Origin of the sequence: Pseudomonas sp. lyk4-R2A-10 (genome assembly GCF_030209075.1) — a bacterium.
Lineage (GTDB): Bacteria > Pseudomonadota > Gammaproteobacteria > Pseudomonadales > Pseudomonadaceae > Aquipseudomonas > Aquipseudomonas glycinae.
Genome location: NZ_JARVSR010000001.1, coordinates 1 through 56,537, shown reverse-complemented (window position 1 = coordinate 56,537; position 56,537 = coordinate 1). Strand labels below are relative to the sequence as shown.

Here is a 56,537-nt window from a genome sequence, read left to right as displayed (position 1 = left end):
CAGGTCGACGTGCGCCTGATCGCCGCGACCAACCGCGACCTGGCCGAAGAAGTGCGCAGCGGCCGCTACCGCGCCGACTTCTACCATCGCCTAAGCGTCTACCCATTGCGAGTGCCGGCGCTGCGTGACCGGGGGCGCGATGTGTTGTTGCTCAGCGGCTATTTCCTGGAACAGAACCGCTCGCGCATGGGCCTCAACAGCCTGCGCCTGAACAGCGATGCCCAGGAGGCGCTGCTGACCTACACCTGGCCAGGCAACGTGCGGGAACTGGAACACTTGATCGGACGCAGCGCGCTGAAGGCGCTGGGCAACTGCAAGGTGCGACCGAAGATTCTCAGCCTGAGCGCGATGGACCTCGATCTGCCGCGCGAGGTTGTGGATAACTCGCCGATGCCGTCCGAAACGACTGCCGCCCTGCCATTGATCAACGGTGACCTGCGTGCAGCCACCGAGCAGTATCAGCGGCAGTTGATCAGCGCGGCACTTGAGCGCAATCAGGACAACTGGGCCAGTGCCGCGCGTGAACTGGGGCTGGACCGGGCGAATCTGGCGCGGATGGCCAAGCGCTTGGGGATGAAATAAAAGTCCCGCCGTCGGATTGGCGCCAGAATCCCTAAAGCCTGCCGGTTACAAGTCGATAACCCGGCATCGATACCTGCTGGCGATCCGTGCGATCGCCGCTCACCTTTTTCCACAGAAGGTTTTTATGTCTTCCAACAAAGCCCGCGCAGATTCACTTTCGCTTCTGCTGTTTACCTTGCGCAGCGGCAAGCTGATGGCGATCAACCTGCTGAAGGTCAGTGAAATCATCCCCTGCCCGCCGCTGACCAAGCTGCCGGAGTCGCATCCGCACGTCAAAGGCATCGCCACTTTGCGCGGCGCTTCGCTGTCGGTGATCGACCTGAGCCGCGCCATCGGCGAGCGGCCGCTGGAAGACCCGAACGGCGGCTGCCTGATCGTCACCGACGTCAGCCGTTCGAAACAGGGCCTGCACGTGCAGGCAGTGAGCAAGATCGTGCATTGCCTGACCACCGACATCAAACCGCCGCCGTTCGGTTCCGGCGGTTCACGCGCCTACATCACTGGCGTGACCTCGGTGGACGGCACGCTGGTGCAGGTGCTGGACATCGAAAAAGTCATCCACGGCATCGCCCCGGCGCAGATCGAAATGGCCCCGACCGAGCTGAGCATGGAAGACGCCGAAGTGCTGGGCAACGCACGGATTCTGGTGGTCGACGACAGCCAGGTCGCGTTGCAGCAATCGGTGCACACCCTGCGCAACCTCGGCCTGCAATGCCACACCGCCCGCAGCGCCAAGGAAGCCATCGACTGCCTGCTGGACCTGCAAGGCACGGCGCAGCAGATCAACCTGATCGTCTCCGACATCGAAATGTCCGAGATGGACGGCTACGCCTTCACCCGCACCCTGCGCGAAACCCCGGACTTCGCCCACCTCTACGTGCTGCTGCACACCTCACTCGACAGCGCGATGAACAGCGAAAAGGCCCGCCTCGCCGGCGCCAACGGTGTGCTGACCAAGTTCTCCTCGCCCGAGCTGACCCACTGCCTGATCGAAGCGGCCAAATTCGTCGCGGCTCAGGGCCACTGACTCTTGAGCGAGACGTTCTGCTTCCTGATGCGGCGCGACCTGGGCCAGGACGTGCCCGCCATCGAATGGCCGAACGGTATCGAACTCACAACCTACAGCGCCGAACGCGCATCCGCCGTGCATGAACTGATGCAAATCGGTTACCGCGAAGGCGGTGGCCGGGTGCCGGCGCTGGACGCCTGGCAACAGCAGTTCGAAAACGATCCGGAATACGATCCTGCACTGTGTTTCATCGCCAGCGATGCCGAAGGCGTCATCGGCGTGGCGCAATGCTGGACCAGTTCCTACATCAAGAATCTGGTGGTGCATCCTCGGGCGCAAGGTCGGGGATTGGGTCGGGCGTTGCTGCTTCATGCGTTCAAGGCGTTTCAGGATCGACGCGAAGGATTTGTCGACCTGAAGGTGCTGGAAGACAACCGGCGAGCGCAGCGCTTGTACGAAAGGTCTGGAATGTATGTGGTTCGCCGGGAATTGGTGCCGGACTGACAAACTAAAATCCTGCGGCATACTCCAACCTTGGCGATCAACACTCCAAGGATGCCCGAACCATGAAACGCCTCGCCCTCTCCGTACTTTGCCTCATCGCCCCGTTTGCACACGCCTCCAGCCCCGACGCCTGGGCGGCCTACGACAAAACCGTGCTCGCCGGCTGCACCAAGGCCAGCGGCCTGAAAAACGCCAAACCGGTCGGCAACGCCGCGCAATTCGATGACCGCGTCGGCTACACCGCCCTGTTGCTGCAAGGCCAGTACCCGCAAAAACACATGAAGGGCCAGCAAGGCACCGAGCTGTGCCTGTACAACAAAAAGTCGAAAACCGCGTTCGTCACCGAATGGGACTCGATCCGCCCGACCGCCAAACCCTGAGCGAATGGCGCACAACTTGCTTCACTCCGGGCCTGTACGGCGGCTTTATGTCGCCGATTCACACCGTGATTGAAGATTGCCCGCTCAATGAATACGACCTTTTCCTGCGTAGGCTGCGGCAAATGCTGCACCGATCACCACGTGCCCCTGACCCTGGCCGAAGCCCGCATGTGGGCGGCTGACGGCGGTCAGGTGATCGTGCTGGTGGAGGCGTTTCTCGCCAACGGCCTGGGCCTGCCGGAACAGCAGCGCGAACACGCTCAGCGGCGTTCGGCGGTGGTGCGCAGCGGAATGTCCGACGCCCATGTGGCGATCACTTTCGCCGCCTACAACGTCGGCCCCTGCCGGAATCTTGACGAAGACAAGCTGTGCCGCATCTACGAGCGCCGGCCGCTGGTGTGCCGCATCTATCCCGCCGAAATCAATCCGCACATTGCGCTGAACCCCACCGCCAAGGACTGTCCGCCAGAGTCCTGGGAGCAAGGGCCGCAGTTGATCGTCGGCGGCGAACTGGTGGATCAGGAACTGGTGACGCTGATCCAGCGCTCCCGTCAGGCCGATCGCGACGACATCCGGATCAAGGACGCGATCTGCGGCCTGCTCGGCATCCGCACCACCGCGCTCAAGGGCGACGGGTTTACCGCGTACCTGCCGGACATGGGCGCGTTTGCCTCAGTGATCGATCAGGTCGCGGCGCAGCCATTGAGCGAAGTTTCCAGCGAATGGCTGTTCCATGTCTCCGGCGACGACATTGCCGGGCAAGTGCGGGCGGCCGGGGCACAGGTGGTGTCCGAGCCGCCGCAGACTTACGCGTTCATCTCACTGCGGGCGGCCTAAGCGCCCTGCCGCCGCCCCCAGAATTCCCGCGCCAGCGAACGCAAATCCCCCGCCAGCCCCGCCACATCCTGTGAGTTGAGTTGGCTCTGGCGCCCTTCATCCACCGTCAGCTCGCACGCCGTGCGAATACTGACGATGTTGCGGTTGATGTCCTCACTCACCGCGCTCTGTTCTTCAACCGCCGCCGCAATCTGCAGACTCATCTCGGTGATCTGCTCGACCCGCCCGCTGATCCCGTCCAGGGCCCGGGCCGCACGCTGGGCCTGTTCGACGCTGTTATCCACATGTTCGCTGCTCTGCTGCATCACCAGCACCGCATCCCGCGCGCCGTTTTGCAGGGTGCTGATCATCCGTTGAATCTCGTTGGTCGACTGCTGAGTACGCTGAGCCAGACCACGCACCTCATCGGCGACCACCGCAAACCCACGCCCGGCATCCCCGGCCCGCGCCGCTTCGATCGCCGCGTTGAGCGCCAGCAGATTGGTTTGCTCGGCGATGCTGCGAATCACCTCCAGCACCCCGGAAATCTCGATGCTGTGGCCTTCGAGCTGATGAATCACCTCGGTCGCCCGCCCCAACTCCTCGGCCAGCCGCAACACTGCACTGCGACTCTCGCCCACCAGCAGATGACCTTCACGGGTTTCCGTACCCGCCATGTCCGCCGCCACCGACGCCTGCTGCGCATGGCTGGCCACCTCGGCCACACTGGCCGCCATCTGATGAATCGCCGCCGCCACCTGATCGGTTTCCGCCTGCTGCGCCAACGTGCTGGTGTGACTGCTGTGCAGATGATCCACCAATTGCGCCGCATGCCCGGCCAGCCGCTGCGATGCATCACCGATCCGCCCCACCACCGCGCCGACCTGCGCTTCAAGCATCTGCAAGGCAAACTCGATCTGCCCGAACTGATCCCGCCGCCCGGTATAAATGCCCTGGCTCAACGGGTTATCGGCAATCAGCCGGGCACGCTCGGTCAAATGCTCCAGCGGCCGCAATAACCAACCCACGCCCAGCGCACACGCGCCACTGCCGGCCACCAGCGCAGCGGCTTCGATGCCCATGGACTCCGGCCGCAGCCAGGCTTCCATCCCCAGCACCAGCGCCAGCAACGAACTGGTCAACGCCATGATCTTCGCCCGCAAACTCAGGCTCGGCAGCCGCGGCCACCGCGCCACCCGCCCCTCGCGCAACTGCGCATACGCCCGCTCCGCTGCCGCAATCTGCCGCGTATCCGGCCGCGTGCGCACCGACTGATACTCCACCGCCGCACCGTTCTGCGTGACCGGCGTGACATAAGCACTGACCCAGTAGTGATCACCGTTCTTGCAACGATTCTTGACCAGCCCCATCCACGACCGCCCACCCTTGAGCGTCTGCCACATATGGGCAAACGCCTGCGCGGGCATGTCCGGATGACGCAGCAAATTGTGCGGCGCACCCAGCAGCTCGTCGCGGCTGTAACCGCTGATCCTGATGAAGTCGTTGTTGGCGTAGGTGATCGCGCTGGTCAGATCGGTGGTCGAGAGAATGTTCGCATCCGGCGCAACATCGACATTGCGCCCGGTCACCGGGAGATTGATCTTCATGGAAAGCGCGCTCGTTTTATTGGAAAGAGTCGGCAGGGCTGCTGACTCTAAGCGCACTCACTGGTGAAACGTTGATCTGGCTCAGGAACTGAGCAATTAGCCATCACTGTGACCGAAAATCACAGCAACGGCCGAAGCGGGATTGAATCAGCGCTTGCCCATCGAACGGCGAGTGCCCGAAGGTGCCACACCCGGAATCTTGGCATGGCGATCACCGTCCTTGCCCTTGAACTGCGGCTGCTTCGCCGCTTTGGCAGCCGCCAGCTCACCTGGTTTGAACGGAAACTTGAACGCAGGAATGGTCGGCTTGGATTCGCCGGCCTCGGCCAGCTCTGCCGGGACATCGCTCACAGCGTTGTCGATTGGGGAAGTCATGAAAGCTCCGCGAAGCAAAAAGTCCGGCCCGGTGGACGAGCCGCGAAAGCGCGCAGTATACCTGCGTGTGCGGACTTTAAAGAGCCCCCAAAAGGGTACGACCGGTTCCTTTTCGGGACTCTTCGACTAGCGGATCACGTTTGCGGATCAACCCGATCCAGCGCCCGGTTCACCGCCAGCTCCGCCAGCATGATGATCTGCTGGATTCCCAACGCCGTACTGCGCTGCGGGCCCGAAAGCTCATTGGCGAAATTGCTGGCGATGGTACTGGCCGACGCCAGGGACTCGCAGGCATTGGCCAGCAGGCTTTCGGTGTCGACGTTAGGAGTGACCATGTACATCGTGCTCGGGCGCGGCTTGGTGGGGTTGGGGCAGAGGTAATAGTCGAGGGCGCGTTTGATGGCTTCGCGGTTACGGGCGAGGTCTTCGGCGCGCATGGCCTCTTCGAGAGGGGTGGGTGATTCGAGGGGTGGGTCGGGTATCAGTTTGTCCATGAAAAGCTCCTACTTGGCTATGGAGCCATCCCTTGTCGTTTCCACACGACAAAAGGTGGCAGCTGTACGCAGGGTGGAAAACCGATAAGTAGGCAACCGGCCAGACCGAAGTCTGCCTGCGCACAGCCGCCGCGACGCAGTTTGCAGACGAAAGAAGACATCGGCAACGATTACGGGGAGATGCTTTGCAACTACTTGAAATCAGGTTTCCACGCCTGTTCGCTGAATTGGCAGCGACAGCCAAAGACTAGAGAGCGTGCTTCCGACGGACAACCTGAAAACATTGTGGGAAGTATCCGGTTTGGTTGTTGAGATTTAAACAACCTCAAAAGCCCCCTCACCCTAGCCCTCTCCCAGAGGGAGAGGGGACTGACCGAGGTGTTTGGAGGAGGTACGCCGACGTGAAAGACCGAGGTGAATTCAGCTTTTGAAAAGCTCCTGTGTTGTCCTCCACTCCCTCGAGAAAGGGCCGAGGTGAGCAAACCCAACAAAAACCAAAAGCCGACCGCACGCCCTTCACCACTCAGCACGATGAGCGTTAGCTCGAGTACCGCTCTTGACGTGCCGGCCCCATCGGAAGGCTGAGTGGAGGGATTTATCCGGGGGTGGGAGCGCAGCGACCGTGCGGCGAAGCCGCATGCATCGAGAGGAGGTGCAGCGAAGCAAACCGTAGGCGATGCCCCCGGATAAATCCCGGAACGAAGGAACGCCGAGCCACAGCGAGGCGCCGAACGCAGGGGCCCAGACCTTTTGGTTACTTTTGGGGCGTTTGCCAAAAGTGACCCGCCGTAAGGGCGGAACCGCCATCCGCAACACCCGAAGAAACGGATATTCACAAAGAACCCCCAAAGCATGGTCGGCCCAAAGGCCGCCAAGTCAAAAGCCGAAACTGACAGCGCCGTCAGCCAGCCGTCACCCTCCTGACCCCCAAACAAGTTTATAAAGAACCAACCTGCCCAAACCCCGTCCCCCTGGCGCCCCACAAGCATGCAAATCCAGAAGAAAAAGGCCCTGCTCGCCACCCTGCTGATCGCCCTCGCAGCCGCCGGTCTGTGGTACGCATACAAACCCGCCCCGGCCAAACTCGCCGGCCCCACCGCCATCCCGGTGCGAGTCGTCGCCGTCAGCGAAAAAGACGTCCCCCGCTACACCAGCGGCATCGGCTCGGTCCTCTCGTTGCACAGCGTCGTGGTGCGCCCACAGATCGACGGCATCCTCACCAAGCTCTTGGTCAAAGAGGGTCAGCTGGTGAAACAGGGCGACCTGCTCGCCACCATCGACGACCGCTCGATCCGCGCCAGCCTCGACCAGGCCCGGGCGCAACTGGGCGAAAGCCAGGCGCAACTGCAAGTCGCTTTGGTCAACCTCAAGCGCTACAAACTGCTCAGCGTCGACGACGGTGTATCGAAGCAGACCTACGACCAGCAGCAGGCACTGGTCAACCAGCTCAAAGCCACCGCCCAGGGCAATCAGGCCGCGATTGACGCGGCACAGGTACAACTTTCCTACACCCAGATTCGTTCCCCGGTCACCGGCCGCGTCGGGATTCGCACGGTCGACGAAGGCAACTTCCTGCGCATGACCGACACCCAGGGTCTGTTCACCGTGACCCAGATCGACCCGATCGCCGTCGAGTTTTCCCTGCCCCAGCAAATGCTGCCGACCCTGCAAGGCCTGATCAGCGACCCGCAGCGCGCGCAGGTCAAGGCCTACATCGGCGCCGACACCGATGGCGAAACCGGCAACCTGCTCGGCGAAGGTCACCTGACCCTGATCGACAACCAGATCAACGCCAACACCGGCACCATCCGCGCCAAGGCTGAGTTCGACAATCCCAACCAGAAGCTCTGGCCCGGCCTGCTGGTGACGGTAAAGATTCAGACAGCGCTGGATAAAGATGCACTGGTGGTCCCGCCCACTGTCGTACAACGCGGACTCGATCAGCACTTCGTGTACCGGGTCAACGGCGACAAGGTTGAAGCGGTGCAGGTGCAAATGGTTTATCAGGGCAGCGGTCAGGACATCATCAAAGGCGTGAAACCCGGCGACGTATTGGTCAGTGACGGCCAGTCGCGGCTCAAGCCCGGTTCGACCGTGCAGGTCATGAGCGAACCGCCGCAGGTGGTGCAAGCGGAGCCCAAGCCATGAAGCAGCACAAAGGCGTTTCGACCTGGTGCATCGATCACCCGGTGGCGACGATTCTGCTGACCATCGCGCTGGTGCTGGTCGGGGTGATTGCCTTCCCGCGCCTGCCGATTGCCCCGCTGCCGGAAGCGGAATTTCCGACGATCCAGGTCTCCGCCCAACTGCCCGGCGCCAGCCCCGACACCATGGCTTCTTCCGTGGCCACGCCGCTGGAGGTGCAATTCAGCGCCATCCCCGGCATGACCCAGATGACCTCCAGCAGTGCGCTGGGCTCGACCCTGCTGACCTTGCAATTCACCCTCGACAAGAGCATCGACACCGCCGCCCAGGAAGTGCAGGCCGCGATCAACACCGCCGCCGGCAAACTGCCGAAAGACATGCCGACCCTGCCGACCTGGAAGAAGGTCAACCCGGCCGACAGCCCGGTGCTGATCCTCAGCGTCAGCTCCACGCAAATGCCCGGCACTGAACTCAGCGACCTGGTGGAAACCCTGCTTGCGCGTCAGATCAGTCAGATCGACGGTGTAGGCCAGATCAACATCACCGGTCAGCAACGTCCGGCAATCCGCGTGCAGGCCTCGGCGGACAAACTGGCGGCCATCGGCCTGACCCTCGCCGACATTCGTGTGGCGATCCAGCAGACCAGCCTCAACCTCGCCAAGGGCGCCTTGTACGGCGACTCGAGCATTTCCACGTTGTCGACCAACGACCAGTTGTTCCACCCCGAGGAATACAGCCAGCTCATCGTTTCCTACAAGGACGGCGCCCCGGTTCACCTCAAGGATGTCGCCAAAGTCGTCAACGGTTCAGAAGATGCCTACGTGCAAGCCTGGGCCGGCGATCGACCGGGGGTCAATCTGGTGATCTCGCGCCAGCCCGGCGCCAACATCGTCGAAACCGTCGACCGGATTCAAGCCGCCCTGCCCGGCCTCGAAGCCATGCTGCCGGCCTCGGTGCAGGTCAAAACCCTGATCGACCGCACCCAGACCATCCGCGCCTCGCTGCATGAGGTGGAAATCACCCTGCTGATCGCGATCCTGCTGGTGGTGGCGGTCATGGCGCTGTTCCTGCGTCAGCTGTCGGCGACGATGATTGTCTCGGCGGTGCTCGGCGTGTCGCTGACCGCCAGTTTCGCCTTGATGTATTTGCTCGGTTTCAGCCTGAACAATCTGACCCTCGTGGCCATCGTGGTGGCGGTGGGATTCGTGGTCGACGATGCCATCGTGGTGGTGGAAAACATCCACCGTCATCTGGAGGCCGGCGACAGCATGCGCGACGCCGCGATCAAGGGCGCCGGCGAGATCGGGTTTACCGTGGTGTCGATCAGTTTCTCGCTGGTGGCGGCGTTCATTCCGTTGCTGTTCATGGGCGGCGTGGTCGGGCGGCTGTTCAAGGAATTCGCCCTGACGGCCACCTCGACCATCATGATTTCCGTGGTGGTATCCCTGACGTTGGCGCCGACGCTGGCGGCGCTGTTCATGCGCAAACCGGTGCATCACGCCCATGACAAACCGGGCTTCAGCGAACGCCTGCTCGGCTGGTACGAAAAAGGCCTGCGCCGCGCCCTCGCTCACCAGAAATTGATGATCGGCGTGTTCGGCATTTCCGTCGCACTGGCGATTGGCGGCTACGTGTTTATCCCCAAGGGTTTCTTCCCGGTGCAGGACACCGGTTTCGTCCTCGGCACCACCGAAGCCGCCGCCGATATTTCCTACAGCGACATGGTGAAAAAACACCTGGCGATGGCCGAAATCGTCGCTGCCGACCCTGCCGTCCAGGCGTTTTCCCACTCGGTCGGCGTGTCCGGCAGCAACCAGACCATCGCCAACGGCCGCTTCTGGATTGCCCTGAAAAAACGCGGAGACCGCGATGTTTCGGCCAGCCAGTTCATCGACCGCATTCGTCCGCAACTGATGAAAGTCCCCGGCATCGTGCTTTACCTGCGCGCCGGCCAGGACATCAACCTCAGCTCCGGCCCGAGCCGTGCGCAGTACCAATACGTGCTCAAGAGCAACGACGGGCCGACCCTCGCCACCTGGACCCAGAAACTCACCGAAAAGCTACGCAGCATCCCGGCGTTCCGTGACATTTCCAACGACCTGCAACTGGGCGGCAGCATCACCCACATCAGCATCGACCGCAGCGCCGCTGCGCGTTTCGGCCTGACGGCGAGTGATGTCGATGAGGCGCTGTACGACGCCTTCGGCCAGCGGCAGATCAACGAGTTCCAGACTCAGGTGAACCAATACAACGTGATCCTGGAACTGGACACCCAACAGCGCGGCAAGGCCGAAAGCCTCAACTATTTCTACCTGCGCTCGCCGCTCAGCGGAGAGATGGTGCCGCTGTCAGCACTGGCCCGATTCGACGCGCCGACCATCGGTCCGCTGTCCATCGCCCACGACGGCATGTTCCCGGCCGCCAACCTGTCGTTCAACCTGGCGCCCGGCGTGGCACTGGGCGACGCGGTGATCCTGCTCAATCAGGCCAAGGCCGAGATCGGCATGCCGACCGCGATCAGCGGTAACTTCCAGGGCGCGGCCCAGGCGTTCCAGAGTTCGCTGAAAAGTCAGCCGTGGCTGATTCTCGCGGCGCTGGTGGCGGTGTACATCATCCTTGGCGTGCTCTACGAGAGCTTCGTCCATCCGCTGACGATCATTTCGACCTTGCCGGCGGCGGGTCTCGGCGCGGTGATCATGCTGTGGATCTGCGGCCAGGACTTTTCGATCATGGCGTTGATCGGGTTGGTGCTGCTGATCGGTATCGTCAAGAAGAACGGCATCCTGATGATCGACTTCGCCCTGGAAGCGCAGCGTCATCGCGGCTTGTCGCCGCAGGATGCGATTTTCGAGGCATGTATCACGCGGTTCCGGCCGATCATCATGACCACCCTCGCCGCCCTGCTCGGCGCCCTGCCACTGATGCTCGGTTACGGCACCGGCGCCGAACTGCGCCAGCCGCTGGGGATCGCAGTGGTGGGTGGGCTGCTGGTCAGCCAGATGCTGACGCTGTTCACCACGCCGGTCATATACTTGTGGCTTGAGCGGCTGTTCCACAAGCCCAAACCTGCGCCCGTCGCGGCGCTGGCAACGACAGACTGAGGCGGGTCATGCGCGTTCTGATTATCGAAGACGAAGAGAAAACCGCGGACTACCTGCACCGCGGCCTGACGGAACAGGGTTACACCGTGGATCGGGCCCGCGACGGCGTCGAGGGCCTGCACCTGGCGCTGGAAAGCGACTACGCGGTGATCGTCCTCGACGTGATGCTGCCGGGCCTCGACGGCTTCGGCGTATTGCGGGCGTTGCGTGCGCGCAAGCAGACACCGGTGATCATGCTCACCGCCCGCGAACGGGTCGAAGACCGGATCCGCGGCCTGCGCGACGGCGCCGACGATTACCTCGGCAAACCGTTCTCCTTCCTCGAACTGGTGGCGCGCCTGCAAGCGCTGACCCGGCGCAGTGGCGGCCACGAACCGGTACAAGTGAGCATCGCCGACCTGTGGATCGACCTGATCAGCCGCAAGGCCACCCGCGCCGGCACGCGGCTGGATCTGACGGCGAAAGAGTTTTCACTGCTCAGCGTGCTGGCCCGGCGCCAAGGCGAAATCCTCTCGAAAACCGCGATTGCGGAGATGGTCTGGGACATCAATTTCGACAGCGACGCCAACGTCGTCGAAGTCGCGATCAAACGCCTGCGGGCCAAGCTCGACGGGCCGTTCGACGAGAAACTGCTGCACACCATCCGTGGCATGGGTTATGTGCTGGAGAGCCGTGGTGTCCAGTAATTCCATTGCGCTGCGCTTGAGCGGGATGTTCACGCTGGTGGCGCTGCTGGTGTTCCTGTTGATCGGCGGCGCGCTGTATCAACAAGTGGACAAAGGCCTCGGCCTGCTGCCGGAAGCGGAGCTCGATGCGCGTTACAGCGTGCTGGAATCCGCGCTCAACCGCTATGGCACCCCTGAGCACTGGGTGAAGATCAACGCCAAGCTCAAGCTGCTCGGCGAAGAGGACAAGCGCATCCGCTTCTGGGTGGTCAGCGGCAATCCGGGCTACGAGTTTGGCGAGCCGGATGCCTTGATCCGCGCGTTTGCCCAAGGCCCCTTGGGCATGCGCGACCTGCAACTGCCCGACCATCCTTATCCGCTGAAAGTGCTGCTCACCGAATTGCCGGCCAAGGATCAACGCCCGCCGTTGCGCTTCATGATCGGCATCGACACCGAGACCTTTCACCAGACCCAGCATCAGTTGCTGATCGCGCTGGTGAGTCTGGCGGTGATCGGTGTGCTACTGGCGTCGGCATTGGGTTACTGGGTGGCGCGGATCGGCCTCAAACCGTTGATCAAACTGTCCCACGAAGCCCAGCGTCTGGCCCCGCCGTTGCGGGCCGGGCGCCTGCGTCTGTCACCGTTGCCACCGGAACTGGAGCAGTTCGTCGAGTCGTTCAACTCGACGCTGGAGCGGGTCGAACAGGCGTACTCGCGGCTGGAGTCATTCAACGCCGACGTCGCCCATGAACTGCGCTCGCCACTGACCAACCTGATCGGCCAGACCCAGGTCGCCCTGACGCGCGGGCGCTCCGCCGAGCATTATTTCGAAGTGCTGCAATCCAACCTCGAAGAGCTGGAACGCCTGCGCTCGATCATCAACGACATGCTGTTCCTGGCCAGCGCCGATCAGGGCAGCAAGGCCACCAAACTGACCTCGACCTCGCTGGCCGATGAAGTGGCAACCACCCTCGAATACCTCGACTTCATTCTCGAAGATGCGCAGGTCCAGGTGCGGGTAAGCGGCGACGCGCGGGTACAGATCGAGATCGCCCATCTGCGCCGGGCCTTGATCAATCTGCTGAGCAACGCGGTGCAACACACGGCGCCCGGTCAGGTGATCGAAGTAAAGATCGCGGCCGAGGAACATCAGGTCAGCATCGGCGTGGCCAACCCCGGTTTGCCGATTGCCAGCGAGCATTTGCCGCGCTTGTTCGAGCGTTTCTACCGGGTCGATGCGTCGCGCAGCAACAGCGGCAACAATCACGGGTTGGGGCTGGCGATCGTCAAGGCGATTGCGCTGATGCACGGCGGCGATGTGTTTGTGCGCAGTGATCGCGGGATGAACACCTTCGGGATCCACCTTCCGGTCTGAGGTCAGGGATCATTGCCATTCCCGCAACAGTCATTTATGAAAATCACGCTGTTTCCCAACGCCCGGCAACCTTATCTTTGCCCGCACCAAACAGCACTTGCCAAGCAAGAAGGTTTTCAAGATGTCCAACAGTATGGGTATTGCCAGCGCTTTCGTTTTGTCCTCATTGATCCTGTCGCCGCTGGCGATGGCTGAAGAATCCCAGACGTTTGTAGCGCAAAACGCCGCTCGCGCTCACGCATTCGAACAGCATCAGGCAGAAGTGATGGCCAAGGCTCAAGACGCCACGCAAGCCCCTCAGGCCGCAACTTCGCAGGCTCAAGCTTCTGAGAAAGACATCTGAGTACCGCACCGCGCAACGTTTCCCTCGACGCGGTTGTTTGGCTCTTCCCGTTCAACCGTCGTCCTTGCAGGCCGCTGATTTTCAGCGGCCTTTTTTCGTTGTGGTCTGAACGCTGTCTGGTTCGTCTTTAACAACTGGAAACATCCCGCACCTCAAGACATTGAAGTGTCAGTTGACCCAAGGAGCTTTACCGCACGTGCGTTACCCAGTTCGCTTCACCCCGCTGTTCATTGCAATTGCCGCAACGATTGCCCCCACTGCCCACGCCGCCGAATCCGAGAAACAGGGTTTCGTCGAAGGTGCGAGCCTCAACCTCAATGCCCGCAACTACTACATGAACCGCAACCGTCTGCAGCAGACGGACGACAACATCGAGTGGGGCCAGGGTTTCCTCGGCAAATTCGAGTCGGGCTACACCAAAGGCACGGTCGGCTTCGGCCTCGATGCCCACGCCATGCTCGGTCTGAAACTCGACGGCGGTGGCGGAACGGACAACTCCAGCATCCTGCCGGTCAGTGACGGCAGCGGCAAAGCGCCGGGCGCGTTCTCCACGGCGGGCGGCACCTTGAAAATGCGCGCGTTCGATACCGAGCTGAAGGCCGGCGATCTGTTCCTCGCCAACCCGGTGATCGCCGGTGGCGAGACGCGCATGCTGCCGCAGACCTTTCGCGGCCTCAGCCTGACCAACCACAGCTTCGACGGCTGGATGATCGAAGGCGGCCAGGCCAGCTTCACCAAACCCTACAACCAGAGCGGCCACAAACGCATCGGCACCTCTTACGGCACCCTCGCCGACGGCGACAAGAGCCAGCACCTGAACTGGGCCGGCGTGGCCTGGAGCGGCGTCGAAGGCCTGACCAGCAGCCTGTACGCGTCCGAGCTGAAGGACATCTGGAACCAGTACTACTACGACCTCGACTACACATGGGCGCTGAATGATCGGGTGACCCTCAACCCGGGTCTGCACTTCTATCACACCCAGGACACCGGCGACGCGCTGCTGGGCAACATCGACAACAACACCTACAGCCTGCATTTCACCGTCGGCGTCGGCAGTCACAGCGTCACCGCCGCGTACCAGCGGGTCAACGGCAACACGCCGTTCGATTACATCAGCCAGGGCGACAGCGTTTACCTCGACAACTCGCAGCAGTACTCGGACTTCAACGGCCCGAACGAGCGTTCGTGGAAGCTGAAGTACGCGTACGACTTCGCCGGCGTCGGCTTGCCGGGTCTGACCTCGGCGCTGTCTTACTCACGCGGTACGCTGGACCTGACCAAGGTCGATCCGCACAGCAAGGGTTACGCCTCGTGGTACAGCGCCGAAGGCCGCAACGCCAAGCACTGGGAGCGCGACATCGACCTCAAGTATGTGGTGCAGAGCGGTCAGGCCAAAGACCTGGCGGTGCGCCTGCAATGGGCGACCAACCGTGGCGGCAACGGTTACGGCGCACTGGATTCAGACACAGATGAATACCGTGTGATCATCGACTACCCGATCAACGTCTTCTAAGATCGGCGCTACAGTAAAAAGGCCAGCCTGATGCGCTGGCCTTTTTCTTGCCTGCGGCAGCGAAGCGGGTACAACTACGCTTACAAGAATCCCTTACCGAAACCGAACCATGATCGCGAGCCGCACCCCTACCGTTCCCGGCACGACCGGACGCTCCGAGCTGCTGCTGATCCTCGGCAGCCTGCTGAGCGTGATCGCGATTGTGTGCATCGTCACGTTCCTGCTGATCCGCGAACACGCCAACGCTCAGGAGTCGGCTACCCGTGGCGCCACCACCATCGCCCAACTGATCGACGCCGACGTGCTGCGCACCGTCGAGCTGTATGACCTGACGCTGCAAGGGCTGATCGCCGCCGCCCAGCGTGACGACCTGAAAGATGTGTCGCCGCAGATCCGCCATCTGGCGTTGTTTGATCGCTCCACCACGGCGCGCTTCAAGGGCGACATCCTGCTGCTCGACAAGCATGGCGAAGTGATCGCCGATTCCTCACGGGTCGATCCGCTGCCAGGCAATTTCGCCGACCGTGACTACTTCCTCGCCCACGCCTTCAACCGCGACACCGGCATGTTCATCAGCCGTCCGTTCAAGCCCCGCTGCGACTGCGATGACGCGGACCAGTGGCGGATCAGTTTCAGTCGGCGCATCTCGTCGAACACCGGCGAGTTCCTCGGCGTGGCCGTGGCGTCGATGAAACTCGATTACTTCGATCAGCTGTTCAACAGCCTCGACATCGGCATCGACAGCACCCTCAACATCATCAATAACGACGGCATCCTGCTGGCACAGAAGCCTTATCTGCAGAGCGATTCGATCGGCAAGAGCTTTGCCGCGCGGCCCAATGTGGTGCGGATCCTGCGCGACAGCAGCGGCAATGGCAGTTTCAACAGCATCTCGAGCATGGATCATCAGCAACGGCTGTACACCTACTCGCGGGTCGGCAATCTGCCGCTGACGGTGATCGTTGCCCTGTCCAGCGAGGAAGTGTTCGGCGCTTGGCGACGCACGGCGATCCTGATCAGCAGCGCCACCGGCGTGCTGTGTGCCGGGCTGCTGTGGCTGACCTGGCTGCTGGCCCGGGAGCTGCGCCTGCGCCAGCGGGCCGAACGCGAACTGGCGCAGCTCGCGGCGACCGATGCCCTGACCGGGGTCGCCAACCGGCGGATGCTTGATCAATCGCTGCGCCACGAGTGGTTCCGCGCCCAGCGCTCGGGCAAGCCACTGTCATTGCTGATGATCGATGCCGACCACTTCAAGGCCTTCAATGACCGGCATGGGCATCAGGCCGGGGATCAGGCGTTGCGTGAACTGGCCAGGGTAATCACCACCAATGTGCGGCGCCCGGCGGACCTGGTGGCGCGTTATGGCGGTGAGGAGTTTTCGGTGATCCTCGCGGAAACCGACAGTGTCGGGGCGCAGCAGATCGCCGAGCACATTCGCGCAGCGGTGGAACAACTGTCGAGCGTGAATGAAGACCAGTCACCGATGACCGTGAGTATCGGCATCAGCACCTGGACGGCGACGAGCGAGATCAGCCTGGAGCAGCTGTTGTTCGCGGCGGACAAGGCGTTGTACCAAGCCAAGGAAGGTGGGCGAAACCGGGTCGTCGTGGCCTGAGAACAGGCATAAAAAAAGGCCACCCAAAGGTGGCCTTCAAAAAACTAGAGAGGTTTTTTACTTACACCGCCGCAACCGGGCGCATGTAAGAGATTGGTGCAGTGCTGGCGTCTTCGAACGTCACGACTTCCCAGGCATCTTTCTGCTCAATCAACTTGCGCAGCAGCTGGTTGTTCAGTGCGTGGCCGGACTTGAAGCCCTTGAACTCACCAATCAGGCTGTTGCCCAGCAGGTACAGGTCGCCAATTGCATCGAGGATCTTGTGCTTCACGAATTCGTCTTCATAGCGAAGGCCGTCTTCGTTCAGTACGCCATCGGCATCGACCACAATCGCGTTTTCCACGCTGCCGCCGAGTGCGAGGTTGTGCTTGCGCAGGTACTCGATGTCACTCATGAAACCGAAAGTACGGGCGCGGCTGACTTCTTTTACGAACGAAGTGCTGGAAAAATCCACGCTTGCACTTTGGGTGCGGTCCCGGAAAACCGGGTGATCGAAATCGATCTCGAAGCTCACCTTGAACCCTTCGAAAGGGACGAAAGTGGCGCGCTTGTCGCCGTCTTCCACTGTCACTTCACGCAGGATGCGGATGAATTTCTTGGCGGCGTCCTGTTCTTCCAGGCCAGCCGATTGAATCAGGAATACGAAAGGTCCTGCGCTGCCATCCATGATCGGGACTTCAGACGCGGAGAGCTCGACGTAGGCGTTATCGATGCCCAGGCCAGCCATGGCCGAGAGCAGGTGCTCCACCGTGTCTACCTTCACGTCACCGTTGACCAGCGTTGTCGACATGGTTGTCTCGCCGACGTTGGCCGCACGAGCCGGTATCTCGACAACCGGATCGAGATCGGCACGACGAAAGACGATCCCGGTGTCGACAGGTGCAGGCTTGAGGGTCAGGTAAACCTTCTCCCCGGAGTGCAGACCTACACCGGTGGCACGGATAATATTTTTCAGTGTGCGTTGTTTAATCATGGCATGGGCCGCTTCAGCGCAAATTGCGAACTGGTATCAACAAAGGCTGGCGATGATAGCAGACCGAGCCTTTGCTGAACACCAATCACCTGAATACCCCTGATACATTTCATCAATCGGCCTGACGACGCAGGAAAGCCGGGATGTCCAGGTAGTCCAGGTCATCTTGCGGATTCATCTTCGCGGCAGTCGCAGCACCGGCCTGAGCCTGGTTGCGCATGACGGTCGGACGGTCCAGGTCACGGTAGTTCACCGCTGGCTGTTCCTGACGAGCAGGTGCCGGTTGCTGCACTTGAGCAGCCGCCATCGAGGTGTGAACGGTGTTGTCGATGACCTTTACAGGCTTCTCGATTTTCGCGCCCAGACCGGTGGCAACCACGGTCACGTGCAGTTCGTCGCGCATGTCCGGATCGATAACGGTACCGACCTTGACCATCGCGTGCTCGGAAGCGAAGGCTTCGATGATCGAACCCACGTCGGAGTACTCACCCAGGGACAGGTCAGGACCGGCGGTGATGTTCACCAGGATGCCGCGTGCGCCTTGCAGGTTCACGTCTTCCAGCAGCGGGTTGCGGATGGCCGCTTCGGTCGCTTCACGTGCACGGTTCGGACCGCTGGCGCAGCCAGTGCCCATCATCGCCATGCCCATTTCGCTCATTACGGTGCGTACGTCGGCGAAGTCGACGTTGATCATGCCCGGACGCTTGATGATGTCGGAGATACCGCGAACGGCACCGGCCAGTACATCGTCAGCCTTGGCGAAAGCCGACAAGAGGCTTGCGTCCTTGCCGAGGATGGTCAGCAGTTTTTCGTTCGGAATGGTGATCAGCGAGTCGACGCTTTCCGAGAGCATGCGGATGCCTTCGTCGGCGATCTGCATACGCTTGCGGCCTTCGAACGGGAACGGACGGGTCACGACCGCAACGGTCAGGATGCCCATTTCCTTGGCCACTTCGGCGATGATCGGCGCAGCACCGGTACCGGTACCGCCGCCCATGCCGGTGGTGATGAACACCATGTTGGTGCCGGCCAGCACTTCAGCGATGCGCTCGCGATCTTCCAGCGCAGCCTGACGGCCGACTTCCGGGTTGGCGCCGGCGCCCAGGCCTTTGGTCACGCCGGTGCCCAGTTGCAGAATGGTGCGCGCGCCGATGTTTTTCAGCGCTTGAGCATCGGTGTTGGCGCAGATGAATTCCACGCCTTCGATGTTGCTCTTGACCATGTGGTTGACAGCGTTGCCGCCGCCACCGCCAACACCGATAACTTTGATTACCGGGCTTGCGGGGATGTTGTCTACGAGTTCGAACATTTTCCCTCTCCTTACATTCTCTAGTTTTTTCGCCTACTGCTGTTTGTTGCGGTGCTGCGGTAAAGCGTTAGAAGTTGCCTTGAACCCACTTCTTCAAACGGTCCAGCAACGGCGCCTGCGGCTCATCGTTGCTGTAGCTGTCGCGGCTGCCGATGCCCGAGAACGAGATCCCGTCGGACTGCTTCTGCAGGCCGTACATCAACAAGCCAACGCCAGTGGAATAAATCGGGTTGCGTACCACGTCATCCAGCCCCTTCACGCCATGCGGCACGCCCAGGCGGACCGGCATGTGGAAGATTTCTTCGGCCAGCTCGGTGGCACCTTCCATCTTCGAGGTACCACCGGTCAGCACGATGCCGGCCGGGATCAGGTCTTCGTAGCCGCTGCGACGCAGCTCGGCCTGGATCAGGGTGAACAGTTCGTCGTAACGCGGCTCGACCACTTCGGCCAGGGCCTGACGGGACAGTTCACGCGGCGGACGGTCGCCGACGCTCGGCACCTTGATGGTCTCGCCGGCACCGGCCAGTTTGGCCAGGGCGCAGGCATAGCGGATCTTGATCTCTTCGGCGTACTGGGTCGGGGTGCGCAACGCCATGGCGATGTCGTTGGTCACCTGATCACCGGCAATCGGGATCACGGCCGTGTGGCGGATCGCGCCTTCGGTGAAGATCGCGATGTCGGTGGTGCCGCCGCCGATGTCGACCAGGCACACGCCCAGCTCTTTTTCGTCGTCGGTCAGGACCGAGTAGGCCGAGGCCAGTTGCTCGAGAATGATGTCGTCGATTTCCAGACCGCAGCGACGCACGCATTTTTCAATGTTCTGTGCGGCGTTGACGGCGCAGGTGACCACGTGAACCTTGGCCTCCAGACGCACGCCGGACATGCCCAGCGGCTCGCGCACGCCTTCCTGGTTATCGATCACGTAATCCTGCGGCAGGGTGTGCAGCACACGCTGGTCGGCCGGGATCGCCACTGCCTGGGCGGCATCGAGTACACGCTCCAGGTCTGCCGAGCTGACTTCGCGATCACGGATCGCGACGATGCCGTGGGAGTTCAGGCTGCGAATGTGATTGCCCGCCACACCGACGAACGCCGAGTGAATGCGGCAGCCCGCCATCAACTGGGCTTCTTCGATCGCGCGCTGGATCGACTGCACGGTGGACTCGATGTTGACCACCACGCCTTTTTTCAGGCCGCGGGACGGATGAGTGCCGATCCCGACGATTTCCAGCGAGCCGTCGTCCGCAACCTCGCCGACCAGCGCCACCACCTTGGAGGTGCCGATATCGAGACCGACGATCATTTTGCCGCTTTGCACGTTTGCCATGGGTCCTGCCTCTTCTTAATTCTTTGCGACAGCGGGTTGGGCTGTCGTCGGCGCTACTGGTTCCCGCCAGCCAACAGCAAGGCCGTTGGCATAGCGCAGATCGATGCGCGCAATGTTCGTAATCTGTTCTTTGAGCGTCTTGTCATAGATGGCAATGAAGCGGCGCATCTTTTCCACCAGGTTGCCGCGTCCCAGCAGCAGCTCGATCCCGGGGCCGGAACTGCCGGCACCGGTGGTCAGGAACCAGCTGCCACGTTCACGCAGCTCCAGCCGCGCAATCGAGAAGCCCAATGGCCGGAGCATCTGGCTCAGCACCTGGTATTGCTGCATCACTTGCTGCTGGGCCCGCTGCGGACCGAACAGCTGCGGCAGGTGTTCGTAGTTCGCCAGTTCCTTGGGCGTGAACGCCTGGCCCTGGTTGTTGAGCAACGACTCGTCGCCCCAGCGGGCCACCGGCAGTTGCTCTTCGAGGCGGATCACCACCTGGTCCGGCCACACCCGACGTACTTCGGCGTGGGCGATCCACGGCATCTGCTCAAGTTCGGTGCGCATGCTCGCCAGGTCGATGGTGAAGAAGCTCGACGCCACGTACGGGGCGATCCGCTGCTGCACCGCCTGCTGACTGATGTAACTCAGGTCACCCTGCACCGCGATCTTGGTGATCGGCCGGTCGGCGTACGGCAGCAAACGCTGCGCGCCTTCGTAAGTGCCGAACCCCAGGGCCACCAGCAGCACCGGCCAGAACAGACCTTTCAAAAAGCCGAAGTTGGCTTTTGGCAGGCGCGCGGACATCGGCTCTTTGGCCACCATTCGGCTGGCACCCCGCGGCACCGGCTTGCGGCCGGGTGCGGGTGGCTGATGTCTGAGCTGTGCGCCTTGCATGGTTTTAACCTCGCGCCTCTTTCTTGCCGTCGGCATCGACACTGGCGGCCAGAATGGCCAGGACCAGCTGCTGGAAATCCAGACCGGCCGCTTTCGCCGCCATCGGTACCAGGCTGTGATCGGTCATGCCGGGAGCGGTGTTGACTTCCAGGAACCAGAATTTGCCGTCGGCGTCCTGCATCACGTCCGCCCGGCCCCAACCGGCAATACCCAGCGCCTCGCAGGCTTGCGCCGTGAGGTCCATGAGTTCTTTTTCCTTGGCGGCATCGAGCCCGCACGGAATCCGATACTGGGTATCGTTGGCGATGTACTTGGCGTCGTAGTCGTAGAACGTGTGCGGCGTACCCAGGGCGATAGGAGGCAACACCTGGTCACGCAGGGTGGCGATGGTGAACTCCGGACCGTGGATCCATTGCTCGACCAACACTTGCGAATCGTAGGTACTGGCCGCTTTCCATGCGTCGATCAACTCGGACGCAGAACTCACTTTGGCCATCCCGATACTTGAACCTTCATGCGCCGGTTTGACGATCAAAGGGAAGCCCAGTTCCGTCGCCGCCGAAATACAATCGGCCTCGCTGCGCAGCACGGCGTGACGCGGCGTCGGAATCCCGAGCGTGTGCCAGACCTGCTTGGTGCGCAGCTTGTCCATCGCCAGCGCCGAAGCCAGGATGCCACTGCCGGTGTACGGAATGCCGGCCACTTCGAGCAGGCCCTGCATGCTGCCGTCTTCACCGCCACGACCGTGGAGGATGATGAACGCGCGGTCGATCTTCTCGCTCAGCAGGCGCTGCAGAATGTCGGCGCCGACGTCGATGCCGAACGCGTCCACACCTGCGCTTTGCAGCGCAGTGAGCACGGCATTGCCGGACTTCAGCGAGACTTCACGCTCGGCACTCAGGCCACCGAACAACACGGCCACACGGCCGAAATCCTTCGGGGCGATGGTGGAGAACAGATTGGCGTAGGCAGCATTCATTTCAACTTCCCCTCGACCGATGCCGCCACGGCACCGGCGAACAACTCGCTTTTCAACAGTTTCGGTGCGAGACCGCCGATGTCACCGGCGCCCTGGCACAGCAGAATGTCGCCGGCACGCAGCAGCGGCTTGACCAGTGGCGCCAGATCGACGCCGCGCTCGATGTAGATCGGGTCGAGCTGACCGCGCTGGCGGATGCTGTTGCACAGCTTGCGGCTGTCGGCGCCCGGGATCGGCTCTTCGCCGGCCGGGTAGACTTCCATCAGCAGCAGCACGTTGGCGTCGGCCAGGACATTGACGAAATCGTCGTACAGGTCGCGGGTGCGGCTGTAACGGTGCGGCTGGTAGACCATCACCAGACGGCGCTCCGGCCAGCCACCGCGCACGGCTTTGATCACGGCTGCGACTTCGGTCGGGTGGTGACCGTAGTCGTCGACCAGCATCACATTGCCGCCGTCCACCGGCAGTTCGCCGTAGACCTGGAAGCGTCGGCCGACACCCTGGAAGCCGGACAGGCCCTGGACGATGGCCTCGTCGCTGACGCCTTCGTCGGTGGCGATGCAGATGGTCGCCAGGGAATTGAGCACGTTGTGATTGCCCGGCATGTTCACGGACACATCAAGAGGCTCGCGATCAGGGCGCAGCACGGTAAAGAAGGTCTGCATGCCCTGCTGACGAACATTGATCGCGCGCACGTCGGCGTCTTCGCTGAAGCCATAGGTCACGGTCGGACGCTTGACCAGCGGCAGGATTTCACGCACCACCGGATCGTCCAGGCACATCACCGCCAGACCGTAGAACGGCAGGTTGTGCAGGAACTCGACGAAGGTTTTCTTCAGTTTGTTGAAGTCACCGTCGTAGGTCGCCATGTGGTCGGCGTCGATATTGGTGACCACAGCCACCAGCGGCTGCAGATGCAGGAAGCTTGCGTCGCTTTCATCGGCTTCGGCAATCAGATAACGGCTGGTGCCGAGCTGGGCATTGGTGCCCGCAGCATTCAAACGGCCACCGATGACGAAGGTCGGATCCAGGCCACCCGCCGCGAACACCGAAGCGATCAGGCTGGTGGTGGTGGTTTTGCCATGGGTACCGGCGACGGCGATGCCGTGGCGGTAGCGCATCAGTTCGGCGAGCATTTCGGCACGCGGCACCACCGGGATGCGGCGTTCCAGTGCGGTCGCCACTTCCGGGTTGGAGGTGTTGACGGCGCTCGACACCACCAGCACATCGGCGGCAGCGGCGTTCTCGGCACGGTGGCCGATGAAGATCTGCGCACCGAAGGATTCCAGGCGCTCGGTCACCGGCGAAGCTTTCAGGTCCGAACCGGACACTTCATAGCCCAGGTTCAGCAGCACTTCGGCGATGCCGCACATGCCCACGCCGCCGATCCCGACGAAGTGGATGCGACGGATGCGGCGCATTTCCGGTTGCGGCATGGCTTTCTGATTCTCAACCATGGGCCACCTCCAGACAGGTATCGACCACGCTACGGGTGGCTTCGGGTTTCGCCAGACGGCGGGCCGCTTGGGCCATTTGTTCGAGTCGTTGCGGTTGCATCAAGACCTCTGTCAGGCGCGCGGCAAGGTCCGCGGCACCAGTCGTTCTTTGCGGCATCAGGAAGGCAGCGCCTTCGCGGGCCAAATAATCGGCGTTGCGGGTCTGGTGATCGTCGATCGCGTGGGGCAAGGGCACCAGCATCGAGGGCAGACCGGCGGCGGCCAGTTCGCTGATGGTCAATGCGCCGGCGCGGCACACCACCAGGTCAGCCCAGCCATAGGCCTGGGCCATGTCTTTGATGAACGGCTGCACCTGCGCATCCACGCCGGCGGCGCGGTAGCGCTCTGCAGTCACTTCATCGTGGTTTCTGCCAGCCTGATGGAACACTTCCGGACGCAAGTCGGCAGCGACTTGTGCCAGGGCTTCAGGCAGCAACTTGTTCAACGGCTCTGCGCCCAGGCTTCCGCCCAGGATCAGCAAACGCGCCTTGCGTCCGGCCAGGGCCGGGCGCGGTGTTTCGAGGAACAGCTCGCTGCGCACCGGGTTACCGGTGGTACGGCGGCTGTCCGACAGGGTAAAGGTGTCGGGGAACGCTTCACACACCCGGGCGGCGAACGGCACCAGCAACCGATTGGCGGTGCCGGCCACGGCGTTCTGTTCATGAACGATCACCGGCACGCCGGCCAGTTTGGCGGCAAGACCACCGGGACCGGTCACATAGCCGCCGAATCCGACCACGCACACCGGACGCAAGCGGCGAATGATCGCCCGCGCCTGCCACACCGATTTCAGCAGCATGAACGGCGCCTTGAGCAGCGACAGCTTGCCCTTGCCACGCAAGCCAGTGGCGTTGATGCGGTGCAGTTCAATACCTGCCGCCGGCACCAGATCGTTCTCGATCCCGCGCGGCGTGCCGAGCCAGTGCACGGTGTAGCCGCGCGCCTGGAATTCGCGGGCACAGGCCAGCGCCGGGAACACGTGGCCACCGGTGCCGCCGGCCATGATCAATACGTTAGCGCCCATGGTTCGGCTCCTCGGCGAAGTCGCTCTCATGGAATTCCATCTCTTCACTGCCCAGGTGGGTCCGGCTCTCCCACTCGATCCTCAGCAACAGGCCAAGGCAGGCGCAGCAGATCACAAGGGAACTGCCGCCGTAACTGAGGAACGGCAAGGTCAGGCCCTTGGTCGGCAGCAGACCGACGTTCACGCCGATGTTGATCAGGAACTGGCCGATCCACAGGAACGACAGACCATAGGCAACATAAGCGGCAAAAAACTGTTTGGCTTTCTCGGCCCAAAGACCGATGTACATGCCGCGAATACACACGAACACGAACAGCGCCACGGTGCACAGCGAACCCACGGCGCCGAGCTCTTCAGCCAGCACCGAGAACACGAAGTCGGTGTGGGCTTCCGGCAGATAGAACTGCTTCTGCACGCTGTTGCCCAGGCCAACGCCCAGCCATTCACCGCGACCGAACGCGATCAAGGCTTGCGACAATTGATAACCGGCACCGAACTGGTCGGCCCACGGGTCGGCGAAGTTGGTCAGACGCGCCATCCGGTACGGCTGCATCTGGATCAGCAACACCACCGCACCGACGGCCAGTACCACCATCAGCGAGAACCGGAACAGCCCGACCCCGCCGAGGAACAGCATCGCCGCCGCCGCGCCCATCATCACGACGGTGGCACCGAAGTCCGGCTCCATCAGCAGCAGGCCCGCCATCGGCAGCAGCACGATGAACGGCTTGAAGAAGCCCATCCAGCTCTCGCGCACTTCTTTCTGGCGACGCACCAGGTAACCGGCGAGGTAAATCACCACGAACACCTTGGCGATTTCGGACGGCTGCACGTTGAAAAAGCTGAAACCGATCCAGCGCATCGAACCGTTCACCTCACGGCCGATCCCCGGAATGATCACCATCACCAGCAGGCCGAAAGCACCGATCAGCATCATCCAGCCCAGGCGCTGCCAGGTGGCGATCGGAATCATCATGGTGACGACGCACGCGCCCAGGCCCAGCACCACGTAGATCAGGTGACGGGTCATGTAATACAGAGCACTGCCCGACTGCGCTGCGCCGACTTCTGTCGATGCCGAGGCGATCATGATCAGGCCCAGACCGAGCAACGCCAGGCAACCGGCGAGCATCGGGAAGTCGAGGTCGATTCCGCGTCCGGTAATGAGCGGCGACGGGTATGGCTTGATGATGTTTCTCAAGCTCATGCCAGATCCTCCACGGCGCGGACGAACTGGTGACCACGGTCTTCGTAGTTCTTGAACATGTCGAAACTGGCGCAGGCCGGCGACAGCAGCACCACATCACCCGGCTGGGCGGCGGCGCGGCACTGGTCAACCGCATCGACCAGCGTGGTGGCGCGAATCAGCGGAACGGCATCGCCGATCGCTTCGCCGATCTTGTCGGAGTCACGGCCCATCAGGATCACGGCGCGGCAATGGGTCGCCACCGGATCGCGCAGGTCCTTGAATTCGGCGCCTTTGCCGTCGCCACCGGCGATCAGCACGACCTTGCCGTCGATGTCGGCACCCAGGCCTTCGATGGCGGCCAGTGCGGCGCCCACGTTGGTGGCTTTGGAATCGTTGTAGTAACCGACGCCGTCCAGATCACGCACCCACTGACAACGGTGTTCGAGACCGGCGAAGGTGCGCAGCGCCACCAGCATGGCGTCGAACGGCAGCCCGACCGCGTGGCCGAGTGCCAGCGCCGCCAGGGCGTTGGACTGGTTGTGGGCGCCGCGAATCTTCAGTTCGCGCACCGGCATCAGGTTCTGGAATTCGAAGGCCAGGTATTTCTCGCCATTCTCTTCACGCAGGCCGAACGCCTTGAAATCCGGTTTGCTCAGGCCGAAGGTCCAGCACGGCTGGCCCTCGCCCATCAACGGACGGGTCAACGCATCCTGACGGTTGACCACGAACTGCTTGGCGCCACGGAAGATCCGGTGTTTGGCCAGGTGATAGGCCGGCAGACCGCTGTAGCGGTCCATGTGGTCTTCGCTGATGTTGAGCACGGTCGCCACTTCGGCGTTGAGCTGGTCGGTGGTTTCCAGCTGGAAACTCGACAGTTCCATCACGTACAGCTCGACGTCATCGCTGAGCAGATCCAGCGCCGGCGTACCGAGGTTGCCGCCCACGGCCACGCGCTTGCCGGCCGCAGCCGCCATCTCGCCGACCAGGGTGGTGACGGTGCTTTTCGCGTTGGAACCGCTGATGGCCACGATCGGCGCCTTCGCGTTACGCGCGAACAGCTCGATGTCGCCGGAAAGCTTCACGCCACGGGCCGCGGCGGCTTGCAGGGCCGGGGTCGCCAGCGCCAGGCCGGGGCTCACGTAGAGCTCGTCGGCACGGCACAGGAACTCGACGTCCAGCTCGCCACAACGCACTTCCACGTGCGGATAGTCACGCTGGAGCGTGGCCAGTTCCGGTGGATTTTCCCGCGTATCGGCCACGGCAAACGCCACGCCCCGGTTCGCCAGGAAGCGAACCAGGGACATGCCGCTCTTGCCGAGGCCGACAACGATGCGGAAGTGGTCAGAAGCGATCAGAGACACTCGTTCTACCTCAGCTTCAGGGTGGCAAGGCCGATCAGCACGAGAATCACGGTGATGATCCAGAAACGGACGATCACGCGCGGCTCGGGCCAGCCCTTGAGTTCAAAGTGGTGGTGAATCGGCGCCATGCGGAACACACGGCGACCGGTCAGCTTAAAGGACGCAACCTGAATGACGACTGACAGGGTTTCCATCACGAACACGCCGCCCATGATGAACAGGACGATTTCCTGACGGACGATCACCGCGATGGTGCCCAGGGCTGCGCCCAGCGCCAGTGCGCCGACGTCACCCATGAAGACTTGCGCCGGGTAGGTGTTGAACCAAAGAAAGCCCAGGCCGGCACCGATCAATGCGCCGCAGAACACGATCAGCTCGCCTGCGCCCGGTACGTAAGGGATCAGCAGGTATTCAGCGAATTTCACGTTACCCGACAGGTAGCAGAAGATGCCCAGACCACCGCCGACCATCACCGTCGGCATGATCGCCAGACCGTCGAGGCCGTCGGTGAGGTTGACTGCGTTGCTCGAACCGACGATCACAAAGTAGGTGAGCACGATGAAACCCGCGCCCAGCGGAATGCTGTAGTCCTTGAGCATCGGCAGGATCAGGGTGGTTTCCACCGGAGTGCTGGCAGTCATATAAAGGAAGATCGCCGCACCGAGGCCGAACACCGATTGCCAGAAATACTTCCAGCGACTCGGCAGACCACGGGAGTTCTTCTCGATCACCTTGCGGTAGTCGTCGACCCAGCCGATGGCGCCGAACAGCAGGGTCACCAGCAGCACGACCCACACGTAGCGGTTGCTCAGGTCAGCCCACAGCAGAGTGCTGACGCCGATCGAAGACAGAATCAGCGCACCGCCCATGGTCGGCGTACCGGACTTGGACAAGTGCGATTGCGGGCCGTCGTTACGAACCGACTGACCGATCTGACGGTTCTGCAGGGTGCGGATCATCCACGGGCCGTAGCACAGCGACAGGACCAGCGCGGTCAGCACACCGAGGATCCCGCGCAGGGTCAGGTACTGGAAGACCGCGAAGCCTTTGTAGAACTGTTGCAGATACTCCGCTAGCAGCAGCAGCATTAATGTTTCTCCAGACTGGACCCGCACAGGGCCGCAACGATGTTTTCCATCGCTGCGCTGCGCGAACCCTTGATCAAAATGGTGGTGTTTGTGTCCTGCTCGGCGCCGAGAGCCTGGATCAGTTCGGCCTGTGTGCCGAAGTGCTGCGCCTCGTTACCGAATGCGCTCACGGCGTGGACCATGTTCGGCCCGACGGCGTATAGCGCGGAAACCTTGCCCCGGGCGTATTCGCCCACGTCGCGATGCCCCTGCTCCGCCCAGTCGCCCAACTCGCCGATATCCCCGAGCACCAGGACGGTGCGGCCGGAAAAGCCGGCGAGTATATCAACGGCCGCGCACATCGAGGTGGGGTTCGCGTTGTAAGTGTCATCGATCACGCGCATGCCGTTTTTCGCCAGTTGCGCGACGGTGCGACCCTTGACCGGTTGTACCGCGCCAAGCCCGGTGGCGATGCCGAACAGCGACACACCCAAGGCGTGCGCAGCAGCAGCAGCGGCCATGGCGTTGGCGACGTTATGAGTGCCGAGCAGGTTCAGTTGAACCCGTTCCACACCTTCAGGACTGTGCAGGTTGAACGCCGGGCAGCCACGGGCATCGGTGGCCAGATCGCTGGCATGGAAGTCCGCCTGAGTGTTGCTCAATGCGAAAGTCAGCACTTTGCGACCGGCAGCGCGGGTCTTCCAGATGCCAAACGCCTTGTCATCGAGGTTCAGCACAGCGACGCCGTCGGCCGCCAGCCCTTCGATGATTTCGCCTTTGGCTTCGACGATTTTCTCCGGCCCGCCGAACTCACCGACGTGGGCGGTTCCGGCGTTGTTGAGGATCGCTACGTGCGGCTTGGTCAGCCCTACGGTGTAGGCGATTTCACCTAGACGCGAGGCGCCCAGTTCGATCACTGCCGCGCTGTGTTCCGGGGCGAGTTCGAGCAGGGTCAGCGGTACGCCGAGGTCGTTGTTCAGGTTGCCACGGGTCGCGTGTACCGAACCGCGTGTGCGCAGGATGCTCGCGAGCATTTCCTTGACCGTGGTCTTGCCGCTGGAGCCGGTGACTGCCGCAACCGGTTTGGTGAATGCGGCACGGTTCAAGGCACCCAACTGGCCGAGAGCCTGACGGGTATCCTTGACCAGCAATTGCGGCAGCGTGCTGTCGGCGACTTCACGTTCGACCAATGCCGCAACGGCGCCTTTGGCGGCGACTTCATTCAAATAGTCATGACCGTCGAAACGCGGACCGGTCAGGGCGATAAACAGTTGGCCAGCCTTGATCGCGCGGCTGTCGATGCTCACACCGTCAAAACTGGCATCGGCGCTGATCAGACGGGCGTCGAGCGCGTTGGTCAGTTCGCTGAGTTTCAGGGCCTTAAGCATGGGCCACCTCCCACGCGGTCAGGGCGTGATCCGCCTCGACCAGATCCGAGAATGCATGGCGCTCGCCGTTGATTTCCTGATAGTCCTCGTGACCTTTGCCGGCCAGGACAATCACGTCGTCGGCCGAAGCGCCGGCGATCAGTTGCGCGATGGCCTGGCCACGGCCAGCCACGAACGTCACGTTATCCACAGCCGTGAAGCCGGCGCGGATGTCATCGAAAATTACCGCCGGGTCTTCGGTGCGCGGATTGTCATCGGTCACCAGCACGCGGTCGGCCAGACGCTCGACCACTTCGGCCATCAGCGGACGCTTGCCGCGATCGCGATCACCGCCGCAGCCGAACAGGCACAGCAGTTGACCTTTGACGTGCGGACGCAACGCGGTCAGTACTTTTTCCAGGGCGTCCGGGGTATGCGCGTAATCGACCACCACCAGCGGCTGAGTGCCGCCGCCGAGACGCTGCATGCGTCCGGCCGGGCCTTCGAGTTTCGGCAATACCTTAAGGATTTCGTCGAGCGCGTAGTCGAGACCGAGCAAGGCGCCGACGGCGGCGAGTACGTTGCTCAGGTTGAAACGACCGAGCAGCGTGCTGCGCAGATGGTGCTCGCCCTGTGGCGTGACCAGCGTGGCGCGCACGCCATGGTCGTCGAACTGCGCTTCACGCACATAGAGATAGGCGCTGCTGTCGAGCAGGCTGTAAGTGATCAGCCGCGACTCGCGTTTTTCCGCGGCCAGTTGCCGGCCGAAGTCGTCGTCGAGGTTGACCACGCGGCACTTCAGGTCATTCCAGGCAAACAGCTTGGCCTTCGCTTCCGCGTAGGCCTCCATGGTGCCGTGATAATCCAGGTGATCGCGGGACAGGTTGGTCATCACTGCCACGTCGAACGCCAGCGCAGTAACCCGGCCCTGATCCAGACCGTGGGACGAAACTTCCATGGCCACGGCTTTGGCGCCGGCCTTTTTCAGGTCGCCCAGGGTCGCTTGCATGGCGATCGGATTCGGCGTCGTGTGCAGGCCGCTTTGCAGCGAGCCATGGAAACCGGAGCCCAAGGTGCCGACGATGCCGCAATGCTGACCGAGCAGATCCAGCGCCTGCGCCACCAGTTGAGTCACGCTGGTCTTGCCGTTGGTGCCAGTGACGCCGATCAGATTCAGATGATGACTCGGCTCACCGTAAAAACGCCCGGCGATGTCCGACAACTGCGCCGCCAGGCCCTTGACCGGAATCAGCGGCACTTCGGTGATCGGCAGCACGGTGGCGCCTTCCACTTCATAAGCCACGGCAGCAGCACCGCGCTGCAAGGCGTCGGCAATGTGCGCACGACCGTCGAACCTGCCGCCCGGCACGGCGAGGAACAGGTCACCCGCGCGCACGTTGCGGCTGTCGAGCGCCAGTTCACGGATCAACAGATCGTGGCCGGCGTGGGGGAAAATCTTGTTCAGACTCAGAGACATCAGCCGCGCCCTCCATTGGCTTTCAGCGGAACGGCCGGGGTGGCGTTGGCCTGTTGTGTGGTCGGCAGGTTGTCCGGGGTGACGTTCATCAGGCGCAGGGTGCCCGACATCACACGGCTGAACACCGGCGCCGAGACCAGACCACCGAAGTAACCGGCCTTGGTCGGTTCATCGATCACCACGACGATTGCATAACGTGGATCGCTCATCGGGCCGAAACCGGCGAACAGCGAGCGGTAAGAGTTTTCGGCGTAGCCCTTGGTGCCGACCGACGTTTTACGCGCGGTACCGGACTTGCCGCCCACGTGATACGCCGGCACTTGCGCACGGAACACGCCGCGCGGAGCTTCGATCACTTGTTGCAGCATGCCTTGCATGGTTTTGGCGACGGCTTCCGGCAGCACCTGGGTGGTCTGCGGTGCCTTGTCGGTTTTGATCAGGGTCAGCGGTGCGAGACGACCGTTGTTGGCCAGCGCCGAGAATGCATGCACCAGCTGGATCGCAGTCACCGAAATACCGTAGCCGTACGACAGCGTTGCGGTCTCGGCCTTGCGCCACTCGCGGTAGTTCGGCAAGTTGCCGACACGCTCGCCCGGGAAGCCGAGGCCGGTGTCCTGACCGAGGCCGACTTTCTGTGCGAGGCGGAAAATGGTTTCGCCGCCGATGTCGAACGCGACCTTGCTCATGCCGACGTTACTGGAATTGATCAGAATGCCGGTCAGATCGAGTACCGGACCTTCGGTCTTCGATACGTCCTTGATCGTGTATTTACCGATCTGCAGGGAGCCCGGATACACCTCGACGGTGTCGCTCGGTTTCCAGCGGCCGGTTTCGATCGCGGCGCTCATCGAGATCGCTTTCATGGTCGAACCGGGTTCGAACACGTCGATCATCGCGCGGTTACGCATCATCGCCGGTTGCAGGTTGCGACGGTTGTTCGGGTTGTAGGTCGGCTGGTTGACCATGGCGAGAATCTCGCCGGTCTTCACGTCCATGATCACCAGACTGCCGGCCTTGGCGCCGTTCTCGATGATCGCGTTGCGCAGTTCGCGGTTGGCCAGATATTGCAGGCGCAGGTCAATCGACAACGCCAAGGGCTTGCCGGCCTTGGCGTTTTTGGTGACCTGGACATCCTTGATCAGCCGTCCGCGCCGATCTTTGATGACTTGCCGCTTGCCGGGCACGCCGGCCAGCCACTCATCGTAGGCGAGTTCGACGCCTTCACGACCGTGGTCATCGATGTCGGTGAACCCGACCATGTGCGCCGTCACTTCACCGGCCGGGTAGAACCGGCGGAATTCTTCGATGCCGTAGACACCCGGGACTTTGAGGTCGAGCACGGCCTGGCCCTGCTCGGGGGTCAACCCGCGCACCAGATAAATGAATTCTTTGTTGGCCTGGGCTTCGAGACGTTCGGCCAGGGCTTTCGGATCCTGCCCCAGCGCGGCGGCCAGTGCCGGCCACTTCTCTTTGGCGGTCTGCATTTCCTTGGCGTTCGCCCAGAGCGTGGTCACCGGGGTACTCACGGCCAGCGGCTCGCCGTTACGGTCGGTGATCAGACCACGGTGAGCCGGAATCGGAATGTGCCGAAGACTGCGCGCGTCGCCCTGGCCTTTGAGGAAGTCTCGGTCAACCACTTGCAGGTCGATGATGCGCCAGCAGATGGCCGCGACCATCACGCCGAGCAGTGCCACCATCAGACGGAAGCGCCACGGGAAGAGAGCCCCTTCGAGTTTCATCATGGCGCCACCATCTTCACGTCAGCTGCGCCGGGGATGTGCATCTTCAGTTGTTCGGTGGCCAGCACTTCGATCCGGCTGTGGGCGGTCCAGGTGCTTTGCTCCAGGATCAGGCGCCCCCACTCGGCCTGCGCCTTGTCGCGCACGCTCAGTTCGTTGTAAAGGGTGTTGAGCAACTGCCGGTTCCAGTGGGCGCTGTAAGACACGCCGATGGCCGACACGAGCACGCCGATGAACAGCAGCAGCATGAAAAAGCTGCCGCCGGGCAGTGGCTTGGCGAAAAGCTTGCTCACCGCAGCTTCTCCGCGACGCGCATGACGGCGCTACGGGAACGTGGGTTGGCTTTGAGTTCGGCGTCGGAGGCCGTCTGCGCTTTGCCATGGACTTTGATTTTCGGTTCGAACGCAACGTGGCGAACCGGCAGGTTGCGCGGCAGGTTGTCGGCTTCGCCTTTCACCAGCTTGCGCATAAACAGTTTGACGATACGGTCTTCCAGCGAGTGGAAGCTGATCACGACCAGACGACCGCCCACTTCCAGGCATTCGAGCGCGGCTTCAAGACCCGCTTCCAGATCGCCCAGTTCGTTATTGACGTGAATGCGCAGGCCCTGGAAAGCGCGGGTTGCCGGGTTCTTGCCCTTTTCCCACGCCGGGTTGGCGACTTTCAGGACTTCGGCCAGATCGGCGGTGCGCTCGAACGGCGTGACATCACGGCGCTCGACAACGGCACGGGCCATGCGACCGGAGAAACGTTCTTCGCCGTACTCTTTGAAGACACGGGCAATTTCTTCCACCGGCGCGGTGTTGACGAACTCGGCTGCGCTGATGCCACGGGACGGATCCATGCGCATGTCCAGCGGGCCGTCGTTCAGAAAACTGAAGCCGCGCTCGGCGTCATCGAGCTGCGGCGAAGACACGCCCAGATCCAGCAGAATGCCGCTGACCTTGCCCGTCAGCCCCCGTTCGGCAACGACCGAACCGAGCTCGGCAAAGCTGCGCTGCACAACGACAAAGCGGCCGTCTTCGGCCGCTAGCGTTTGCCCGGTGGCAATCGCTTGAGGATCCTTGTCGAATCCGATGAGCCGACCGTCCGGCCCGAGCTTGCTCAGGATCAACCGGCTATGCCCGCCGCGTCCGAACGTGCCGTCCAGATAGCAGCCATCAGGGCGTACGGCGAGAGCCTCGACGGCTTCGTCAAGCAGTACGGTGATGTGGTTAAAGCCGCTATCAATAGTCACAGGATCAGATCACGCAGTTCGTCAGGCATGGCGCCCGGTTGTTGTATGGCAGCCAAGTCAGCGGCAGAAACCGCGTTCCAGGCATCTTCGTCCCACAGTTGGAACTTGTTCAGTTGGCCCACCAGCATCGCGCGCTTGTCGAGCTTCGCGTATTCGCGCAGGCGCGGCGGCACCAGGAAACGACCACTGCCGTCGAGCTCGAGGTCAACGGCATTACCAATCAATAAACGCTGCAGACGACGGTTCTCTTCGCGAAGCGAAGGAAGCGCGCGCAACTTGGTTTCGATAATTTCCCACTCATCGAGCGGGTAGACACACAAACATGGATCAACGGCATCAATGGTCACGATCAACTGGCCGGAACTGCGCGAATCGAGCTCGTCACGGTACCGGCTCGGCATGGCGAGACGGCCCTTTGCGTCGAGACTGATAGCGTTAGCTCCGCGAAACACGTCTGCGTTTCTCCAATTTTTATCGTTTTGAGCTCAAAAAACCCACTTCATGCCACTTTCCGCCACTTGCGCACACTATAGGAATGCGCCCACCACACCGTCAAGGCGCGGATTAAAGGAAAACCCTTACAGAACGGAGATTTAGGAGCATAAAAGGAGGAGCAACGAGAATCTGGCGGATGCTTTTATCCAATAACTTGAAGCAGCACTGAAAGCTGCGCTCGAAAGTTAAAGTAACTTGTTAAGAGTAAGATTTTTTCGGTATTACAAAAGCGCTTCTGCTGTTGATTGAAGCAAGGTGGGAAATGGCTATTACTGCGTTTGCCGCTGCCGGTTTCCAGCGCAGGCCTGCTGATAATAAACAGCCCTGTCGCCTTTAATTCAAGCAGGGAAAAGAAAAAGGTGGAGAGTCGATCTATAAGCCGGGTTCTGTCTTGAACAGTCATTCGTCTACGATGGCCATCACTGGACATCTTTAGCAACCTACCCGGTCCCAGCGCGGGCCACGCCTTGGGACCCTATTTGGTCTTGCTCCAAGTGGGGTTTACCTAGCCACGAACTGTTGCCAGACGTGCGGTGCGCTCTTACCGCACCTTTTCACCCTTACCGGCGCCGAAGCGCTTAGGCGGTTATTTTCTGTGGCACTTTCCGTAGGCTCACGCCTCCCAGGCATTACCTGGCACTTCGCCCTATGGAGCCCGGACTTTCCTCCCCCCCCTAATTTTCATAGAGGGCAGCGACTGTCCGATCGACTCTCCGCCGCGCAGGTTAACGGCAGAGCGGCCGAAGAACAAGCGCTAATAGCCCGCAAAACGGTCTGCGCGACGGGTTACGCGTCTTTTTGCTGATCCAGCGCGACCTGATACAGCACGTTTTTGCGCTCACCGGTGATTTGCGCTGCCAGGGCTGCCGCACGCTTGAGCGGCATCTCTTCCAGCAACAGGTTAAGGATACGCATCGCCTCGCTGCTGACAGCGTCTTCGGATTCCGGCGCGGTCCAGCCCGCCACCACAACAACGCACTCGCCGCGCTGCTGATTGCTGTCGGCCTCGACGAATGCCCGCAACTCGCTCAGCGGTAATCCCTTGAGTGTTTCGAAGGTTTTGGTGATTTCACGAGCGAGCAATGCCGGACGGTCAGCGCCGAACACCGCTTCCATATCCTGCAGGCATTCCAGAATACGATGCGGCGCCTCGTAGAAAATCAACGTGCGCGGTTCTTCCTTGATAGCTTCCAGCCGCGCCTTGCGCCCTACGGCCTTGGCCGGCAAAAAGCCTTCGAAGATAAAACGGTCGGATGGCAGACCGGCAGCCGACAATGCCGCGATCAACGCGCACGCACCTGGCACCGGCACCACATTGATCCCGGCGGCACGCGCCTGACGCACCAGGTGATAACCAGGATCGGAGATCAGCGGCGTACCGGCATCGGAAATCAGTGCAACGTTGTCACCTGCCAACAGACGGGTAATGAAGCGACCGCCTTCATCCCGCTCGTTGTGTTCATGACAGGCTGCAAGCGGCGTGGAGATGCCGAAGTGCTGCATCAGGCGCTGGGAATGGCGCGTATCTTCGGCGGCGATCAGTGCCACCTCGCGCAGGATCTTCAACGCCCGGGCGCTGATGTCATCCAGGTTGCCGATGGGCGTCGCCACCACATAAAGCGAGCCCGCAGCGGAATTCAAAGGACCTGGAGCAGTCAAAGCGCACACCTCATGATCGGTAAAAGCCGCCATTGTAGCGCGTCGCACGCCGGACGACGCGTCCGGCTCGGACACGGTTTGTCGCACCATTGTGAGGCTGCGCACTCTTTGTATCAGCTAAATTGACGGTTTCACGCCAGCAACATCGCGCCCCGGCCAGTGCTTGGGTACAATTCGACGCTAATTTGATCGAGTATCAGGAACACTTACATGATCGCTTGCCTGCGGCTGTTCACTGCCCTCTGCCTCGCTGCCTTGCTGGCGGCTTGCGCCAGCTCCCCTTCCTCCAGCCTTGGCGAACTTCCACGGACCCCGGATGCCACCATCGAGCAATTGCTCGAACAGGCTGCCCAGGCCAAATCGCCGGACAAGGCTGCACTGCTGCGCTTGAGTGCGGCAGACATGGCGTACCGCCAAGGCAATGCCGGACAGTCCGCGCAAATCCTGCAGCAAGTGCCGATGGAGCAACTTCAGCCGGGCCAGCAGGCATTCGCCAGCACGCTGTCTGCCGAACTGGCCATGACCCGCAACCAGCCGAAAGCCGCGCTGACTGCCCTGAGCCATCCAAGCCTGCAACGCCTGAGCGAAATGTCGGTACCGCTGCAAGTTCGCGCCGGCACCGTTCACGCCCGCGCCCTTGAAGCCGACGGCCAGACCCTGGCCGCCGCCCGCGAGCGCATCTTCATCGCGCCGATGCTGGAAGGCGAAGCCGCCAGCAAGAACCATGAAGCAATCTGGACCCTGATCGCGTCGCTGCCGGCCGATCAACTGCAAGCGAACACCACCGATGACCTCGGCGGCTGGATGAGCCTGGCCCTGGCCGTGAAAACCGCCGGCACTCTGGAACAGCAGCAAGCCGCCATCGACAACTGGCGCAACCAGCATCCGAAGCATCCAGCCGCAATCAACCTGCCGCTGCCCCTGACCAAACTCAAGGAACTGGCCAGCCAACCCCTGAGCAAGATCGCCCTGCTCCTGCCGCAGGACGGCCAGTTGGCCTCGGTCGGCAAGGCCCTGCGTGACGGCTTCATGGCCGCGCACTATCAGGCCCAGCAAGCCGGCCAGAAACCGCCGGCCATCGAGTTCTATGACAGCTCGAAACTGACCAACCTCGACGAGTTCTACCGCAAGGCCCAGGCCGATGGCGTGCAACTGGTTGTCGGCCCGCTGGAGAAGCCACTGGTCAAACAGCTGAGCACTCGCCCGCAACTGCCGATCACCACCCTCGCTCTGAACTACAGCGAAGGCGATCAAGGCCCGGCGCAGCTGTTCCAGTTCGGTCTGGCCGCTGAAGACGAAGCCCGCGAAGTCTCCCGCCGCGCCCGTGCCGATGGTCTGCACCGCGCCGCCATCATGGTGCCGAAAGGTGAATGGGGCGACCGCGTCCTGCGCGCGTTCAGCCAGGACTGGCAAGCCAACGGCGGCAGCATTGTCGCCACCGAGCGCGTCGATCAGCCGGTGCAACTGGCCCAGCAGATCGCCGACATGTTCCAACTGCGTCAGAGCGAAGCTCGCGCCAAGAGCCTGCAGAATGCTGCCGGCACCAACGTTGCCGCCCAGCCTTCGCGTCGCCAGGACATCGAATTCATCTTCCTCGCCGCCACACCACAACAGGCGCAGCAAATCAAGCCGACCCTGAATTTCCAGTACGCCGGTGACGTGCCGGTCTACGCGACCTCCCACGTGTTCAGCGCCAGCGGCGACGTGAACCAGTACAACGACATGAACGGCGTGCGCTTCTGCGAAACCCCGTGGCTGCTGGAAACCAGCGATCCGCTGCGTCAGCAGGTCACCGCGCAATGGCCACAAGCCGCCGGCAGCCTCGGCCGCCTGTACGCGATGGGCGTCGATGCCTACCGCCTCGCGCCGCGCCTGGATCAGCTCAAGGCACTGCCGGACAGCCGCATTGAAGGTCAGTCGGGCAGCTTGGGCATGACTCAGTCCCAGCGAGTCGTACGTCAGTTGCCATGGGCACAGTTCGTCAGCGGTCAGATCCAGCGCCTGCCGGACACTCCACGCTGATGCCCGACAGGTCACACCTGCAAAGCGGCAAGGATGCCGAGCGCCAGGCGCTCGAGCATCTGCAACACCAGGGTCTGCGCCTGCTGGCGCAGAACTGGTTATGCAAACGCGGTGAGCTTGATCTGGTCATGCTTGATGGCGATACAGTAGTATTCGTCGAAGTCCGTTACCGTAAGAACACTCAATGGGGTGGCGCACTCGACAGCATCGATGGGCGCAAGCGGCAGAAACTGATTTTCGCCGCACAGTATTTTCTTCAGCGCGAATCGCGTTGGGCCAATTCCCCCTGCCGCTTCGACGTGATGGCCATCGACAGTCACCAGGGTCAGCTGAACTGGTTGCAGAATGCGTTCGACAGTTGACCACCTGCCCCGACCCGGACACTTTCACTCAACACTTTTGCTCTTTGCTTTGCGGGCTGCACATTCACGTGCCGGACAGCCGCGCTAATTAAGGTCACACAGATGGACATGCAATCCCGAATTCGCCAGCTTTTCCAGGCCAGCATCGACACCAAGCAACAGGCGATGGACGTACTTGCACCGCACATCGAGCAAGCCAGCCAGGTGATGGTCAACGCCCTGCTCAACGAGGGCAAAATGCTCTCGTGCGGTAACGGCGGCTCGGCCGGCGATGCCCAGCACTTCTCCTCGGAACTGCTCAACCGTTTCGAGCGTGAGCGCCCGAGCCTGCCGGCGATCGCGCTGACCACCGACAGCTCGACCATCACCTCGATCGCCAACGACTACAGCTACAACGAAGTGTTTTCCAAGCAGATTCGCGCACTCGGCCAGCCGGGCGACGTATTGCTGGCGATTTCGACCAGCGGCAACTCGGCGAACATTATTCAGGCGATCCAGGCCGCACATGATCGCGAAATGATTGTCGTAGCATTGACCGGACGCGATGGCGGAGGCATGGCTTCACTGCTGCTGCCCGAAGACGTCGAGATTCGCGTACCGGCCAACGTCACCGCACGTATTCAGGAAGTCCACTTGCTGGCGATCCATTGCCTTTGCGATCTGATCGACAGCCAACTGTTCGGGAGTGAAGAATGACCCCTAATCGCCTTGGCCTTCTGGCCTTGACCCTGTGCCTCGGCATCAGTGGCTGCACCTCGGTGGTGAATGCCAGCCGTGAAGCGCCGATCGAAGACGACCGCGGCACCCGCACTTTCGGCAGCAAGATCGATGACTCGCTGATCGAAACCAAAGTCGGCGTCAACGTAGCCAAGGCCGATCCGGCCCTGGACAACGACTCGCACATCGTCGTGACCAGCTTCAACGGTGTCGTGCTGCTGGCCGGCCAGACCCCGCGCGCAGATCTCAAGGAAAAGGCCGAACAGGCCGCCGCCAACGTTCAGCGCGTGAAAAAGGTCCATAACGAACTGCAAGTGTTGCAGCCCTCCTCCCTGCTTGCTCGCCAGAACGATGCCTGGCTGACCACCAAGATCAAGACCCAGATGCTCACTGACGCCAGCATTCCCGGCTCGCGCATCAAGGTCGTGACCGAGAACGGTATTGTCTATCTGCTGGGCTTGCTGACCAAACAGGAAGCCGCCCAGGCGACCAACCTGGTGCAGGGTGTTTCCGGCGTACAGAAGATTGTGAAGCTGTTCGAATACATCGACTGACCCGCATAACGCAGGCACAAAAAAGGCGATCCAACCGGATCGCCTTTTTTATTACTTCACCACTTTCAGACTTGGCCGACCGCTTGGGCGCGGTGGCTCGCTGTCCGGTGGCGGAACATCGTCATCCTGCTCGATCTCGTCTTCGTCATCCATCGGCGACTCCAGATCGAACACCATGCCCTGACCGTTCTCCCGGGCATAGATCCCCAGAATCGCAGCAATCGGCACGTACAGACTGTGCGGGACGCCACCGAAGCGACCTTCGAAGGTCACAACGTCATTGTCCATGTGCAAGTGCCGCACGGCACTTGGCGAAATGTTCAGGACAATCTGCCCGTCACTGGCAAAGCCCTGTGGCACCTGCACCGCCGGGTACTCGGAATTGACCAGCATGTGCGGGGTGCAATCGTTATCCACAATCCACTCGTAGAGCGCGCGGACCAGATAAGGTCGACTGGAGTTCATAGCGGCTCCTTAAGCCTTAGCGCATGTCACGTTCGACACCAGACAGACTCGCCTGGAATGCCTCACGCGCAAACTGACGCTCCATATAATCAAGCAGCGGCTTGGCCGGCCGCGGCAGTTCTATACCCAGAATCGGCAAACGCCAGAGTATTGGCAATAGGCAGCAATCCACCAGACTTTGTTCCTCGCTGAGGAAAAACGGCTTGTCGGCAAACAGCGGCGACACGCCCGTCAGGCTTTCGCGCAATTCCTTGCGCGCCACGGCACGGGCCGCTTCCTTGGTGCGCGAATCCAGAATCAGATCCACCAGACCACACCAGTCGCGCTGAATACGATGAATCAGCAGACGGCTGTTGGCACGCGCCACCGGGTACACAGGCATCAACGGTGGATGCGGGTAACGCTCATCCAGGTATTCCATCACCACGGTCGACTCCCACAACGCCAGGTCTCGATCGACCAGCGTGGGCAGACTGCCGTAAGGGTTCACTTCAATCAGTTTAGGCGGCTGACGACCAGCCTCCACAAAAATGATTTCGGCGCTGACACCCTTCTCTGCAAGCACGATGCGCACTCGGTGGGAATAGTGGTCGGCGGGGTCGGAGTAACAGGCCAACCGATTGGTCACGCCCATGGCGATCCTCCTCGCTTGTTGAAATAGTCGGAGCCGGAAAAACGCGCGCGCCCAGAGGGCACCTCCCGCAACGACTGGCGAACCAGGCGTTGCGTTTTCAGAGGCGCCCTTGGGCGCGCGCGATTAACAGCAATTGCTTGAAGCGTTATCAGTGCACGTCTTTCCAGTATTCACGCTTGAGCAGGTAGGCGAACACAAAGAAGAACGCCAGGTACAGCAAGACGTAAGTACCGATGCGCTGATGTTGCAGCTTAACCGGGTTAGCCGAGTAAGCCAGGAAGGTTACCAGATTCTTGACCTTCTCATCGAACTGCTCTTCGTTGAGACTTCCGGTTTTCGGCACGATGGTCAACTGATCGCACGCTTCATGAGTCAGAGGCGTACCGGTCAGCGGGTCATATTGCTTCTTGCCGTCCTCGACGATCTGTACCTGTTTGCAACCCACAACCTGGCGACCTTGCAGGCCGACCAGCACGTTGGGCATGCCGACGTTCGGGAAGACCTTGTTGTTCACGCCCCATGGACGCGCAGGATCTTCGTAGAACGACTTGAGGTAACCGTAGAGCCAGTCGGTGCCGCGAACACGAGCCACCAGCGTCAGGTCTGGCGGCGCTGCGCCGAACCAGGTCTTGGCGTCGGCCGGCTGCATGCCGATGTTCATGTGATCGCCGATCTTGGCGCCGGTGAACACCAGTTTTTCCAGCATCAGTTCGTGCGGAACACCGAGGTCATCGGCCACACGCTCGTAACGCTGGAACTTGGCACTGTGGCAGCCCATGCAATAGTTGGCGAAAGTACGCGCGCCATCCTGCAGGGCAGCCTTGTCGGAAACGTCGATGTCGACCTTTTCCAGTTCCGGACCACCGTGTTCGGCCGCGAAAGACAGCACTGGCAGAGCAGCAAAAATCAGAGCAAAAAATAACTTTTTCATCAGCCAGTCACCCTTTCCGGAACCGGTTTGGTCTTCTCGAGCCTGGTGTAGAACGGCATCAGAATGAAATAGGCGAAGTACAGGAAGGTGCAGACCTGCGACAGCAGCGTACGGCCTGGCGTCGGGGCCAGAACGCCCAGAATGCCGAGGATCACGAACGAAATGCAGAACACCACCAGCCAGATCTTGCTCATCCAGCCTTTGTAACGCATCGACTTGACCGGGCTGCGGTCGAGCCACGGCAGGACGAACAGCACCGCAATCGCGGCACCCATGGCGATAACGCCCATGAGCTTGTCAGGGACCGCCCGCAAAATTGCGTAGAACGGTGTGAAGTACCAGACCGGTGCAATGTGCTCTGGGGTCTTGAACGGGTTGGCCTGCTCGAAGTTAGGTTTTTCGAGGAAGTAACCGCCCATTTCCGGGAAGAAGAACACAATGAAGCAGAAGATGAACAGGAACACCACAACGCCGACGATATCTTTCACGGTGTAGTACGGGTGGAAGGCGATGCCGTCCAGCGGGATACCGTTTTCGTCTTTGTGCTTCTTGATGTCCACGCCGTCCGGGTTGTTCGAACCGACTTCGTGCAATGCCAGGATGTGCAGCACCACCAGACCGAGAATCACGATAGGCAGCGCAACCACGTGCAGGGCGAAGAAGCGGTTCAGGGTGATTCCGGAAATCAGGTAGTCACCACGGATCCACTGGGTCAGGTCGTTGCCGATGACCGGAATCGCGCCGAACAGCGAGATGATCACCTGGGCACCCCAGTAGGACATCTGGCCCCACGGCAGCAGGTAACCCATGAAGGCTTCAGCCATCAGCGCCAGGTAGATCAGCATGCCGAAGACCCACACCAGCTCACGCGGCTTCTGGTACGAACCGTAGAGCAGGCCACGGAACATGTGCAGATAGACCACGATGAAGAACGCCGAAGCGCCGGTGGAGTGCAGCAGGCGCAGGATCGAACCGTACTCGACGTCGCGCATGATGTATTCGACGGAAGCGAACGCTTCTTCCGCCGACGGGGTGTAGCTCATGGTCAGCCAGACGCCGGTGACGATCTGGTTGACCAGAACGAGCAGCGCCAGCGAGCCGAAGAAATAGAAGAAGTTGAAGTTTTTTGGCGCGTAATACTTGCTGAGATGGTCTTCCCACATTTTGGTGGCGGGGAAGCGTGCATCAACCCAATCCATGAACTTGCTCATCACGCTTTCTCCGTATCGACGCCAATGACAATCAGGTCATCGGTCTCATAGGAATGCGGGGGTACTGGCAGGTTCAAAGGCGCAGGTTGCGACTTGTAGACGCGGCCAGCCAGATCGTAGTGGGAACCGTGGCAAGGGCAGAAATAACCGCCTACCCAGTCTTTGCCCAGATCCGCGGGTGCCACTTCGGGACGGAAGGTCGGTGAGCAACCCAGGTGAGTGCAGATCCCGATCAGCAGGAGGATTTCCGGCTTGATCGAACGCACTTCAGGGTCGACATAAGTGGGTTGCGTGGAGTTTTTGGAGGTCGGATCGGAGAGTTGGCCTTCGATCTTTTTGAGATTCCCCAGGATTTCCTCGGTACGGCGGACAATGAACACCGGCTGGCCGCGCCATTCAGCAATCATCTGCTGTCCTGGCTCGATTTTGCTGACATTCACTTTCACCGGTGCTCCGGCAGCTTTCGCCTTGGCACTGGGAAACCATGACCCCACGAACGGGACCGCAGCCCCCACCGCTCCTGCAGCACCCACCACGGATGTGGCTGCTACCAAGAAGCGACGCCGGCCTGCATTCACGCCGTCATTGCTCATTCAGTCCTCTCCCATCAGCTTTGTGGCCTGTTAAATCAGGCGTCTACTAAATTGAAACTATGTACTTATAAAAATTTTGCCGAATGGTAATGAAAACCCCCAATTCTGACAAGGTAATTACCCGGAGGGCTGGCCCTCAAGCCTTGTAGTATAGGGGGTCTACGAATGTGGCAAGTTGTCACAGCGCAATTATTCAAGAAATCGCACGCATAAAAAAACGCCCGGTTCCGTGAGGAATCGGGCGTTCTTTTTGAACGTGGAAGCGAAATTAACGCTTCGAGTACTGCGGACGCTTACGCGCTTTACGCAGACCAACTTTCTTACGTTCAACTTCACGGGCGTCGCGGGTAACGAAGCCAGCTTTGCGCAGAGCGCTACGCAGGGTTTCGTCGTAGTCCATCAGAGCGCGAGTGATGCCGTGACGGATTGCGCCAGCCTGACCACTTACACCACCACCGATGACGGTGACGTAGATGTCGAACTTCTCGACAGTCTCAGTCAGTTCCAGCGGCTGACGAACTACCATGCGGGCAGTTTCGCGACCGAAGAACGTGTCCAGGGAGCGGTTGTTGATGGAGATGTTACCAGTACCCGGACGCAGGAAAACGCGTGCGGTTGCGGTCTTGCGACGGCCAGTGCCGTAATTTTGAGTCGCCGACATAATGAACTATTCCGTTAAATCTTCAGTTCTTGGGGCTGCTGAGCAGTATGAGGGTGTGCAGCGCCCGCATAGACTTTCAGCTTACGGTACATGTCGCGACCCAGTGGGTTTTTAGGCAGCATGCCTTTAACCGCGGTCTCGATCACGCGCTCAGGGGCCTTGGCGATCAGCTTTTCAAAGTTGATCGACTTGATGCCGCCCGGGAAACCGGAGTGGGAGTAGTACATTTTGTCAGTGGTTTTAGCGCCGGTAACACGGATCTGCTCAGCGTTGATTACGACGATGTAGTCGCCGGTGTCAACGTGAGGAGTGTACTCAGGCTTGTGCTTGCCACGCAGACGGCTCGCGATTTCGGTGGCCAGACGACCCAGGGTCTGACCAGCAGCGTCGACGACAAACCAGTCGCGCTTTACTGTTTCCGGTTTAGCAGTAAAAGTTTTCATTCTTTATAGCCTCAGGGGCCGCCTGTAAATAAGACGGCGGATCTTACTGAATAGTGCGTACTTTGACAAGTCAAAGGCAGCCGGATACAGACGCTTTCGGGGGCTCGGGTCGGCGCGTCCGTTCAACGGCAAGATTCTTCGGCGGCGGGGCATCACTTCCACTGCAGAAAGAGGTCGGCAATTATGCAGATTGCGAAAAAAATTTCAACCTGCTTTTATGCTTGTTTTGCCCAAGGAGCACCCGATGGACTATCGCCAGCTAGGCCGTACCGACCTGAACGTGAGTGCAATCTGCCTCGGCACCATGACCTGGGGCGAGCAAAACACTGAAGCTGAAGCCTTCGCCCAGATCGAACGGGCAAAAGAGGCCGGGATCAATTTCCTCGACACTGCCGAAATGTACCCGGTGCCGCCAAAAGCCGACACCTACGCCACCACCGAGCGCTACATCGGCAATTACTTCAAGAGCCGTGGCGACCGCGCCGACTGGATTCTCGCCAGCAAGATCGCCGGCCCCGGCAACACCATCGACTACATCCGCGACAAGAACCTGCGCCACAACCGCCAGCACATCACCGAGGCCGTGGACGCCAGCCTCAAGCGCCTGCAGACCGACTACATCGACCTCTACCAGTTGCACTGGCCGGAGCGCAGCACCAACTTTTTCGGACAGCTGGGCTACAAGCACCAGACCGAAGCCAACCTGACGCCGCTCGAAGACACCCTTGAGGCGCTCGATGAGCAAGTGAAGGCCGGCAAGATCCGCCACATCGGTTTGTCCAACGAAACGCCGTGGGGCACCATGCGATTTCTCGCCCTGGCCGAAGCCCGTGGCTGGCCGCGCGCTGTCTCGATCCAGAACCCGTACAACCTGCTCAACCGCAGTTTCGAGATCGGTCTGGCGGAAATCGCCATCCGTGAACAATGCGGCCTGCTCGCCTATTCGCCGCTGGCGTTCGGTTTCCTGTCGGGCAAGTACGAAGGTGGGGCGCGTCCACCGAAAGGCCGCCTGAGCCTCTACAGCCGTTTCAGCCGCTATTTCAACCCGCAATCGGAAGCAGCATGCAGCCGTTACGTGGCGCTGGCCCGTGAACACGGCCTGGATCCGGCACAAATGGCCCTGGCCTTTGTGAATCAGCAACCGTTCGTCACCAGCAACATCATCGGGGCGACGACGCTGGAACAGCTGGACAGCAACATTGCGAGCTACGAGCTGAAACTGTCGAAGGAAGTGCTGGAAGGGATCGAAGCGATTCACAAGGATTATCCGAACCCGGCGCCGTGATCAGCCGCTAAAAGCTTCGCGACCAGGCTCGCTCCCACAGGTACAGCGTGATGATTGTGGGAGCGAGCCTGCTCGCGAAGGGGCCAGTCAACTCACTGCAAAACTCAAAGCGACCGCGCAATGATCTCCTTCATGATTTCATTGGTGCCGGCATAGATGCGCTGCACCCGCGCATCCGCCCAGGCCCGGGCCACCGGGTATTCCCACATGAAACCGTAACCGCCATGCAGTTGCACGCACTCGTCGAGCACCTTGCATTGCAGGTCGGTGCCCCAGTACTTGGCCATCGCCGCCGTCGGCACATCCAGCTTGCCTTGCAGATGCAGCTCAAGGCAGCGGTCGACGAACACCCGGCCGATCTGAATCTCGGTGGCCATTTCCGCCAGTTTGAAGCGGGTATTCTGGAAGTCGGCAATCGACTTGCCGAACGCCTTGCGCTCGCGGGTGTAATCCAGCGTCCATTGCAGCGCCGCCTCGGCTGAAGCCAGACCGCCAATCGCCACAGTCAGACGCTCCTGCGGCAGTTCCTGCATCAGATAGGCAAATCCCGCCCCGGCCTGACCCAAGAGGTTTTCTTTCGGCACGCGCACGTCCTGGAAGAACAATTCCGACGTGTCCTGAGCCTTCATTCCGACCTTATCCAGGCGTTTGCCCTTGTCGAAGCCCGGTGTGTTCGCCTCCACCAGAAACAGGCTGGTACCCTTGGCACCGGCCTTGGGATCGGTCTTGGCCACGACAATCACCAGATCCGCCAGGAAGCCGTTGGTGATAAAGGTTTTCGAACCGTTGATCACATATTCGTCGCCATCCAGTACCGCCGTGGTCTTGACCCCTTGCAGGTCGGAACCGGCGCCGGGCTCGGTCATGGCGATCGCGGTAACCATCTCGCCAGACACCAGTTTCGGCAGGTATTTCTGCTTCAGCGCTTCGCTGCCGTAATGCAGGATGTACGGCGCGACGATGTCCGAATGCAGTGAAAAACCGATACCGGTCAAACCCAGCCGCCCGACTTCTTCGATCACGACCGCGCTGTAAAGAAAGTCCGCCCCCAACCCGCCGTATTCCTCCGGCAGGTTCGAGCAGAGCATCCCCGCCTCCCCTGCCTTGTTCCACAGTTTGCGGTCGATGTAGCCTTGTTTTTCCCATTGCCCATGGAACGGCACGGCCTCTTTTTCGAGGAAGGTTCGTACGCTGTCGCGGAACAATTCGTGCTCGGAGCTGAACAAGGTTCTGGGAATCATGCGGCACCTTTTATTTATTGTTGGAGGGATCAGACCTTCAGAGACTAAGCCTCGCTTCCGATACAGGACACTGGACACATCCGACAAAAAATAAGACGATCCAGCCGTCTGGTGACCACTTTCCCTTATAAAAACAAAAGTTGAATTATGTCCAAGCAAGTCTCCACGCCCTTGCGGCGCGTCAGCATCCTGGCGATCGACCGGGTTTTCGCTTCCACCCTCATGCAAGCCAAGGATTTCTTCCATCTGGCCAGCCTGCGTTACGGCAAACAACTGGGCCACGGCCTGACTCCGGCGTTCGAAACCCGCCTGGTCAGCCCCGACGGCAAACCGGTCAACAGCTTCAGTGACGTGGTCATGCCGGTGGACGGCGGCCTGGAAAACGCCGACGTCATCATCCTCCCGGCGTTCTGGGACGATTTCGATACGCTGTGCCACCGTTACCCACAGATCCTGCCGTGGCTGCGCGAACAGCATGCCCGGGGCGCGGTGCTCTGCGGCGAGGCCACCGGGGTGTTCTGGCTGGCCGAGGCCGGGTTGCTCAACGGCAAGGAAGCGACCACCTACTGGCGTTTCTTCAACGCCTTCGCCGAGCGTTTCCCGCAGGTCTATCTCAATCAGGACAAGCACCTGACCGACGCCGACAACCTGTACTGCGCCGGCGGTACGACCTCAGCCTGCGATCTCTACATTTATCTGATCGAGCGCTTCTGCGGCGCCAATGTGGCTCAGGCTGTGGCCCGCGACATTCTCTATGAAGTCCAACGCAGCTATGCACCGGGTCGCATTGGTTTCGGTGGCCAGAAACTGCATCAGGACGTGATCATCCTGCAGATCCAGCACTGGCTCGAAGAGCATTTCGCCGACAAGTTCCGCTTCGAAGACGTGGCCCGCGAGCACGGCATGAGCATCCGTAACTTCATGCGCCGCTTCCAGACCGCCACCGGTGACAAGCCACTGCACTACCTGCAACGGCTGCGCATCGAGACTGCCAAGGGCTTGCTCTCCGGCAGTCGCAAGAGCATCAAGACCATCAGCTACGAAGTCGGCTACGACGATGCGAGTTTCTTCGCACGGCTGTTCCGCCAGCACACCGAACTGTCGCCGAACCAGTACCGGCAGCAGTTCCAGCAAGCTGCCTGACGATTCGACCAGACACAAAAAAGGGCCTGCATCTGCAGGCCCTTTTTGTTTGCCGAATCCGCTTAAGGCTTGTGCGCCCGGGACAGGAATTCGTGCGATTGCATCTCCAGCAGACGGCTGAGGGTACGCTGGAACTCGAACGTCAGACGCCCGCCGGTGTACAGGTCTTTCAACTCGACTTCGGCAGAAATGATCAGTTTGACGTTACGGTCGTAGAACTCGTCGACCATGTTGATGAAGCGGCGGGCGATGTCGTCGGTGGTGACGCTCATCTGCTCCACGCCACTGAGCAGCACGGCGTGGAAGATCTTGCCCAGTTCGATGTAGTCGTTCTGGCTGCGCGGGCCGTCGCACAGTTCGCGGAAATCGAACCAGGCCACGTCATCGCAAGTACGCAGGGCACGGATTTCGCGGTTCTCGATGATCAGCACATCGTTTTCCACCGCCGCCGTGCACTCAGGCGTCAGCGCGCGGAAGCTCTTGCGCAGGCTTTCGTGGGCGGCTTCGTCCAGCGGATAGTGGAACAGCTCCGCTTGTTCGAGGTGGCGCAGACGGTAGTCGACGCCGCTGTCGACGTTGACGATCTCGGTGTTCTGCTTGATCAGCGCGATGGCCGGCAGGAAGCGCGCGCGTTGCAGGCCGTCCTTGTACAGGCCGTCCGGCACGATGTTCGAAGTGGCGACCAGGGTCACGCCGTTCTTGAACAGCTCTTCCATCAGCGTGCCGAGGATCATGGCGTCGGTGATGTCGGAGACGAAGAATTCATCGAAGCAGATGACCCGCGATTCAGTCGCAAAACGCTTGGCGATGATGGTCAGCGGGTTTTTCTCGCCGCCGAGGGTTTTCATCTCTTCGTGTACACGCTTCATGAAGCGGTGGAAGTGAGTGCGGGTCTTTTCCTTGAATGGCAGCGCTTCGAAGAAGGTGTCCACCAGGTAAGTCTTGCCGCGACCCACGCCGCCCCAGAAGTACAGGCCCTTGACCGGCGTCTGATCCTTTTTGCCAAACAGCTTGCCCAGCAAACCCGGCTTGTTCTGCTCGGCCGCGATCAGATCGTCATACAGGCGTTGCAGATGACGCACGGCAGTTTCCTGCGCCGCATCATGGAAGAAATCCGGGCGTTTCAGATCAGCTTGATATCGTTCTAGGGGCGTCATAATTCGTTAGCAAGGCAACAAAAACGGGCCGTCACTGTAGCGATGGCCCGTGGGAATGGCAATCGGCCCTTGGTCGGGCCGGCCCGTTGATTATTCCTGAATCGGTGTCAGAGCGATCCGCAAGGCCTCGATGGCCGCGTCTCGCGCAGCAGCGTCGGCGAACGCCGGGCTGTCGCCGACGCACTCGCCTTCCAGCCAGACGCTGAAGCTCAGGTCTTCGCTGCGTACATCCAGCGCCTGACCCGATTGCAGTTGTTTGGTCACCTGACCGGCGGTTTTACCGTCGGCAAAGTTGCGCGACAGCAGCAGTTGCTCGCCGTCAGCCGCCAGCAGACGGAAACGGAAGCTGCCGTCGTCTTCACGGAAGCTGACGAAACGTGCGGCTTTCGCAGCTTTCTTCTTGGTGGTCGCAGCCACCTGAACCTGACTGACGAAGGAGCGCAGGCCGACCGCTTCGCGCAACTCGTTGAGGAACGGCGTCGCCACCGCACGAGCCTTCTTGGCGCCGTGTTGCAGGATGTCTTCCAGATCTGCCGGACGCTCGATCAACTGGTGATAACGCTCGCGGGATTCGCCCAGCTCGTTGTCGAGCAACTGGAACAGACGGTTCTTCGCCTCGCCCCAACCCAGACCGCCCAGCAGCTCGCTGCGGAACTCATCAGCCTGCGCCGGTGTGGCGAACGCCTGGAACAGGGTGAACAGGTGCGAGTTGTCCGGATCTTTCGCTTCGCCTGGCGCACGGGAGTCGGTAACGATCCGTGAAATCGCGTCCTTCATGTCCTTGGCGCTGGTGAACAGCGGGATGGTGTTGTCGTAGCTCTTGGACATCTTGCGACCGTCCAGGCCCGGCAACGTGGCCACGCTTTCCTCGATCAGCGCTTCGGGCATGGTGAAGAACTCCTTGCCCTGGCCGAACAGGTGGTTGAAGCGCTGGCCGATATCACGGGCCATTTCCACGTGCTGGATCTGATCGCGACCGACCGGCACCTTGTGCGCGTTGAACATCAGAATGTCCGCCGCCATCAGTACCGGATAGCTGTACAAACCCATCGTGATGCCGGCATCCGGGTCTTCGCCGGTCTCGACATTCTTGTCCACCGAAGCCTTGTAAGCATGGGCGCGGTTGAGCAGGCCTTTGGCGGCAACGCAGGTCAGCAGCCAGGTCAGCTCGGGGATTTCCGGAATGTCGGACTGACGGTAGAAGGTCACGCGATCCACATCCAGGCCACCGGCCAGCCAGGTCGCGGCGATTTCCAGACGCGAGCGCTGGATGCGCAGCGGGTCATCGCACTTGATCAGGGCGTGATAGTCGGCCAGGAAGTAGAACGAGTCGGCATTGCTGTCGCGGCTGGCGAGAATCGCCGGGCGAATGGCACCGGCGTAGTTGCCCAGGTGCGGGGTGCCGGTGGTGGTGATGCCGGTGAGGATGCGGGTACGGTTCGTCATGGGTAATCGCTTGTCAGACTGCAATCAATTCGAGAGACGCGGCAGGATCAGATCCTTGAGATCGGTCAGCTTGCCATGAAAAAAGTGTCCGCATTCTGCCACTTTCAGTAGCTCATGGGGGCGCGGGAGTTTTTCAGACCAGTCGTAGACCAGCGGCGGATCGATCACTTCGTCTGTTTCCGGCTGGATCACGGTCAACTCGCCCTGCTGCGGCAGTTGATCCTGCTCGCCCAGGCGCATCACCGCCGGCGCGACCATGAACAGGTGCTTGAGCTGAATGCCTTGGGCTTCGAGACGACCGCCGAGACTTGCTGCAACAAATCCGCCGAAAGAGAAGCCGAACAGGGTCAACGGCAGCTCCGGATGCTTTTCCAGCAACCAGGCGGCAGCGGCCTGGGCGTCGTCGACCTCACCAGTGCCCATGTCATGGGAACCTTCGCTGGCACCGACGCCGCGATAGTTGAAGCGCAAGGTGATAAGACCCGCGTCGCGCGCGGTGCGCTGCAGGGTCGAGACGACCTTGTTGAGCATGGTGCCGCCCTGCACCGGGTTCGGGTGGCAGATCAGCGCGATGCCGCGTGGCTGCTCATTGTCCAGATACAAAGACTCAAGTTGCCCCACCGGGCCATCAATCACTACAGGGGTTTCACGCATCAGCAAGGAAGGAACTCCGTGACCTCGGATCGGGTCGACTCGTCTAGCAAATTGTCTGTGCCAGTCTATTGCGAGTGAATCGCGGTATACAGCGCAGGTTCGAGCCGTTAACGTAAAGCAAAGCCGTTTATAGAGGAAGGACTCGTGGAACACTCGCTCTTAGTTTGGTTGTTACCGACTCTTGCCCTGGTTGTGGGTGTCGCCATTGGTTTCCTGATCGCTCGCGTTGCGCCGAACGCCGCGCCCAGCCGCACGCAGCGTCAACTGGATGATATTCAGGAACGTTTCGACAGTTATCAGAACGAAGTGGTGACCCACTTCAACAGCACCGCCAATCTGGTCAAGAAACTGACCCAGAGCTATCAGGAAGTGCAGGATCACCTCGCCGACGGCGCCAACCGCCTGGCCCTGGACGAGCAGACCCGTCAACGCTTGCTCGCCTCGCTGCACTCTGAAGCAGCACAGGCCCCACGGGAACGCCTGACACCACCACGGGATCAGGAACCTCCGCGTGACTACGCGCCGAAGACCCCGAACTCGCCGGGCATGCTTGATGAGCATTACGGCCTGAAGAAGTAATTGTTTTTCAAATACCGCCCCACCTGTTGAAGGTCGGGCGGTTTTTTTGCCTAGAATAAGCCTGCAGCTCAGATCCCTCTCACCACCGACAATTCAACTGAACACCAGGTTAAGTTAGTGATTGCTGGTGCTCGGTTTGGGGAAGCCAAGGCTTGGACGAATTTTCAATCGGAGCGCCGGCCTTTCGACAAAACGCCACGAGCACCAGGCAATCGGTAGCGTGACCAGCACTCCACACACGAACAGCCACAAAGGTGTCAGTCTGAAATCAGTCTTGGTAGAAAGGGCAACCATTACCTGGGCCAAAGGCCATCCGTAAACGTAAATGCCATAAGAAATGTCGTCCTTCAAGTTGACAAGCGGCGGCATTGAAAGAGAAATACCCACAATAAAAACTGGAAAAGCAGCCAGATAAGCAATTCTCACAACATCCGCTCCTGTCAGCTCAGGCCCCCATAAAAAATCAATACGGGAATTGATCAGATCGAGGATATTTCCAGCTGTCGATTCATGAACAGCGAAAAGCAATAGACAAAATACTGGAGCAGCACACTTTTTAAGATTGGTGAAATCGTTTGCTACTCGAAGGAATATCCCCGCTGAAAACATCATCATCAGCGGTGCAATCACACCGTAAAAATTGCTGGTATTTCCCGTATTTGCGAGATAAACGATCCACAAAACGACAAACAATGTAGGCATGGCATTACGCCCGAGCACCCCCATCACTCCAATCAGAGCCACGCTGGCGTAACAGACAACCTCCCATGTCAATGTCCAGACCGGACCATTGGCTACATACTGTATGGGATTACTTTTAAAGCTATCAAATACCGGATATATCGCCCTCGTAAATACGAGGGCCACTATCAACCCCGGAAGGATACGCAGCGCTCGGTTCCAGAAAAAAGCAAAAAGCTTTGGAGATCTCAGAAAACTTTCAGTGATCAGATAACCACTGATTACGAAAAAACCATGAACTGCAACATTTCCCAGAGGCCTTCCGAATATTTCTGGCTCCCGCATACCCAAAAGAGCAAAAGAATGTGAGTAGACGACCAACAGAGCAAAAATCAGTCGCAAGAGATTGAAGTTATTGTTGTGATTCATTTGAGCGTCTCAATTTGAATTCCCTTCAGACAGCTCAAATCCTGCAAAGACATCAACAATCAGAAGTCCCACTTCAAACAGAATTTTTGCCTGAATGCAGGAAGCCCGAGTGCTGAAACAAACTCGGGCATCCCAATCCAATATCCGAATCACATGCCAAAGAATTCGCAGGCGATCAGATATCAATAGTGTCTATCTTCTGATGATCAGTACTGCTGCACAGGCTGCCCACCCTGTTGATACTGCTGGCCCGGGATTGCCTTGAGGTTGACCTCGACGCGACGGTTCTGCGCCCGGCCGTTGACGTCACCGTTGCTGGCGATCGGGTTATCCGGGCCGGCACCGCGGGCGCTCAGGTTGGCACCGCTTACACCCTGCGAAGTCAGGTAGGTCGCCACGCTCTGCGCACGACGCTGGGACAGGTCCATGTTGTGCTGGCGGCTGCCGGTGCTGTCGGTGTAGCCGACGATTTCGATCTGGTTCTGGTTGAACTCTTTGAGCGAGTTGGCCAGATTGTTCAGCGGCTGATAGAAGCTGGAAGCGATGTTCGCCGAATCGGTGGCGAAGGTGATGTTGCCCGGCATGATCAGCTTGATCTGGTCGCCCTGACGCTGCACTTCAACCCCGGTGTTGGCCATGCTGGCGCGCAGTTTTTTCTCCTGCTGGTCAGCGTAGTAGCCGTAACCGGCGGCCGAGGCACCGACGACGGCTGCACCGATCAGCGCACCCTTGCCGCGGTTGTTGTGGTCGATGGCGGCACCGGCCAGCGCGCCGGCCAGTGCACCGAGGCCACCGTACTTGGCGGTTTTGCTCATGCCCTGAGAGCCTCCGTCGGCCTGACCCTGATTGTCATACGGGTTGGGCGAGGCGCAGCCGGACAAGACGGCCACGGCAGTAGCGACAATAATCAAACGACGCGTGGTGAACATGGAGTGCTCCTACATTTTGCATTCTGTGATGCCGCGGCCATTGGCAATTGGCCCGTGCGGGCGTTGGATCATGACAATGCACAAAAATTCCGCTGGGCACCCGTGACAAAATGTTTAGGCACGCACAAACGGGTTCTCGCGCATTTCATCCCCCAGACGCGTATCCGGACCATGCCCGGCCACAACGGTCGCGTCTTCATCCAGGGTGTACAGCCGCTGCTTGATCGATCGCACGATGGTCGCCTGATCGCCGCCCCACAAATCCGTGCGCCCTACTCCGCGACGAAACAGCGTGTCGCCGGCTATCAACAGCTTAGCCTCGGAAAACCAGAAGCTCATGGAACCTGGTGTATGCCCCGGCGTGTGCAACGCCACGCCACAGCCACAGGCCAGCTCTTCATCGTCGCTCAACCAGCGATCCGGTGACGGCACCGGGGTATAAGGCACACCAAACATCTGGCATTGCATCTCGAGGTTGTCCCACAGGAACTGATCCTCTTTATGCAGGTGCAACGTGGCGCCGGTCTTCTCTTTCATCTGGCCGGAAGCCAGGAAGTGATCGAGGTGCGCGTGGGTGTGAATGATGCTGACCACTTTCAGACCGAGCGCATCGAGGCGAGCCATGATCAGGTCAGAATTGCCGCCCGGATCGACAACGATGGCTTTTTTGGTAATCGGATCGCCGATGATCGTGCAGTTGCACTGCAGAGGACCGACAGGGAAGGTTTCGCGGATGAGCGTTGGAGCGGTGACGGTCATAAGAGATGAGGTTCCTGGACAAACGGCACTGAAACAGCCTCAGGATTCTACTGTAATCGCCGATACATTCCGCCAAGTCAGCAATTTGACGCCATTGATCCGAAAAATAGTGGCACAGTGATGTCAAACTCACTGTGACTCGTGCAAAATCGCTTCTTTTTTTGTAGCGGCCGCATCCAGGAAGGGCCGCAGAGCACTCAGGAAATCCGCATGCCCAGCCCGATTGGTTACTCGTACAGCTCGTCAGTAAAATTGACCGGCAACTTTCTGATTGACAGCCTGCTCTTTGGTAGCAAGTGGATGTACATGCCCATTAACGGGAATGGCATCACGAGTCTGACCTATAGCTTTATCACGCCAGGCCAGTCGGTGTTCAACAGCATTTACAGCAGCAACAACGAGAACCGAAATGCGTTCGCGCTGACTGACGCTCAGAAAATAGCGGTTCAATCCGCGCTCGCTGGCTGGAGCTCGGTTGCCAATGTGAAATTCAGTTTCGTCAATGAAACAACGACCAATGTCGGTGATCTGCGTTTCGGTGGTTATTCGAATATGCCTTCGGGCACTGTCGCCTGGGCCTACCTTCCAGACGATTCGCCCCGCGCAGGCGACGTCTGGATCGGCCCGGAAACCGACAGCCCTGATCCAGTAAAAGGCTCTTACGACTACCTCACCTTCGCACATGAAATCGGTCACGCCCTGGGCCTGAAACACCCGTTCAGCTTCGGCATCTCAAATTTCAATACGCTTCCGTCAATCCTCGATGACGTTCGCTACACGATCATGAGCTATAACGATGCGTATAGCTTTCAACCCACGACGCCGATGCTGCTGGATATTGCGGCGATTCAACAAATCTACGGCGCCAACACGCAATGGCAGACGGGCAACACGACCTACAGCTGGGCTGCCGACCAGTCGGTTTTCGAAACAATCTGGGATGCGGGCGGCAATGACACCATCGATGGCAGCAACCAGGCAAACGCAGTCCGGATCAACCTCAATGAAGGACAGTTCAGCCAGATCGGTAAATCCTTCCTCGACCTGACAACCATGACGCAATTCAATCAGGGTCTGGCAATCGCTTTTGGTGCCAGGATTGAAAATGCGATCGGCTCCAACTTCAGTGACACTCTGATCGGTAACGATCTGGACAACGTTCTGGATGGCAAAGGTGGTGCGGACGTCATGGAGGGAGGGGCCGGCAACGACACCTATCTGGTGGAAAACGCCGGCGATGTGGTCATCGAACGCGGGATAGCCCTGACCGAAGTCGATACTGTCCTTTCCTGGATCAATTACGCTCTGGGCGCCAACCTGGAGAATCTCACGTTGCTTGGCAGCGAGAGTATCAACGGATTCGGCAACGCCTTGAACAACGTTCTGATCGGCAACTCCGGCAACAACTCGCTGGATGGCAGCACTGGCGCCGACATCATGAATGGTGGCGCCGGCAACGATACCTATGTGGTCGATAACGCCGGCGACCGCGTCATCGAACTCGGCACCTCGGCCACGGAGATCGATACCGTCCTG

The 56,537-nt window shown here is 60.5% G+C and carries 54 protein-coding genes, 1 other RNA gene and 1 pseudogene (1 of these 56 running past the window's edge); 20 read left to right on the top strand and 36 right to left on the bottom strand.

What is annotated here, in order from left to right:
* The 5 genes from norR to QRN46_RS00255 form a co-directional block, all read left to right on the top strand.
* Window positions 1-582 carry the 3' portion of a nitric oxide reductase transcriptional regulator NorR gene (gene norR, locus QRN46_RS00275; protein WP_285354160.1) on the top strand. The gene continues 972 nt to the left of window position 1, outside the view, so only the last 582 of its 1,554 coding nucleotides appear in the window; the start codon falls outside the window, past its left edge; its stop codon occupies window positions 580-582.
* A 124-nt stretch (window positions 583-706) separates the two neighbouring features.
* Window positions 707-1,609 (top strand): chemotaxis protein CheV, encoded by a 903-nt coding sequence (locus QRN46_RS00270; protein WP_007956731.1) that lies wholly within the window; start codon window positions 707-709, stop codon window positions 1,607-1,609.
* A 27-nt stretch (window positions 1,610-1,636) separates the two neighbouring features.
* On the top strand, window positions 1,637-2,095 hold the full coding sequence (locus tag QRN46_RS00265; protein WP_221615432.1) for a GNAT family N-acetyltransferase: 459 nt from the start codon (window positions 1,637-1,639) through the stop codon (window positions 2,093-2,095).
* Window positions 2,096-2,157: 62 nt separating this feature from the next.
* Entirely contained in the window at window positions 2,158-2,475 is a 318-nt protein-coding gene (locus tag QRN46_RS00260) for a hypothetical protein (RefSeq protein WP_221615262.1), read from the top strand.
* Window positions 2,476-2,562: 87 nt separating this feature from the next.
* On the top strand, window positions 2,563-3,312 hold the full coding sequence (locus QRN46_RS00255; protein ID WP_285354159.1) for a YkgJ family cysteine cluster protein: 750 nt from the start codon (window positions 2,563-2,565) through the stop codon (window positions 3,310-3,312).
* On the opposite strand, the gene QRN46_RS00250 is transcribed toward QRN46_RS00255, so the two are convergent.
* The 4 genes and pseudogenes from QRN46_RS00250 to QRN46_RS00240 form a co-directional block, all read right to left on the bottom strand.
* Window positions 3,309-4,373 carry a methyl-accepting chemotaxis protein gene (locus tag QRN46_RS00250; protein ID WP_373423138.1) on the bottom strand — a complete coding sequence of 355 codons (1,065 nt, stop codon included), beginning with the start codon at window positions 4,371-4,373 and terminating at the stop codon, window positions 3,309-3,311. The genes QRN46_RS00255 and QRN46_RS00250 overlap by 4 nt on opposite strands.
* Before the next feature lie 243 nt (window positions 4,374-4,616).
* Window positions 4,617-4,898: pseudogene (locus tag QRN46_RS29045) on the bottom strand (PAS domain-containing protein); the annotation flags it as partial.
* Between the two features lie 147 nt (window positions 4,899-5,045).
* On the bottom strand, window positions 5,046-5,273 hold the full coding sequence (locus tag QRN46_RS00245) for a hypothetical protein (protein ID WP_039765632.1): 228 nt from the start codon (window positions 5,271-5,273) through the stop codon (window positions 5,046-5,048).
* Window positions 5,274-5,407: 134 nt separating this feature from the next.
* Window positions 5,408-5,767, bottom strand: a complete 360-nt coding sequence (locus QRN46_RS00240; protein ID WP_011335854.1) for a DUF6124 family protein — start codon at window positions 5,765-5,767, stop codon at window positions 5,408-5,410.
* A gap of 987 nt (window positions 5,768-6,754) precedes the next feature.
* On the opposite strand from QRN46_RS00240, the gene QRN46_RS00235 reads away from it, so the two are divergent.
* From QRN46_RS00235 to QRN46_RS00205, 7 genes are all read left to right on the top strand, one after another.
* A complete protein-coding gene (locus tag QRN46_RS00235) occupies window positions 6,755-7,915 on the top strand; it encodes an efflux RND transporter periplasmic adaptor subunit (RefSeq protein WP_011335855.1) in 1,161 nt (386 codons plus the stop codon).
* Complete coding sequence (locus QRN46_RS00230) at window positions 7,912-11,013, top strand: multidrug efflux RND transporter permease subunit (protein WP_285354158.1); 3,102 nt, start codon at window positions 7,912-7,914, stop codon at window positions 11,011-11,013. Before QRN46_RS00235 ends, QRN46_RS00230 begins: the two co-directional genes overlap by 4 nt.
* Window positions 11,014-11,021: 8 nt before the next feature.
* A complete protein-coding gene (locus QRN46_RS00225) occupies window positions 11,022-11,699 on the top strand; it encodes a heavy metal response regulator transcription factor (RefSeq protein ID WP_011335857.1) in 678 nt (225 codons plus the stop codon).
* A complete protein-coding gene (locus QRN46_RS00220) occupies window positions 11,689-13,053 on the top strand; it encodes a heavy metal sensor histidine kinase (RefSeq protein WP_011335858.1) in 1,365 nt (454 codons plus the stop codon). The genes QRN46_RS00225 and QRN46_RS00220 overlap by 11 nt, the downstream gene beginning before the upstream one ends.
* Before the next feature lie 121 nt (window positions 13,054-13,174).
* The gene (locus tag QRN46_RS00215; RefSeq protein WP_285354157.1) at window positions 13,175-13,396 is read left to right on the top strand and encodes a hypothetical protein; all 222 of its coding nucleotides are present in this window, start codon (window positions 13,175-13,177) and stop codon (window positions 13,394-13,396) included.
* A gap of 196 nt (window positions 13,397-13,592) precedes the next feature.
* A complete protein-coding gene (locus QRN46_RS00210; RefSeq protein ID WP_011335859.1) occupies window positions 13,593-14,909 on the top strand; it encodes an OprD family porin in 1,317 nt (438 codons plus the stop codon).
* A gap of 109 nt (window positions 14,910-15,018) precedes the next feature.
* Complete coding sequence (locus tag QRN46_RS00205; protein WP_011335860.1) at window positions 15,019-16,524, top strand: sensor domain-containing diguanylate cyclase; 1,506 nt, start codon at window positions 15,019-15,021, stop codon at window positions 16,522-16,524.
* Window positions 16,525-16,585: 61 nt separating this feature from the next.
* Here the strand turns inward: QRN46_RS00205 and lpxC are convergent, their stop codons facing one another.
* The 18 genes from lpxC to rsmI all read right to left on the bottom strand — a co-directional run bounded on the left by lpxC (window position 16,586) and on the right by rsmI (window position 36,138).
* On the bottom strand, window positions 16,586-17,497 hold the full coding sequence (lpxC, locus tag QRN46_RS00200; protein WP_007956752.1) for a UDP-3-O-acyl-N-acetylglucosamine deacetylase: 912 nt from the start codon (window positions 17,495-17,497) through the stop codon (window positions 16,586-16,588).
* A gap of 112 nt (window positions 17,498-17,609) precedes the next feature.
* A complete protein-coding gene (ftsZ, locus tag QRN46_RS00195) occupies window positions 17,610-18,806 on the bottom strand; it encodes a cell division protein FtsZ (protein WP_007956754.1) in 1,197 nt (398 codons plus the stop codon).
* Window positions 18,807-18,873: 67 nt separating this feature from the next.
* On the bottom strand, window positions 18,874-20,133 hold the full coding sequence (gene ftsA / locus QRN46_RS00190; RefSeq protein ID WP_007956755.1) for a cell division protein FtsA: 1,260 nt from the start codon (window positions 20,131-20,133) through the stop codon (window positions 18,874-18,876).
* Window positions 20,134-20,148: 15 nt separating this feature from the next.
* Window positions 20,149-21,015, bottom strand: a complete 867-nt coding sequence (locus QRN46_RS00185) for a cell division protein FtsQ/DivIB (RefSeq protein ID WP_007956757.1) — start codon at window positions 21,013-21,015, stop codon at window positions 20,149-20,151.
* A 4-nt stretch (window positions 21,016-21,019) separates the two neighbouring features.
* Window positions 21,020-21,994 carry a D-alanine--D-alanine ligase gene (locus QRN46_RS00180; protein WP_285354156.1) on the bottom strand — a complete coding sequence of 325 codons (975 nt, stop codon included), beginning with the start codon at window positions 21,992-21,994 and terminating at the stop codon, window positions 21,020-21,022.
* On the bottom strand, window positions 21,991-23,451 hold the full coding sequence (gene murC, locus QRN46_RS00175; protein WP_011335862.1) for a UDP-N-acetylmuramate--L-alanine ligase: 1,461 nt from the start codon (window positions 23,449-23,451) through the stop codon (window positions 21,991-21,993). Before murC ends, QRN46_RS00180 begins: the two co-directional genes overlap by 4 nt.
* Window positions 23,444-24,514 (bottom strand): undecaprenyldiphospho-muramoylpentapeptide beta-N-acetylglucosaminyltransferase, encoded by a 1,071-nt coding sequence (gene murG / locus QRN46_RS00170; protein ID WP_039766246.1) that lies wholly within the window; start codon window positions 24,512-24,514, stop codon window positions 23,444-23,446. The genes murC and murG overlap by 8 nt, the downstream gene beginning before the upstream one ends.
* Window positions 24,504-25,721, bottom strand: coding sequence for a putative lipid II flippase FtsW (gene ftsW, locus QRN46_RS00165; protein WP_103387034.1), 1,218 nt, complete (start codon window positions 25,719-25,721; stop codon window positions 24,504-24,506). Before ftsW ends, murG begins: the two co-directional genes overlap by 11 nt.
* Complete coding sequence (gene murD, locus QRN46_RS00160) at window positions 25,718-27,064, bottom strand: UDP-N-acetylmuramoyl-L-alanine--D-glutamate ligase (protein WP_201816470.1); 1,347 nt, start codon at window positions 27,062-27,064, stop codon at window positions 25,718-25,720. Before murD ends, ftsW begins: the two co-directional genes overlap by 4 nt.
* Window positions 27,065-27,069: 5 nt before the next feature.
* Window positions 27,070-28,152 (bottom strand): phospho-N-acetylmuramoyl-pentapeptide-transferase, encoded by a 1,083-nt coding sequence (mraY, locus tag QRN46_RS00155; protein ID WP_007956769.1) that lies wholly within the window; start codon window positions 28,150-28,152, stop codon window positions 27,070-27,072.
* Window positions 28,152-29,519 (bottom strand): UDP-N-acetylmuramoyl-tripeptide--D-alanyl-D-alanine ligase, encoded by a 1,368-nt coding sequence (locus QRN46_RS00150; RefSeq protein ID WP_011335865.1) that lies wholly within the window; start codon window positions 29,517-29,519, stop codon window positions 28,152-28,154. The genes mraY and QRN46_RS00150 overlap by 1 nt, the downstream gene beginning before the upstream one ends.
* Entirely contained in the window at window positions 29,512-30,975 is a 1,464-nt protein-coding gene (locus QRN46_RS00145; RefSeq protein ID WP_011335866.1) for a UDP-N-acetylmuramoyl-L-alanyl-D-glutamate--2,6-diaminopimelate ligase, read from the bottom strand. The genes QRN46_RS00150 and QRN46_RS00145 overlap by 8 nt, the downstream gene beginning before the upstream one ends.
* Window positions 30,975-32,714, bottom strand: a complete 1,740-nt coding sequence (locus QRN46_RS00140; protein ID WP_170929382.1) for a peptidoglycan D,D-transpeptidase FtsI family protein — start codon at window positions 32,712-32,714, stop codon at window positions 30,975-30,977. The genes QRN46_RS00145 and QRN46_RS00140 overlap by 1 nt, the downstream gene beginning before the upstream one ends.
* Window positions 32,714-33,007 carry a cell division protein FtsL gene (ftsL, locus tag QRN46_RS00135; RefSeq protein ID WP_007956777.1) on the bottom strand — a complete coding sequence of 98 codons (294 nt, stop codon included), beginning with the start codon at window positions 33,005-33,007 and terminating at the stop codon, window positions 32,714-32,716. Before ftsL ends, QRN46_RS00140 begins: the two co-directional genes overlap by 1 nt.
* Window positions 33,004-33,951: a 16S rRNA (cytosine(1402)-N(4))-methyltransferase RsmH gene (rsmH, locus tag QRN46_RS00130; protein ID WP_409438509.1), complete on the bottom strand. Its 948-nt coding sequence runs from the start codon at window positions 33,949-33,951 to the stop codon at window positions 33,004-33,006. Before rsmH ends, ftsL begins: the two co-directional genes overlap by 4 nt.
* Window positions 33,948-34,403: a division/cell wall cluster transcriptional repressor MraZ gene (gene mraZ, locus QRN46_RS00125; protein WP_007917012.1), complete on the bottom strand. Its 456-nt coding sequence runs from the start codon at window positions 34,401-34,403 to the stop codon at window positions 33,948-33,950. The genes rsmH and mraZ overlap by 4 nt, the downstream gene beginning before the upstream one ends.
* A gap of 402 nt (window positions 34,404-34,805) precedes the next feature.
* Window positions 34,806-35,159: RNase P RNA component class A (gene rnpB / locus QRN46_RS00120), an RNA gene on the bottom strand.
* A 73-nt stretch (window positions 35,160-35,232) separates the two neighbouring features.
* Complete coding sequence (gene rsmI, locus QRN46_RS00115) at window positions 35,233-36,138, bottom strand: 16S rRNA (cytidine(1402)-2'-O)-methyltransferase (protein WP_221615430.1); 906 nt, start codon at window positions 36,136-36,138, stop codon at window positions 35,233-35,235.
* A 177-nt stretch (window positions 36,139-36,315) separates the two neighbouring features.
* On the opposite strand from rsmI, the gene QRN46_RS00110 reads away from it, so the two are divergent.
* The 4 genes from QRN46_RS00110 to QRN46_RS00095 all read left to right on the top strand — a co-directional run bounded on the left by QRN46_RS00110 (window position 36,316) and on the right by QRN46_RS00095 (window position 39,760).
* The gene (locus tag QRN46_RS00110; RefSeq protein WP_064599306.1) at window positions 36,316-38,127 is read left to right on the top strand and encodes a penicillin-binding protein activator; all 1,812 of its coding nucleotides are present in this window, start codon (window positions 36,316-36,318) and stop codon (window positions 38,125-38,127) included.
* Window positions 38,127-38,489, top strand: coding sequence for a YraN family protein (locus tag QRN46_RS00105; protein ID WP_285354155.1), 363 nt, complete (start codon window positions 38,127-38,129; stop codon window positions 38,487-38,489). Before QRN46_RS00110 ends, QRN46_RS00105 begins: the two co-directional genes overlap by 1 nt.
* A 102-nt stretch (window positions 38,490-38,591) precedes the next feature.
* Window positions 38,592-39,185 carry a phosphoheptose isomerase gene (locus QRN46_RS00100; protein ID WP_007928463.1) on the top strand — a complete coding sequence of 198 codons (594 nt, stop codon included), beginning with the start codon at window positions 38,592-38,594 and terminating at the stop codon, window positions 39,183-39,185.
* A complete protein-coding gene (locus tag QRN46_RS00095) occupies window positions 39,182-39,760 on the top strand; it encodes a BON domain-containing protein (RefSeq protein ID WP_011335871.1) in 579 nt (192 codons plus the stop codon). The genes QRN46_RS00100 and QRN46_RS00095 overlap by 4 nt, the downstream gene beginning before the upstream one ends.
* A gap of 51 nt (window positions 39,761-39,811) precedes the next feature.
* Here QRN46_RS00095 and QRN46_RS00090 read toward each other — a convergent pair whose 3' ends face one another.
* From QRN46_RS00090 to rplM, 7 genes are all read right to left on the bottom strand, one after another.
* Window positions 39,812-40,225 carry a ClpXP protease specificity-enhancing factor gene (locus QRN46_RS00090; RefSeq protein WP_007956787.1) on the bottom strand — a complete coding sequence of 138 codons (414 nt, stop codon included), beginning with the start codon at window positions 40,223-40,225 and terminating at the stop codon, window positions 39,812-39,814.
* Between the two features lie 16 nt (window positions 40,226-40,241).
* Window positions 40,242-40,859: a glutathione S-transferase N-terminal domain-containing protein gene (locus tag QRN46_RS00085; RefSeq protein ID WP_011335872.1), complete on the bottom strand. Its 618-nt coding sequence runs from the start codon at window positions 40,857-40,859 to the stop codon at window positions 40,242-40,244.
* A gap of 148 nt (window positions 40,860-41,007) precedes the next feature.
* Entirely contained in the window at window positions 41,008-41,790 is a 783-nt protein-coding gene (locus QRN46_RS00080; protein WP_011335873.1) for a cytochrome c1, read from the bottom strand.
* On the bottom strand, window positions 41,790-43,001 hold the full coding sequence (locus QRN46_RS00075; RefSeq protein ID WP_007956792.1) for a cytochrome b: 1,212 nt from the start codon (window positions 42,999-43,001) through the stop codon (window positions 41,790-41,792). Before QRN46_RS00075 ends, QRN46_RS00080 begins: the two co-directional genes overlap by 1 nt.
* Window positions 43,001-43,594 (bottom strand): ubiquinol-cytochrome c reductase iron-sulfur subunit, encoded by a 594-nt coding sequence (petA, locus tag QRN46_RS00070; RefSeq protein WP_007917031.1) that lies wholly within the window; start codon window positions 43,592-43,594, stop codon window positions 43,001-43,003. Before petA ends, QRN46_RS00075 begins: the two co-directional genes overlap by 1 nt.
* Before the next feature lie 268 nt (window positions 43,595-43,862).
* Entirely contained in the window at window positions 43,863-44,255 is a 393-nt protein-coding gene (rpsI, locus tag QRN46_RS00065; protein ID WP_007956794.1) for a 30S ribosomal protein S9, read from the bottom strand.
* A 14-nt stretch (window positions 44,256-44,269) separates the two neighbouring features.
* Entirely contained in the window at window positions 44,270-44,698 is a 429-nt protein-coding gene (gene rplM / locus QRN46_RS00060; protein WP_003228062.1) for a 50S ribosomal protein L13, read from the bottom strand.
* Window positions 44,699-44,942: 244 nt separating this feature from the next.
* Here rplM and QRN46_RS00055 point away from each other — a divergent pair, with 244 nt between their 5' ends.
* The gene (locus QRN46_RS00055) at window positions 44,943-45,983 is read left to right on the top strand and encodes an NADP(H)-dependent aldo-keto reductase (protein ID WP_011335874.1); all 1,041 of its coding nucleotides are present in this window, start codon (window positions 44,943-44,945) and stop codon (window positions 45,981-45,983) included.
* A gap of 104 nt (window positions 45,984-46,087) precedes the next feature.
* Here the strand turns inward: QRN46_RS00055 and QRN46_RS00050 are convergent, their stop codons facing one another.
* Window positions 46,088-47,224, bottom strand: coding sequence for an acyl-CoA dehydrogenase family protein (locus tag QRN46_RS00050; RefSeq protein WP_011335875.1), 1,137 nt, complete (start codon window positions 47,222-47,224; stop codon window positions 46,088-46,090).
* A 246-nt stretch (window positions 47,225-47,470) separates the two neighbouring features.
* Here QRN46_RS00050 and QRN46_RS00045 point away from each other — a divergent pair, with 246 nt between their 5' ends.
* Window positions 47,471-48,367, top strand: a complete 897-nt coding sequence (locus QRN46_RS00045; RefSeq protein WP_181457869.1) for a GlxA family transcriptional regulator — start codon at window positions 47,471-47,473, stop codon at window positions 48,365-48,367.
* Window positions 48,368-48,429: 62 nt separating this feature from the next.
* Here the strand turns inward: QRN46_RS00045 and zapE are convergent, their stop codons facing one another.
* The 3 genes from zapE to QRN46_RS00030 all read right to left on the bottom strand — a co-directional run bounded on the left by zapE (window position 48,430) and on the right by QRN46_RS00030 (window position 51,624).
* Complete coding sequence (gene zapE / locus QRN46_RS00040) at window positions 48,430-49,524, bottom strand: cell division protein ZapE (RefSeq protein ID WP_011335877.1); 1,095 nt, start codon at window positions 49,522-49,524, stop codon at window positions 48,430-48,432.
* A gap of 90 nt (window positions 49,525-49,614) precedes the next feature.
* Window positions 49,615-50,970, bottom strand: a complete 1,356-nt coding sequence (locus tag QRN46_RS00035; protein ID WP_285354154.1) for a tryptophan--tRNA ligase — start codon at window positions 50,968-50,970, stop codon at window positions 49,615-49,617.
* 24 nt (window positions 50,971-50,994) lie between these two features.
* A complete protein-coding gene (locus QRN46_RS00030; RefSeq protein WP_011335879.1) occupies window positions 50,995-51,624 on the bottom strand; it encodes an alpha/beta hydrolase in 630 nt (209 codons plus the stop codon).
* A gap of 144 nt (window positions 51,625-51,768) precedes the next feature.
* On the opposite strand from QRN46_RS00030, the gene QRN46_RS00025 reads away from it, so the two are divergent.
* Window positions 51,769-52,203 carry a Z-ring associated ZapG family protein gene (locus QRN46_RS00025; RefSeq protein WP_011335880.1) on the top strand — a complete coding sequence of 145 codons (435 nt, stop codon included), beginning with the start codon at window positions 51,769-51,771 and terminating at the stop codon, window positions 52,201-52,203.
* 114 nt (window positions 52,204-52,317) lie between these two features.
* Here the strand turns inward: QRN46_RS00025 and QRN46_RS00020 are convergent, their stop codons facing one another.
* The 3 genes from QRN46_RS00020 to QRN46_RS00010 form a co-directional block, all read right to left on the bottom strand.
* The gene (locus QRN46_RS00020; protein WP_285354153.1) at window positions 52,318-53,313 is read right to left on the bottom strand and encodes an acyltransferase family protein; all 996 of its coding nucleotides are present in this window, start codon (window positions 53,311-53,313) and stop codon (window positions 52,318-52,320) included.
* 206 nt (window positions 53,314-53,519) lie between these two features.
* Entirely contained in the window at window positions 53,520-54,242 is a 723-nt protein-coding gene (locus QRN46_RS00015; RefSeq protein ID WP_221615252.1) for a YiaD family glycine zipper/OmpA-like lipoprotein, read from the bottom strand.
* A gap of 114 nt (window positions 54,243-54,356) precedes the next feature.
* The gene (locus QRN46_RS00010; RefSeq protein ID WP_221615251.1) at window positions 54,357-55,001 is read right to left on the bottom strand and encodes an MBL fold metallo-hydrolase; all 645 of its coding nucleotides are present in this window, start codon (window positions 54,999-55,001) and stop codon (window positions 54,357-54,359) included.
* A 210-nt stretch (window positions 55,002-55,211) separates the two neighbouring features.
* On the opposite strand from QRN46_RS00010, the gene QRN46_RS00005 reads away from it, so the two are divergent.
* Window positions 55,212-56,537, top strand: a 1,326-nt coding sequence (locus QRN46_RS00005) for a M10 family metallopeptidase (RefSeq protein ID WP_285354152.1), incomplete at its 3' end; no start/stop codon positions are given.

What these genes read in the sequence shown, in the direction of transcription:
- QRN46_RS00240 (WP_011335854.1), bottom strand. Translation starts at nt 5,767, where the DNA reads ATGGACAAACTGATACCCGACCCACCCCTCGAATCACCCACCCCTCTC.
- zapE (WP_011335877.1), bottom strand. Translation starts at nt 49,524, where the DNA reads ATGACGCCCCTAGAACGATATCAAGCTGATCTGAAACGCCCGGATTTC.
- rplM (WP_003228062.1), bottom strand. Translation starts at nt 44,698, where the DNA reads ATGAAAACTTTTACTGCTAAACCGGAAACAGTAAAGCGCGACTGGTTT.
- QRN46_RS00140 (WP_170929382.1), bottom strand. Translation starts at nt 32,714, where the DNA reads ATGAAACTCGAAGGGGCTCTCTTCCCGTGGCGCTTCCGTCTGATGGTG.
- QRN46_RS00255 (WP_285354159.1), top strand. Translation starts at nt 2,563, where the DNA reads ATGAATACGACCTTTTCCTGCGTAGGCTGCGGCAAATGCTGCACCGAT.
- QRN46_RS00105 (WP_285354155.1), top strand. Translation starts at nt 38,127, where the DNA reads ATGCCCGACAGGTCACACCTGCAAAGCGGCAAGGATGCCGAGCGCCAG.
- QRN46_RS00035 (WP_285354154.1), bottom strand. Translation starts at nt 50,970, where the DNA reads ATGACGAACCGTACCCGCATCCTCACCGGCATCACCACCACCGGCACC.
- ftsZ (WP_007956754.1), bottom strand. Translation starts at nt 18,806, where the DNA reads ATGTTCGAACTCGTAGACAACATCCCCGCAAGCCCGGTAATCAAAGTT.
- QRN46_RS00075 (WP_007956792.1), bottom strand. Translation starts at nt 43,001, where the DNA reads ATGAGCAAGTTCATGGATTGGGTTGATGCACGCTTCCCCGCCACCAAA.
- QRN46_RS00095 (WP_011335871.1), top strand. Translation starts at nt 39,182, where the DNA reads ATGACCCCTAATCGCCTTGGCCTTCTGGCCTTGACCCTGTGCCTCGGC.
- petA (WP_007917031.1), bottom strand. Translation starts at nt 43,594, where the DNA reads ATGAGCAATGACGGCGTGAATGCAGGCCGGCGTCGCTTCTTGGTAGCA.
- QRN46_RS00015 (WP_221615252.1), bottom strand. Translation starts at nt 54,242, where the DNA reads ATGTTCACCACGCGTCGTTTGATTATTGTCGCTACTGCCGTGGCCGTC.
- QRN46_RS00260 (WP_221615262.1), top strand. Translation starts at nt 2,158, where the DNA reads ATGAAACGCCTCGCCCTCTCCGTACTTTGCCTCATCGCCCCGTTTGCA.
- QRN46_RS00180 (WP_285354156.1), bottom strand. Translation starts at nt 21,994, where the DNA reads ATGAATGCTGCCTACGCCAATCTGTTCTCCACCATCGCCCCGAAGGAT.
- QRN46_RS00010 (WP_221615251.1), bottom strand. Translation starts at nt 55,001, where the DNA reads ATGACCGTCACCGCTCCAACGCTCATCCGCGAAACCTTCCCTGTCGGT.
- rpsI (WP_007956794.1), bottom strand. Translation starts at nt 44,255, where the DNA reads ATGTCGGCGACTCAAAATTACGGCACTGGCCGTCGCAAGACCGCAACC.
- QRN46_RS00100 (WP_007928463.1), top strand. Translation starts at nt 38,592, where the DNA reads ATGGACATGCAATCCCGAATTCGCCAGCTTTTCCAGGCCAGCATCGAC.
- rsmI (WP_221615430.1), bottom strand. Translation starts at nt 36,138, where the DNA reads ATGGCGGCTTTTACCGATCATGAGGTGTGCGCTTTGACTGCTCCAGGT.
- murC (WP_011335862.1), bottom strand. Translation starts at nt 23,451, where the DNA reads ATGGTTGAGAATCAGAAAGCCATGCCGCAACCGGAAATGCGCCGCATC.
- QRN46_RS00080 (WP_011335873.1), bottom strand. Translation starts at nt 41,790, where the DNA reads ATGAAAAAGTTATTTTTTGCTCTGATTTTTGCTGCTCTGCCAGTGCTG.
- QRN46_RS00230 (WP_285354158.1), top strand. Translation starts at nt 7,912, where the DNA reads ATGAAGCAGCACAAAGGCGTTTCGACCTGGTGCATCGATCACCCGGTG.
- QRN46_RS00050 (WP_011335875.1), bottom strand. Translation starts at nt 47,224, where the DNA reads ATGATTCCCAGAACCTTGTTCAGCTCCGAGCACGAATTGTTCCGCGAC.
- ftsA (WP_007956755.1), bottom strand. Translation starts at nt 20,133, where the DNA reads ATGGCAAACGTGCAAAGCGGCAAAATGATCGTCGGTCTCGATATCGGC.
- QRN46_RS00245 (WP_039765632.1), bottom strand. Translation starts at nt 5,273, where the DNA reads ATGACTTCCCCAATCGACAACGCTGTGAGCGATGTCCCGGCAGAGCTG.
- QRN46_RS00110 (WP_064599306.1), top strand. Translation starts at nt 36,316, where the DNA reads ATGATCGCTTGCCTGCGGCTGTTCACTGCCCTCTGCCTCGCTGCCTTG.
- QRN46_RS00205 (WP_011335860.1), top strand. Translation starts at nt 15,019, where the DNA reads ATGATCGCGAGCCGCACCCCTACCGTTCCCGGCACGACCGGACGCTCC.
- QRN46_RS00265 (WP_221615432.1), top strand. Translation starts at nt 1,637, where the DNA reads ATGCGGCGCGACCTGGGCCAGGACGTGCCCGCCATCGAATGGCCGAAC.
- QRN46_RS00150 (WP_011335865.1), bottom strand. Translation starts at nt 29,519, where the DNA reads ATGCTTAAGGCCCTGAAACTCAGCGAACTGACCAACGCGCTCGACGCC.
- ftsW (WP_103387034.1), bottom strand. Translation starts at nt 25,721, where the DNA reads ATGAGCTTGAGAAACATCATCAAGCCATACCCGTCGCCGCTCATTACC.
- QRN46_RS00090 (WP_007956787.1), bottom strand. Translation starts at nt 40,225, where the DNA reads ATGAACTCCAGTCGACCTTATCTGGTCCGCGCGCTCTACGAGTGGATT.
- mraY (WP_007956769.1), bottom strand. Translation starts at nt 28,152, where the DNA reads ATGCTGCTGCTGCTAGCGGAGTATCTGCAACAGTTCTACAAAGGCTTC.
- QRN46_RS00270 (WP_007956731.1), top strand. Translation starts at nt 707, where the DNA reads ATGTCTTCCAACAAAGCCCGCGCAGATTCACTTTCGCTTCTGCTGTTT.
- QRN46_RS00185 (WP_007956757.1), bottom strand. Translation starts at nt 21,015, where the DNA reads ATGCAAGGCGCACAGCTCAGACATCAGCCACCCGCACCCGGCCGCAAG.
- QRN46_RS00225 (WP_011335857.1), top strand. Translation starts at nt 11,022, where the DNA reads ATGCGCGTTCTGATTATCGAAGACGAAGAGAAAACCGCGGACTACCTG.
- QRN46_RS00020 (WP_285354153.1), bottom strand. Translation starts at nt 53,313, where the DNA reads ATGAATCACAACAATAACTTCAATCTCTTGCGACTGATTTTTGCTCTG.
- lpxC (WP_007956752.1), bottom strand. Translation starts at nt 17,497, where the DNA reads ATGATTAAACAACGCACACTGAAAAATATTATCCGTGCCACCGGTGTA.
- murG (WP_039766246.1), bottom strand. Translation starts at nt 24,514, where the DNA reads ATGGGCGCTAACGTATTGATCATGGCCGGCGGCACCGGTGGCCACGTG.
- QRN46_RS00250 (WP_373423138.1), bottom strand. Translation starts at nt 4,373, where the DNA reads ATGGGCATCGAAGCCGCTGCGCTGGTGGCCGGCAGTGGCGCGTGTGCG.
- QRN46_RS00235 (WP_011335855.1), top strand. Translation starts at nt 6,755, where the DNA reads ATGCAAATCCAGAAGAAAAAGGCCCTGCTCGCCACCCTGCTGATCGCC.
- QRN46_RS00030 (WP_011335879.1), bottom strand. Translation starts at nt 51,624, where the DNA reads ATGCGTGAAACCCCTGTAGTGATTGATGGCCCGGTGGGGCAACTTGAG.
- QRN46_RS00215 (WP_285354157.1), top strand. Translation starts at nt 13,175, where the DNA reads ATGTCCAACAGTATGGGTATTGCCAGCGCTTTCGTTTTGTCCTCATTG.
- QRN46_RS00055 (WP_011335874.1), top strand. Translation starts at nt 44,943, where the DNA reads ATGGACTATCGCCAGCTAGGCCGTACCGACCTGAACGTGAGTGCAATC.
- QRN46_RS00085 (WP_011335872.1), bottom strand. Translation starts at nt 40,859, where the DNA reads ATGGGCGTGACCAATCGGTTGGCCTGTTACTCCGACCCCGCCGACCAC.
- QRN46_RS00145 (WP_011335866.1), bottom strand. Translation starts at nt 30,975, where the DNA reads ATGTCTCTGAGTCTGAACAAGATTTTCCCCCACGCCGGCCACGATCTG.